48 protein-coding genes are annotated in these 57,671 nt (G+C 67.6%); 23 read left to right on the top strand and 25 right to left on the bottom strand.

Features of this window, described 5'->3' with window-relative positions; genetic code table 11:
* Positions 1 to 7 precede the first annotated feature (7 nt).
* From LTT66_RS11525 to LTT66_RS11550, 6 genes are all read left to right on the top strand, one after another.
* Entirely contained in the window at positions 8 to 1,363 is a 1,356-nt protein-coding gene (locus LTT66_RS11525; RefSeq protein WP_233066668.1) for a hypothetical protein, read from the top strand.
* A 111-nt stretch (positions 1,364 to 1,474) separates the two neighbouring features.
* Complete coding sequence (locus tag LTT66_RS11530) at positions 1,475 to 2,266, top strand: TIGR03084 family metal-binding protein (protein ID WP_233066670.1); 792 nt, start codon at positions 1,475 to 1,477, stop codon at positions 2,264 to 2,266.
* A gap of 340 nt (positions 2,267 to 2,606) precedes the next feature.
* Positions 2,607 to 3,281: a hypothetical protein gene (locus LTT66_RS11535; protein ID WP_233066673.1), complete on the top strand. Its 675-nt coding sequence runs from the start codon at positions 2,607 to 2,609 to the stop codon at positions 3,279 to 3,281.
* A 22-nt stretch (positions 3,282 to 3,303) separates the two neighbouring features.
* Positions 3,304 to 4,488: an L-2-hydroxyglutarate oxidase gene (lhgO, locus tag LTT66_RS11540; protein ID WP_233066676.1), complete on the top strand. Its 1,185-nt coding sequence runs from the start codon at positions 3,304 to 3,306 to the stop codon at positions 4,486 to 4,488.
* 128 nt (positions 4,489 to 4,616) lie between these two features.
* Positions 4,617 to 5,087, top strand: coding sequence for an SRPBCC family protein (locus LTT66_RS11545; protein ID WP_233066680.1), 471 nt, complete (start codon positions 4,617 to 4,619; stop codon positions 5,085 to 5,087).
* Positions 5,088 to 5,097: 10 nt separating this feature from the next.
* A complete protein-coding gene (locus tag LTT66_RS11550) occupies positions 5,098 to 5,670 on the top strand; it encodes a ribonuclease H family protein (RefSeq protein ID WP_233066683.1) in 573 nt (190 codons plus the stop codon).
* Positions 5,671 to 5,746: 76 nt separating this feature from the next.
* Here LTT66_RS11550 and LTT66_RS11555 read toward each other — a convergent pair whose 3' ends face one another.
* The 9 genes from LTT66_RS11555 to LTT66_RS11595 form a co-directional block, all read right to left on the bottom strand.
* A complete protein-coding gene (locus LTT66_RS11555; RefSeq protein ID WP_233066686.1) occupies positions 5,747 to 6,547 on the bottom strand; it encodes a hypothetical protein in 801 nt (266 codons plus the stop codon).
* 132 nt (positions 6,548 to 6,679) lie between these two features.
* A complete protein-coding gene (locus tag LTT66_RS11560) occupies positions 6,680 to 7,858 on the bottom strand; it encodes an MlaD family protein (RefSeq protein ID WP_233066688.1) in 1,179 nt (392 codons plus the stop codon).
* Positions 7,855 to 8,946 (bottom strand): MCE family protein, encoded by a 1,092-nt coding sequence (locus tag LTT66_RS11565; protein WP_233066690.1) that lies wholly within the window; start codon positions 8,944 to 8,946, stop codon positions 7,855 to 7,857. Before LTT66_RS11565 ends, LTT66_RS11560 begins: the two co-directional genes overlap by 4 nt.
* 8 nt (positions 8,947 to 8,954) lie before the next feature.
* Positions 8,955 to 10,064, bottom strand: a complete 1,110-nt coding sequence (locus LTT66_RS11570) for an MCE family protein (RefSeq protein ID WP_233066692.1) — start codon at positions 10,062 to 10,064, stop codon at positions 8,955 to 8,957.
* Positions 10,061 to 11,062, bottom strand: coding sequence for an MCE family protein (locus LTT66_RS11575; protein ID WP_408638776.1), 1,002 nt, complete (start codon positions 11,060 to 11,062; stop codon positions 10,061 to 10,063). The genes LTT66_RS11570 and LTT66_RS11575 overlap by 4 nt, the downstream gene beginning before the upstream one ends.
* The gene (locus LTT66_RS11580; protein ID WP_181721385.1) at positions 11,059 to 12,102 is read right to left on the bottom strand and encodes an MCE family protein; all 1,044 of its coding nucleotides are present in this window, start codon (positions 12,100 to 12,102) and stop codon (positions 11,059 to 11,061) included. The genes LTT66_RS11575 and LTT66_RS11580 overlap by 4 nt, the downstream gene beginning before the upstream one ends.
* Positions 12,099 to 13,589 (bottom strand): MlaD family protein, encoded by a 1,491-nt coding sequence (locus LTT66_RS11585; RefSeq protein ID WP_233066694.1) that lies wholly within the window; start codon positions 13,587 to 13,589, stop codon positions 12,099 to 12,101. The genes LTT66_RS11580 and LTT66_RS11585 overlap by 4 nt, the downstream gene beginning before the upstream one ends.
* Before the next feature lie 7 nt (positions 13,590 to 13,596).
* Complete coding sequence (locus tag LTT66_RS11590; protein ID WP_043700525.1) at positions 13,597 to 14,460, bottom strand: ABC transporter permease; 864 nt, start codon at positions 14,458 to 14,460, stop codon at positions 13,597 to 13,599.
* A 4-nt stretch (positions 14,461 to 14,464) separates the two neighbouring features.
* On the bottom strand, positions 14,465 to 15,319 hold the full coding sequence (locus LTT66_RS11595; RefSeq protein ID WP_181721383.1) for an MlaE family ABC transporter permease: 855 nt from the start codon (positions 15,317 to 15,319) through the stop codon (positions 14,465 to 14,467).
* A gap of 514 nt (positions 15,320 to 15,833) precedes the next feature.
* Between LTT66_RS11595 and LTT66_RS11600 the strand changes: the two genes are divergently transcribed.
* Positions 15,834 to 16,508 (top strand): S1 family peptidase, encoded by a 675-nt coding sequence (locus LTT66_RS11600; RefSeq protein ID WP_181721382.1) that lies wholly within the window; start codon positions 15,834 to 15,836, stop codon positions 16,506 to 16,508.
* A gap of 52 nt (positions 16,509 to 16,560) precedes the next feature.
* Here LTT66_RS11600 and LTT66_RS11605 read toward each other — a convergent pair whose 3' ends face one another.
* Together LTT66_RS11605 and lppU are read right to left on the bottom strand one after the other, a co-directional pair.
* On the bottom strand, positions 16,561 to 18,012 hold the full coding sequence (locus tag LTT66_RS11605) for an MFS transporter (protein ID WP_233066696.1): 1,452 nt from the start codon (positions 18,010 to 18,012) through the stop codon (positions 16,561 to 16,563).
* A 492-nt stretch (positions 18,013 to 18,504) separates the two neighbouring features.
* The gene (gene lppU, locus LTT66_RS11610; RefSeq protein WP_233066698.1) at positions 18,505 to 19,125 is read right to left on the bottom strand and encodes an LppU family putative lipoprotein; all 621 of its coding nucleotides are present in this window, start codon (positions 19,123 to 19,125) and stop codon (positions 18,505 to 18,507) included.
* Between the two features lie 187 nt (positions 19,126 to 19,312).
* Here lppU and LTT66_RS11615 point away from each other — a divergent pair, with 187 nt between their 5' ends.
* The 3 genes from LTT66_RS11615 to LTT66_RS11625 all read left to right on the top strand — a co-directional run bounded on the left by LTT66_RS11615 (position 19,313) and on the right by LTT66_RS11625 (position 22,479).
* Complete coding sequence (locus LTT66_RS11615; RefSeq protein ID WP_233066700.1) at positions 19,313 to 19,822, top strand: DUF6764 family protein; 510 nt, start codon at positions 19,313 to 19,315, stop codon at positions 19,820 to 19,822.
* Between the two features lie 127 nt (positions 19,823 to 19,949).
* Positions 19,950 to 21,173 carry a serine hydrolase domain-containing protein gene (locus LTT66_RS11620; protein WP_233069142.1) on the top strand — a complete coding sequence of 408 codons (1,224 nt, stop codon included), beginning with the start codon at positions 19,950 to 19,952 and terminating at the stop codon, positions 21,171 to 21,173.
* A 406-nt stretch (positions 21,174 to 21,579) separates the two neighbouring features.
* Entirely contained in the window at positions 21,580 to 22,479 is a 900-nt protein-coding gene (locus LTT66_RS11625; protein WP_228820867.1) for a L,D-transpeptidase, read from the top strand.
* 72 nt (positions 22,480 to 22,551) lie between these two features.
* Here the strand turns inward: LTT66_RS11625 and LTT66_RS11630 are convergent, their stop codons facing one another.
* Genes LTT66_RS11630 through LTT66_RS11640 form a run of 3 tightly spaced genes read right to left on the bottom strand, consistent with a single transcriptional unit; the run spans position 22,552 to position 25,856 of the window.
* Positions 22,552 to 24,570 carry a M13 family metallopeptidase gene (locus LTT66_RS11630; protein ID WP_233066702.1) on the bottom strand — a complete coding sequence of 673 codons (2,019 nt, stop codon included), beginning with the start codon at positions 24,568 to 24,570 and terminating at the stop codon, positions 22,552 to 22,554.
* Between the two features lie 49 nt (positions 24,571 to 24,619).
* Positions 24,620 to 24,994: a DUF397 domain-containing protein gene (locus LTT66_RS11635; RefSeq protein WP_195100915.1), complete on the bottom strand. Its 375-nt coding sequence runs from the start codon at positions 24,992 to 24,994 to the stop codon at positions 24,620 to 24,622.
* A gap of 10 nt (positions 24,995 to 25,004) precedes the next feature.
* Entirely contained in the window at positions 25,005 to 25,856 is an 852-nt protein-coding gene (locus LTT66_RS11640) for a Scr1 family TA system antitoxin-like transcriptional regulator (protein ID WP_233066704.1), read from the bottom strand.
* A gap of 131 nt (positions 25,857 to 25,987) precedes the next feature.
* Here LTT66_RS11640 and LTT66_RS11645 point away from each other — a divergent pair, with 131 nt between their 5' ends.
* On the top strand, positions 25,988 to 26,512 hold the full coding sequence (locus tag LTT66_RS11645; protein WP_233066706.1) for a hypothetical protein: 525 nt from the start codon (positions 25,988 to 25,990) through the stop codon (positions 26,510 to 26,512).
* Here the strand turns inward: LTT66_RS11645 and LTT66_RS11650 are convergent.
* Both LTT66_RS11650 and LTT66_RS11655 read right to left on the bottom strand, forming a co-directional pair.
* Complete coding sequence (locus tag LTT66_RS11650; protein WP_233066708.1) at positions 26,481 to 26,990, bottom strand: DUF4190 domain-containing protein; 510 nt, start codon at positions 26,988 to 26,990, stop codon at positions 26,481 to 26,483. The genes LTT66_RS11645 and LTT66_RS11650 overlap by 32 nt on opposite strands.
* 112 nt (positions 26,991 to 27,102) lie before the next feature.
* A complete protein-coding gene (locus LTT66_RS11655; RefSeq protein WP_233069145.1) occupies positions 27,103 to 27,891 on the bottom strand; it encodes a pirin family protein in 789 nt (262 codons plus the stop codon).
* Between the two features lie 235 nt (positions 27,892 to 28,126).
* Between LTT66_RS11655 and LTT66_RS11660 the strand changes: the two genes are divergently transcribed.
* Together LTT66_RS11660 and LTT66_RS11665 are read left to right on the top strand one after the other, a co-directional pair.
* A complete protein-coding gene (locus LTT66_RS11660) occupies positions 28,127 to 28,591 on the top strand; it encodes an NUDIX hydrolase (protein ID WP_233066710.1) in 465 nt (154 codons plus the stop codon).
* Between the two features lie 121 nt (positions 28,592 to 28,712).
* A complete protein-coding gene (locus LTT66_RS11665; protein ID WP_233069148.1) occupies positions 28,713 to 30,017 on the top strand; it encodes an MFS transporter in 1,305 nt (434 codons plus the stop codon).
* On the opposite strand, the gene LTT66_RS11670 is transcribed toward LTT66_RS11665, so the two are convergent.
* Entirely contained in the window at positions 30,007 to 30,504 is a 498-nt protein-coding gene (locus tag LTT66_RS11670; RefSeq protein ID WP_181721371.1) for a hypothetical protein, read from the bottom strand. The genes LTT66_RS11665 and LTT66_RS11670 overlap by 11 nt on opposite strands.
* A 282-nt stretch (positions 30,505 to 30,786) precedes the next feature.
* On the opposite strand from LTT66_RS11670, the gene LTT66_RS11675 reads away from it, so the two are divergent.
* Positions 30,787 to 32,433, top strand: a complete 1,647-nt coding sequence (locus tag LTT66_RS11675; protein WP_408638777.1) for a DUF4185 domain-containing protein — start codon at positions 30,787 to 30,789, stop codon at positions 32,431 to 32,433.
* On the opposite strand, the gene LTT66_RS11680 is transcribed toward LTT66_RS11675, so the two are convergent.
* Genes LTT66_RS11680 through LTT66_RS11690 form a run of 3 tightly spaced genes read right to left on the bottom strand, consistent with a single transcriptional unit; the run spans position 32,403 to position 34,728 of the window.
* On the bottom strand, positions 32,403 to 33,260 hold the full coding sequence (locus LTT66_RS11680) for a 5-oxoprolinase subunit C family protein (RefSeq protein ID WP_233066713.1): 858 nt from the start codon (positions 33,258 to 33,260) through the stop codon (positions 32,403 to 32,405). The genes LTT66_RS11675 and LTT66_RS11680 overlap by 31 nt on opposite strands.
* On the bottom strand, positions 33,257 to 33,964 hold the full coding sequence (locus LTT66_RS11685) for a 5-oxoprolinase subunit B family protein (RefSeq protein WP_233066716.1): 708 nt from the start codon (positions 33,962 to 33,964) through the stop codon (positions 33,257 to 33,259). The genes LTT66_RS11680 and LTT66_RS11685 overlap by 4 nt, the downstream gene beginning before the upstream one ends.
* Before the next feature lie 8 nt (positions 33,965 to 33,972).
* Complete coding sequence (locus LTT66_RS11690) at positions 33,973 to 34,728, bottom strand: LamB/YcsF family protein (RefSeq protein ID WP_233066718.1); 756 nt, start codon at positions 34,726 to 34,728, stop codon at positions 33,973 to 33,975.
* Positions 34,729 to 34,865: 137 nt separating this feature from the next.
* On the opposite strand from LTT66_RS11690, the gene LTT66_RS11695 reads away from it, so the two are divergent.
* Entirely contained in the window at positions 34,866 to 35,681 is an 816-nt protein-coding gene (locus LTT66_RS11695; RefSeq protein WP_233066720.1) for a hypothetical protein, read from the top strand.
* Between the two features lie 5 nt (positions 35,682 to 35,686).
* Here LTT66_RS11695 and LTT66_RS11700 read toward each other — a convergent pair whose 3' ends face one another.
* Complete coding sequence (locus LTT66_RS11700; protein ID WP_233066722.1) at positions 35,687 to 37,147, bottom strand: CCA tRNA nucleotidyltransferase; 1,461 nt, start codon at positions 37,145 to 37,147, stop codon at positions 35,687 to 35,689.
* Positions 37,148 to 37,988: 841 nt separating this feature from the next.
* Here LTT66_RS11700 and LTT66_RS11705 point away from each other — a divergent pair.
* The 8 genes from LTT66_RS11705 (at position 37,989) to LTT66_RS11740 (ending at position 50,468) form a co-directional block, all read left to right on the top strand.
* The gene (locus tag LTT66_RS11705) at positions 37,989 to 38,525 is read left to right on the top strand and encodes an NUDIX hydrolase (RefSeq protein WP_181721366.1); all 537 of its coding nucleotides are present in this window, start codon (positions 37,989 to 37,991) and stop codon (positions 38,523 to 38,525) included.
* The gene (locus LTT66_RS11710) at positions 38,522 to 41,110 is read left to right on the top strand and encodes a DUF6049 family protein (RefSeq protein WP_233066724.1); all 2,589 of its coding nucleotides are present in this window, start codon (positions 38,522 to 38,524) and stop codon (positions 41,108 to 41,110) included. The genes LTT66_RS11705 and LTT66_RS11710 overlap by 4 nt, the downstream gene beginning before the upstream one ends.
* Positions 41,111 to 41,858: 748 nt before the next feature.
* On the top strand, positions 41,859 to 45,797 hold the full coding sequence (locus LTT66_RS11715; protein WP_408638778.1) for a murein biosynthesis integral membrane protein MurJ: 3,939 nt from the start codon (positions 41,859 to 41,861) through the stop codon (positions 45,795 to 45,797).
* 301 nt (positions 45,798 to 46,098) lie between these two features.
* Positions 46,099 to 46,683 (top strand): RNA polymerase sigma factor SigM, encoded by a 585-nt coding sequence (gene sigM / locus LTT66_RS11720; protein WP_233069151.1) that lies wholly within the window; start codon positions 46,099 to 46,101, stop codon positions 46,681 to 46,683.
* 102 nt (positions 46,684 to 46,785) lie between these two features.
* Positions 46,786 to 47,601, top strand: coding sequence for a hypothetical protein (locus LTT66_RS11725; RefSeq protein WP_233066726.1), 816 nt, complete (start codon positions 46,786 to 46,788; stop codon positions 47,599 to 47,601).
* Between the two features lie 108 nt (positions 47,602 to 47,709).
* On the top strand, positions 47,710 to 48,726 hold the full coding sequence (gene trxB / locus LTT66_RS11730; RefSeq protein WP_195067107.1) for a thioredoxin-disulfide reductase: 1,017 nt from the start codon (positions 47,710 to 47,712) through the stop codon (positions 48,724 to 48,726).
* Between the two features lie 57 nt (positions 48,727 to 48,783).
* Positions 48,784 to 49,116: a thioredoxin gene (trxA, locus tag LTT66_RS11735; RefSeq protein ID WP_181722249.1), complete on the top strand. Its 333-nt coding sequence runs from the start codon at positions 48,784 to 48,786 to the stop codon at positions 49,114 to 49,116.
* A gap of 158 nt (positions 49,117 to 49,274) precedes the next feature.
* The gene (locus LTT66_RS11740) at positions 49,275 to 50,468 is read left to right on the top strand and encodes an N-acetylmuramoyl-L-alanine amidase (RefSeq protein WP_181722250.1); all 1,194 of its coding nucleotides are present in this window, start codon (positions 49,275 to 49,277) and stop codon (positions 50,466 to 50,468) included.
* A gap of 70 nt (positions 50,469 to 50,538) precedes the next feature.
* On the opposite strand, the gene LTT66_RS11745 is transcribed toward LTT66_RS11740, so the two are convergent.
* The 4 genes from LTT66_RS11745 to rsmG all read right to left on the bottom strand — a co-directional run bounded on the left by LTT66_RS11745 (position 50,539) and on the right by rsmG (position 57,598).
* On the bottom strand, positions 50,539 to 51,267 hold the full coding sequence (locus LTT66_RS11745; protein WP_233069152.1) for a GNAT family N-acetyltransferase: 729 nt from the start codon (positions 51,265 to 51,267) through the stop codon (positions 50,539 to 50,541).
* 253 nt (positions 51,268 to 51,520) lie between these two features.
* Positions 51,521 to 52,534, bottom strand: coding sequence for a ParB/RepB/Spo0J family partition protein (locus LTT66_RS11750; RefSeq protein ID WP_181722251.1), 1,014 nt, complete (start codon positions 52,532 to 52,534; stop codon positions 51,521 to 51,523).
* Between the two features lie 70 nt (positions 52,535 to 52,604).
* Positions 52,605 to 53,561 (bottom strand): ParA family protein, encoded by a 957-nt coding sequence (locus tag LTT66_RS11755; RefSeq protein ID WP_228820416.1) that lies wholly within the window; start codon positions 53,559 to 53,561, stop codon positions 52,605 to 52,607.
* A gap of 3,242 nt (positions 53,562 to 56,803) precedes the next feature.
* Entirely contained in the window at positions 56,804 to 57,598 is a 795-nt protein-coding gene (rsmG, locus tag LTT66_RS11760) for a 16S rRNA (guanine(527)-N(7))-methyltransferase RsmG (protein ID WP_233066728.1), read from the bottom strand.
* Positions 57,599 to 57,671 lie beyond the last annotated feature (73 nt).

Here is a 57,671-nt window from a genome sequence, read left to right on the forward strand (position 1 = left end):
CCCATCGATGTCGTCGCTCGCCGCCGGCGTGTTCGTCGACTGGGAAGGATTGACCGGGCAGCCGAAGTTCGTGGTCGACCTGATCACGTTTCCGGTCTTCAGCGCGCTGGCGGGCTGGCTGACCAACTGGACCGGCGTGCTGATGCTGTTCTGGCCGCTGCTGTTCCGCGGCGTCCGCATCCCCGGCCTGCACGTGCTCTATCCGTACTTCCCGCGCCGGGTCCAGGTGCTGCCGACCTTCTCCGGTGATGGCCGCCGCCTCGGATTCCAGGGCTTCATCCCGGCGCGCGCGGAGAAGATGGCCAGTATTTGCGTGGACAAGGCCCTGATGCGGATCGGCAGCCCGAGGGACTTCATCCACGAACTCGATCTCGACGGCATCGCCGACTACATCGCGGTGCTCGCGCGCGAGCAGGTGCGGCCGCTGGTGGACGAGCTGATGTACCGGGAGAACCCGGACCTGTGGCGCACCGTGCCGCGGGCCGCCAAGCAGCTGATCTACCAGCGGGTGGACCGGGAACTGCCCGCCCTGTCCCGCCGTGCGTTCGCCTCGCTCGGCGACAACGTGGACCAGCTGATCGACATCAAGAGCTTCGTGATCCGCTACCTGCAGGAAAACCCGACCATCCTGAAGGACCTGACCACCACCATCGCCGCGCCCGAGCTGCGCTTCATGGTGCGCATCGGCCTGCTCGGCGCACCTTTCGGCGTGCTGCTGGCCCTGTACCTGCATGTGCATCAGCACATTCCGGTGATCGGCTGGGTGCCGGGCTGGGTGATCGTCCTGCTCGCCTCGGCGGCGATCGGCGTGATCGTGAACGTCATCGCGGTGAAGATGGTGTTCGAACCGGGCGACCCGCAACCGAGGTACAAGTACCTGTGGAAGCAGGCGCTGCTGGCCAAGCGACAACCGCAGGCGGCCACCGATCTGGCCCACATCCTGGCCTATCAGGTGCTGACGCTGCCGAACTTGTCCAAGGAGCTGCTGGAGGGCCCGAACGGGGACAAGACCCGGCAGCTGCTGGAGCGCTTGATCGCCGACGAGATCAGTCGACAGCTCGGCCCGACCACCACGCTGGTGCGCGCGGCCTTCGGGCGCCGCCAGTTCGACAACCTCACGGTGGGCGCGGCCGGCGCCGCGGTCGGCTTGGCGCCGACCATGGCCGAGGACGAGGAGTTCACCCTCGAGCAGGCCAAGACCATCGACGAATTCGCGGCGCGCAAGTTGCGGGACCTCACGCCGGGGGAGTTCATGGAGATGTTCTACGCGTCCGTGGAACAGGACGCCTGGCTGCTGTATCTGCACGGCGCGGTGCTCGGTCTCGTCGTCGGAGCCAGCCACCTGGTGCTTTTCGGCTGGTAGCCGGACCGTCGCTCACAAGTAAAACAAGCATGCTTGCCTTTTTTTGACCTCGCTGCGATGCTGGTCCCGGCGGCACACGAGGCGGTGTGCCCGGAACCGGCAGGGGAACAGATGGCCGACCTCGAGGCGCTACTCGGCGACTTCGCCGACGAATGCGCGGACCTGGAACGACTCGTCGGCCCACTGGCGCCCGGGGAATGGGCGCGGGACACACCCGCGCCCGGCTGGACCATCGCCCACCAGATCGGCCACCTGGCCTGGACCGACGAAATCGCGACGATCGCCACCGCGGATGCCGACGGCTTTCAGAAGTTGCTGGCCGAGGCCGGGCCCCGTGCGCTCACGTTCGTCGACGAGGCCGCCGAGAAAGCCGCGACCGAACCGCCCGCCGACCTGCTCGACCGGTGGCGGCGCGGACGCGCATCGCTCACCGCCGCTCTGCGCGCGACGCCCGCGGGCGTCAAACTGCCCTGGTTCGGCCCGCCGATGAGCCCCGCCTCGATGATCACCGCCCGCATCATGGAGACCTGGGCACACGGGCAGGACGTGGCCGACGCCCTCGGCGTGCACCGCACTCCCACCGTACGGCTGCGCACCGTGGCCCATATCGGCGTGCGCACCAGGAACTTCGCCTACACCGTGCACGAAAAGACCCCTCCCGCAGCGGAGTTCCGCGTCGAGCTGACCGCGCCGGACCGCACGATCTGGGCGTGGGGTCCCGAGGATGCCGAGCAGCGCGTGAGCGGACCAGCGCTCGACTTCTGCCTGCTGGTGACCCAGCGCCGCCATCCGGAGGACCTGGCGATCGTGACGCACGGCGACGACGCCGCGGAATGGCTCGCGATCGCGCAGGCTTTCGCGGGTCCGACGGGTGGGGGAAGGACGGCGGGCCAGTTCGCCTGACCCGCCCACACCCGACCCGATCGGTGACGATTCGGGAGCGGGCGAGCGCCACACTTGGGTGCGCCGTGTTCATGTCGACGGCCGGACGCCGTTGGCCGGGTGTCTCGAGGTGGCAGTCGAGAATGGCGCTCGCCAGCTAAACGAATATTTACCCCCCGGTGTGCGCACGGAAACATCGGCGCCATGTAGGCGGCGGCGCCGCACGATATGCCCTTGACCGGGCTGTCCCGCCGTGTGATCCTGCTCTCTTCGACGCGACATACCCCGCAACCGCACAGGTAACCTGGACGGGCGTACAGCTTTCCATGATGCTGGTCCGTCGCAGGGAAAGGAGCGCATCGTGACAGCACACCGACCTGCCCAGTTCGCGCGGCATGCCGCCGTCGTGCTCGCCGGTGCCGCCAGCTTGACCCTGACCGTCGCGGCAGGCACCTACATCGTGCAGCAGATCGCCGATACACAGCACCCGGATAGCAGGCTCGCCGCGCCGATCGCCCCGGTCGCTCCGGATGCGCCCGACCACCGACGTGAAGTCGTCTTCTATCCGGTACTGACCGCCAGCAGTTCGGTCCTGCCCCCCGCCGCCCTCGCTCCCCGCGCCGTCGAGCCGGAAACCGTTCAGGCACAGAGTGATTCACCGCCCACGCCCACGCCTCTCGGCGGCGCGGTCCGCCTCGGCGACGCCTACTTCGGCGCGCGAGTCGCGAAGGGCGAGGCCGATACCGTCTCGGTCACCGTGGATACGAACGCCTTCACGGTGCTCACTGGTTTCCTGCGTTCGGGCCCGGAGCAGCCGGGTGCGTCCACCGTGACCACGATGCGTACCGACCTCGACACCCAGAGCGGCGAAGTGCGCCTGGCCCTTTCCGACCCGGGGCTCGGCGAGCACGCCCTGCGCCTGAATCGTCATGGCGCACCCGCCGCGACGCCACCTCCGGCCGCCGCCGGGAAGCAGGGCACCACCGAACCGGTGCGCGCCGCCTCGCAGGGCGCAGGGGATTCCGAAGCGGTGTGACCCACCGCTTACCCTGCTCGGCATGAGCGCCTACGACTTCTGCGTCATCGGCGGCGGCATCGTCGGCGTCGCGACCGCGCACCGGATCCTGGCGCGCTATCCCGGCGCCCGCCTGGTACTGCTGGAGAAAGCCCAGCACCTGGCCGCGCATCAGACCGGGCACAACAGCGGCGTCATCCACTCCGGGATCTACTATCCGCCGAACAGCCTGAAGGCAACGCTGTGCCGCCGTGGCGCTCGCTGGACCGAGGAATTCGCGGCCGCACACGGCATTCCGTACCGGATCTGCGGCAAATTGCTGGTCGCCACGAACGACGTCGAATACGGACGCATGCTCGCGCTGCACGAACGCTCGATTACCAACGGCGTGGCGGTGGAACTGATCGACGCCGCGGAACTCGCGCGGCGCGAACCGCGTGTCACGGGTGTCGGCGCACTCTTCGTTCCCGGCACCGGGATCATCGATTTCACCCGGATGACCGAAGCGCTCGCCGAGCAAGTACGCGGCGCCGGTGGCGAATTCGTGTTCGGCGCCGAGGTCACAACGCTCACCGAGACCACGGACGCGGTGACAGCCGCCGGGCCGGCCGGTTCGTGGACGGCACGCAGGCTGGTGGTCTGCGCGGGTCTGCAGGCAGACCGAATGGCACGGGCGGCGGGGCTGCGCACCGACTTTCGCATCGTGCCGTTCCGCGGTGAGTACTACCAACTGCCGCGCGAGCGAAACGACCTGGTCAGCACCTTGATCTATCCGATTCCCGATCCCGAATTGCCGTTTCTCGGCGTGCATTTGAGTCCGATGATCGACGGCACGCTGACCGTGGGGCCGAACGCGGTACTCGGCCTCGCCAGGGAGGGCTATCGCAAAGGCAGCTTCGACGTCAGAGACGCGCGAGAAGTGCTCGCCTTCCCCGGATTTCACCGGGTGGCCAAGGCGAACGTGCGTACCGGGCTGCGCGAACTGCGCAACTCGCTGTTCAAGCGCGGGTACCTGGCGCAGTGCCGCCGCTACTGCCCGGATCTGACGCTCGCCGATCTGCTCCCGCGCGAGGCGGGTATTCGCGCGCAGGCCGTCCTGCGCGACGGAACCTTGGTGCACGACTTCATGATCGAGCGCACCGAGCGCTCGGTTCATCTGCTCAATGCCCCTTCACCTGCGGCGACCTCGGCCATGCCGATTGCCGAGCACCTCGTCGACCAGCTCTGAGCGACGCCGCTTCCGAGCGACCGCCCGGTAGCCATTCGACATCACGGCACACCAAATCTTGCCGAGCCCTCGAATAAAGAGGAGAGCTGTAGTACTTTTAACGCCAGTCGTGGAACAGGGAGGGCCTGATGGGCCACATCAAGTACGCGAGTGACGTCGGAGCGCCGGTCGAGGTCGCTTTCAGCTACACCGACAACCATCTCTTCGTACCGGATTGGATGTTCGGCATCGCGGATTTCGCGCCGACCGGCGATCAGGACCGCGGACTCGGCGCGGTCTTCGCCGCCACCACCCGTCTCGCGTTCTTACGGCCCGCGTCGACCTGCGAGATCACCGAATACCGCCACAACGCGGTGATCGGGTACACGCTGCGTGGGCACCTGCGCGGCACGTTGCGGCTGCGCTTCGACCCGCTGGGTTACGGGCGCTCGGTGCTGACCTCCGAAGCGGAGTACAGTCCGCCCCGCGGACTGGTCGCGCGCCTGGGCGCCGGTCTGGTGGATGCCGCGGTCAAATCGGCGCTACGACGTACGGAATCCCGGTTGCGGAGGGAGATAGAGGAATTCCACGGTACCGATCTTGTCGGTCGGATTGCGTAGGGTGCCAACCATGATCATCGTGAGCACCGACGGATCCTGCCTCCGTAATCCCGGCGGCGCCATCGGCTGGGCTTGGGTCAATCATCAGGGCTCCTCCGCCAGCGGAGGAGCCGCGTCCGGAACCAACCAGGTCGCGGAATTGCGCGCGGTGCTGGAAGCGATCGTCGCCCATCCCGGGTCCGAACCTCTGCTCATCGAGAGCGATTCGCTCTACGCGATCAAGTGCGCGTCGGAGTGGGTGTCGGGGTGGCGGCTCAACGGCTGGCGCACGTCCACCGGCGGCGCGGTGAAGAACGTCGAACTCGTCCGGCAGATCGATCGGGCCATCGCGAGCAGGCCGGGACCGGTCCGTTTCCGCTGGGTCCGTGGTCACGTCGGCAACTACTTCAACGAGCAAGCCGATGCGCTGGCCGGAGAAGCGGCTCGGCAGGCCGCGGTCACCGCGGCTGTCGCCGAGGCGAACACCGTGGAAATGCTCGCGGTGACTGTGGAAGAAGCGTCGACGGCGCCGGAAGCGCCGCAGGACAAGGCCGCGGGGAAGGCGGCCGCGCCGTCGGCGCCACAGACTTTGACGCTGTTCTGATTCGTCCGCGAATCGCCGAAGACCGCCCGAATGACCTCCGGCGGTGGTGGCTCGGCCCACCGCCGGAGGCGCTCGGCTAGTTGCCCGGCTGCGGTGCGGGCTGACCAGATGGACCGGGCTGCGGCGCGCCGCCCGGCGCGGGAGCACCGGGAAGGCCGGTACCCGCACCCTTGAGCATCGGCGAATCGAGCTTCTCGACCAGCCACTTGTCGCCCGACTTCGTCAGCTGGGCGATCACCACGACGAACTGCCGCTCGGGGTTGGCCTGGGTGAAGTTGGTCCGGTACTGCGTGAGGGTCACCAGCACCTTGGCCGAGGTCTTGTCACCGGACTGGTAACCGCACTGCACGTCGTCGGCCCAGGACTTGACCTTCGCCTGCACCATGGCGTCCTCGAGCGCCTTGGTCGCGTCGTCGAACTCCTTCAAGAACTCACCGGTCGAGCCGGCTTTCACCGTGGTGAAGTAGTCGCCGAGGTTCTTCGAGTAGTCGTAGACCGAGACGTCCTTGCCGAATTTGCACGCGGCGCTGGTCGAGTCGCGGATCGCGTCGAGCTTGTCGCCACGATCCTTGCCCTGCATGAAGAACACGACCACCGCGGTGATCGCCGCGACCGCGAGCACGCCCGCCACGAACGCGGCCACCAGCGGAAGCGAGGTGGATTTCCCGGACGGTGCCGGCGCGGCCGCCGCGGGAGCGCCGCTCTTCGCTGTCGACTTCTTGCCCGCCTCGGGCTTGTCCGCCTTCTCCGCCTTGGACAGCTCGGGCTTCGCCGCGCCGGCGGCATCCTCCGACTTCTCGGCCACCTTGCCGGTGTCCTTGTCGGCGGCGGCCTTGGTCTCGGCGTCCTTGTCGTTCTCGGCGTCGTCGGTAGACATCGATAAAACCTGCACTTTCCCGGCGCGCTTCGGTGCGCACCGATTGGCTTCAGGGGCCCGCGAGAGCGGGCCTTACGCGTTCCACCGGCGAGTATGCCCGGCCGACGGGTGGACCGCCGGGCCGGGTGCGACTCACCGCACCGGAGGCAGGGTCCGCTCGTTCGGATCCACACCCGGGGGCATGTGTGCGCCGTTGTTCGGCACGTCCGGCCGCGGCGCGTTCGCCGCACCGCGGATCTGCTGCCCCGGCGGCGGGTTCTCACAGTAGTTCCACTTCGGAATCGTGCCGTCCTGCACGACCTCGTTGCGGATCTTCGGAGTGTTGTAGGTACAGAACGGTCGCGGCCAGATGTCGATCATCGCGTGGAATTCGTTCCCGTGCGCCGGGACGCCCAGCGCCTCGCCGCCGAGCGCGAGCGAGGGGAACAGCGCACGCAGAGCGGGCAGCCGCAGCTGCGCCGCCTTGGTGATCGCCTGGAAGTTGGTTGCCAGGCTGGTGATCGGGTCGGCCGTCCGGTCCACCACCGCGCCGAGGCTGGTGAGCTGGCCCGGCGCCTGGTCGAGCACCCGCTGCAGTTCCGCGTTCGCGTTGTTGAACTGCTCGAACAGCACCCCGGAGTTGCGGGTCAGGGTAGCCAGATCGGGCTGCGCGTTGGACGTGGTGTTGGCGATGGTGCGCAGATTGGTGATCAGGTTCGTGGTCTGTGGCAGCAACGAGTCCAGGCCCGCCATCGCCAAGCTGATCCCGTTGACCATGCCGCGCAACTGATCCGGTCCCGCGCTGAGCGCGATGTCCAGCTCGTTCAGGATGACCTGGAAGTGGTCGGGATTGATCTGCGCGATCAGGGCGCTGGAGTTGTCCAGGACCGACCACACCGGCGTCGGCGTGTGGATCTTCTCCGGATCGAACTTGATCACCGCGCCGTTGGCCAGGTACGGCCCCTGCTCGGCGTTCGGCCGGAAATCGATGTACTGCTCACCCGCACCGGACAGCGCCTGCACCGCGATCTGGGTGTCCACCGGGATCTTGTATTTCGACTCGATCTGCGCGGTGGCGGCGATGGCCTGCCCGCGATCGGTCAGCTCGATCGAGGTGACCTTGCCGATGCGCCACCCGCGCAGGGTCACGTCGTTGCCGGGCTGCAGACCGCCGGAGCGGTCCAGGTTCACCGTGACGGTGTAGTCCGACCGCAGCGGGTTCACCCGCATGACGTTCACCATCAGGTACGCGGCGCCGACCAGCAGCACGAGCACCAGGCCCAGGTTCGACAGGAAGATTTTGCTTCCGAACAGTTTGCGCACGGAGGTCATCGGTGTCCTCCCGTCACCCTGCCCTGCACGAGCTGCAGCACTTGAAGCAGGCTGCCCGCGAAGTCCTGCAGGTCGTGGAGGTCCTGGAGCTTGCCGTGCTCCGGATCGGTGAGCGCGCTGATGTCGAGGTTGGTCGCGGTGGCGTACACCGCGAAGCTGCCGCCGCGGAAGGTCGCGTCCACCTTGGGCCGCAGCACGCGGAGCCGATCGAGCAGCACGCCGAAGTTGTCGCCGGTCTTGGCGATCGCGTCCATCAGCTGGTGGGTGTTCTCCAGCAGGCCGTTCAACTGCGCGGTGGAGGTGTCGGCGTAATTGCCCAGCGCGGCGCTGGCGGTGGACAGCTTGGTCAGCAGATCGCCGATGGCCCGGTTGTTCTCGGCGATGGCGCCGATCATCTGGGGCAGCGTGTCGGCCACCTCGCCGAGCTCGGACCGCCGCGCCTCGATGGTGTTGGCCAGGGTGCTGAATTCACCGAGCACACTGTCCACCCGGGCGGAGTTGGCGTTCAAACTGCCGACCACGCCGGTCATCTCGGTGATCAGGTGGGCCAGTTGCTCGCCGCGGCCACCGACGATGGAGTCCAGCTCCGAACCCAGCCTGGACAGGCTGGCGATGCCGCCGCCGTTGAACAGCATGGATACCGAGATGAGCAACTGCTCGACGGTCGCGCCCGCGGAGGTGCTGTCGAGCGTGAGCGTGTCGCCGTCGTGCAGCATTTCCGCGCCGGGCTCGGTCTTGGGCTTTGACACCGCGACGAAGACATCACCGAGCGGAGTGGCCTGACGCAGTTCCGCCGTGCTGCCCTTGGGCAACTCGATGTCCTTGCTGATGGTCAGATCCACGATGGCCTGGAAGTTCTTCGTCTTGATGTCGGTGACCACGCCGACATCGGAACCGCCGATCTTCACCTTCGCCTGGTCGGGCAGGTTCAGCGCGTTCTCGAACACCGCGTGGATGGTGTAGGTCTCCCCGGTCACACCCGGTTTCGGCAGCGGCAGCTTCTCCACGGTGAGCCCGCAGCCGGAAGTGACCGCGACACCGGCCACCGCGGCGACCGCGACCAGCGCCCTGCGTGCCTTGATCGTCATTCGGTACGTCATTTCGTCAGTCCGAGCAGTGCGGCGGTGAGCCCGTAATCGGGTCCGAAGTCCTGCATGTTTCCGGTGCGGCAGCCGTCGGCCTTCATCTGGATGCGTTCGCAGAACAGGCTGACGATCTCGCCCGACAGCGCGGTGCCGATCACCGCGTGCAGCCGGACGTACCCGTGCTCGCGGTTCACGATGCCATCGATGTTCTGCATGACCATCGGCGCCACGTCGACGACCTCGGTGATGCCGTAGGCGTTGTCGCGCAGCTGCTGGGTCACGTTGGTCAGGCCGGTCATGGTGCCCGACAGCTGGTCCTGGTACTGCGTGAGCGTGGTGCTCGTGTTGCGCAGGAAGGCGAGCAGCTGATCGAGCGTGGCCTGCAGGCCGGGCGCCTGATCGGCGAGCAGGCCGGTCATCTGGGTCACCCGGTTGCTGAAATCGCGCACCGACTGGTCGTTCTCGGCCAGCATGGTGGTGAGGTCGTTCAGCTTGATGATGATGCTGGAGATCGCGTCCTTGTTGTCCACACCGACCTTCAGCGCGCTGGACAGTGCGTTGAGGGTGTCGCGGATCTTCTCGCCGTTGCCGTTGAGCATGGGGTAGAGCACCCGGCCCGACAGCGGTCCGATGCCCTCCTGGCCCGGCTCCGGCTTCAGCGCCGCGGCGAACTGGTCGATGGTCTTGATCATCGTGTCCAGCTCGACCGGCGTCTTGGTGCGGGCCTTGGGCAGGTGCGCACCGTCGCTCAGGGCTGCGCCACCGGTGTAGACGGGGGTGAGCTCGATGTGCCGGTCGGTGACGATGGACGGGGAGATGATCGCGGCGATCGCGTCTTTCGGGATCTTCATGTCCTTGTCGATGGACATGTGCACCTCGATCAGGGTGCCCTTGGGCACGATCTTGTCGACCTTGCCGACATCGAGCCCGAGCACCGTGATCGGATTGCCCTCGTAGATGCCCGCGATGTTGTCGAAGTCGGCGGTGATCTGCAGGGTGGTGCCCAGCGCGTCGTTCACCGAACTCGGCAGCAGCGAGCAGCTGCCGACGGTGAGCGCGGCGGCGCTGATCATGAGCGTCTTCGCGATGGTCCTCAGCGGAAAGCCCGTGCGGAATTTCATCCCTGGCACCCCTCGATCACTTGGGCGAAGCACAACCAGTTGTCCGGGAAGAGCCACGGCAGGCCGACGTCACCGTACGGACCGCTGCCGCCCCACGAGTTCGCCAGGTAGCGCACGGTCGGCGGCATGAGCGACAGCATCCGGTCCAGGTTGTCCTTGTTCTTCTGCAGACCCTCGGCCATGGTGTTCAGCTGCGCGATCGTCGGGCCGAGCTGCTCGTTGTTCTCCGCGCCGATCACCTCCAGCTGCTTGGTCAGCGCCGCGACGTTGTCCAGCAGCTGGCGCAGCAGCGCCTGGCGCTCCATCACCCGATTGGCGATGGCCTCGCCCTGGGTGATCACCAGCAGGATGCTGTTGCGGTTGTCACCGAGAATCCTCGTGACCCGGTCCAGGTCCTTGAGCAGGCTGTCCACCTCGGCCTTGCGGCTGTCGATCACCTTCGCCAGCGCGCCGACGCTGTCCAGCGCCTGCGCGGTGAGCTGCGGTGACCCGTTCATCTGCTCGTTGATCAGGTTCAGCGAGTCGGACAGCTTCTTGGTGTCGAGCGCCTCGAACTTCGGGGTGCCGATCTGCACCACGTCGGCCAGGTTGTACGGAACCGCGGTGTTGGACACCGGGATGCGCTTGCCCTTCAGTCCCGAGCCGTCACCCGGCTCGAGGTCGACGTACCTGGCCCCGAGCAGCGTGGCCATCTTGATCGAGGCGCGGGCGTCCGGCCCGAGTTTCACGTCGTCGCTGACGCTCAGCGTGAGCATCACGTGACTGCCTTCGATCTCGGCGCCGACCACCCGGCCGGAGGCCACCCCGGCGACGTTCACCTTGTCGCCGACTCTGATGCCCGCGGCCTGCACGAATTCGGCCTTGATCGACTGCTCGCCGACGCCGATGAGTTTGTAGACGCTGGACACCAGCAACAGCGCCACGATGAGGACGCCGCCGATGATGCCCAACCAGAAGTTCCGGTTGCTCTCGAACCTGGACCTGAGCTTCGTCATCATGGGCGGCACACCGCCGAGTGCGAGGTGCCACCGATCTGGGAGAACAAACCGCGCGGGAAGAGGACGCCGTAGAGCGACAGGTCCAGACCGCACAGGTAGGCGTTGGCGTAACCGCCCTCGGAGGTGTGCCTGCCCGCCGCCGACAGGACGTTCGGCAGGTCGATCGCCGCCTGGTCGAGCTTGGCGCCGTTGTCGATCAGCAGCGTCAGCGCCGCGCTGGTGGAGTTCTGCGCGGTGCGCAGGCTCGGCTGGATCTGGTCCATCATGCCGACCAGCGACGTGGTGGCGCTGGCGATCTGCTCGGTCGAGGAGAGCAGCGACTGCCCTTGCTCGTACAGCCCGCCGATCAGGGCCCGGGTCTGGGTCACCAGGGTCTCCAATTCATCACCTCGTTTGGCCAACCCGGACATCACGCCCGACAGGTTGGTAATCACATCGGACAGGATCGCGTCCCTGCGCTGGAAGTCGGTGGCCAACTGGGCGGCCTGGACGATGAACGCGCTCAACGAGACGCCGTCACCCTGCAACGCCTGGATGAAGGTCTCCGACAGCCGGTTGACCTGCTCGGGCTGCAACACCTGGAACAGCGGCTGGAATCCGTTGAGCAGACCCGACACGTCGAACGACGGCTCGGTCCGATCGATCGGGATCGAACCGTTGTTCTTCAACGGCGCGGGGTTCGGCGTCTTGCCCGGAGCCAGCGCCACGTACCGCTGACCGATCAGGTTCTGGTAGCGGACCAGCGCTTTCGTGTCGCTGTAGATCGTCTGGTCGCGCTGCACGACGAAGGTGACCTTCGCGACCGACTTCTTCAGTTTCGCGTCGCGGTCCCGCTCGATCTTCTCGACCTTGCCCACCCGCACGCCCGCCATGCGCACGTCGTCGCCCTCGTGCAGACCGAGCACGTCGGAGAACGTCGCGGAGTAGGTGTAGGTGTCACCGCTGACGATGCGTGCCAGCGTGTTCCACACCAGCACCGTGACCAGGACGGACACGATGGCGAAGATGCTGAATCCGATCAGCGGTTTGCGGATGCTCATCGTCGGGCACCGTTGTCGGACACCTGCATGGTTCCGCCCTTCAGAATCGAGCTCAGCAGCAGATACTCGGCGGTGGTCGGCTTGCGGCCGAGCAGCGCGGTGATCGCCGAGTCGCCTCGGTAGGAGATCGGCGCGGCCGACGGCGTGCCCTCGGGCGCGGCGGCCGGAGCCGCGGGCGCCGGCGCTGCGGCAGGCGGGAGCAGGCCCGGCGGCAGCATCGGGAACAGGCCCTCGAGCGGGGTGCCCGCGAACGGAGCGGGTGCGCCGCCGGTGGGAGCGGCCGCGGTGGCGCGGTTCGGGTCCGGGGTGGTGACGCCGGGAATCAGCGGCAGGCCGGGCATCGGCACCACTGGCGGCAGTCCGGCGGCCGACTCCAGCGCCCGCGGCTTCAGCTGTTCGGGCAGCTCGCCGACATCCGCGACGGCGGGAGCGGTGAAGCAGCTCGGGCCGGCCATCTCGCCGTAGCGCGGGCAGTCCGCCACGGTGTAGGGGCGGTACGGGGTGAGCGTGATACCGGCATCCCAGACCTGCTGCTTCTGCGGACCCCAGGTGAACGTGGTGTCCATCCGGCGCATGGTCTCGCTCAGGTTGAGCAGCGTCCTGGTGATCGCGTCCGGGTCCGCGGCGAGGGCGCCGAACATGTCGTTCGTCCCCGCGGTGACCTCGATACCGACGTTGGGATTACGGGCGAACAGGTCGTTCACCGTGTCGATGGTCCCGCTGGTGCCGGTGATCAGCGAGACCAGCTCGCTGCGGCGGTCGGCGATGGTGCGCGCGGTCTGCACCGAGCTGCCGAGCACGTCGACCAACTCGGGCGCCGACTGGTTGAGCGCGTTGAACGACGCGGAGAAGTCGCCGAGCAGCACACCGAGATCGGGAATCGACTCGTCGACCGCCAGCAGCCAGCGGTCCAGCCGCTCGACGGTGGAGCCGGGCATCCGGCCGCTGCCGTCCAGCGCCTGCGACAGGGTGCCGAGCACCCGGCCGAACTGCACCGGGTCGATCTTGTCGAGGATGTTGCGGACCGTGGTGAGCGTGTCCTGCAGCGCGATGGTGCCCTTGCTGCGGTCTTCCTCGATGACAGAGCCCTCGTGCAGGTACTGGTCGGCGGGGCCGTTGAAGACGAGTTCCACGGAGGTGACGGCGAACAGGTTGCTCGGCACCACGCGAGCGGTCACGTTGGCCGGGATGTCGTCGGCGAACTCCGGCTTCATCTCGATGCGGACCTTCTGCAGCTCGCCCTTGGCCGCGATGTCGACGGTCTTCACCGCGCCGACGAGCACGCCGCGGAACTTGACGTCGGCCTGCTCGGGCAAACCGTCACCGGTGGTGGTCAGGTTCGCCGTGACATTGACCTTCTCCTGGAAGTACCCCTGGTAGCGCAGCATCAGGAAGCCGAGCACCAACGCGAACACGACCAGACCGCACACGCCTGCGATGAGCAGCTGCCGCATCGTGGGCCCGCGCCCACTGGGATCGATGATCATCTGGTCTCTACCCCGAGATTCGGATGCCTGGGTTGATGCCCCAGATCGCCAATGTCATGAACAGGTTCGCGAAAACGACCGCGATGATGCACATCTTGATCGCGCGGCCCGCGGCCACACCGACGCCCTCGGGGCCACCGGAGGCGAAGAAGCCGTAGTAGCACTGGATGAACGTGGTGATCGCTACGAACAGAATCGCCTTGATCAGCGAATAGATGACGTCGGTCGGGACGAGGAACTGATAGAAGTAGTGCTGGTAGGTGCCGGTGGCGGTGCCGCCGATCAGCTGCACGGTGAGCGCGCAGGAGACGTAGGCCATCGTCAGCCCGAGGCAGTAGAGCGGGATGATGGCCACCATCGCCGCGAACATCCTGGTGCTGATCAGATACGGCAGCGGCCGGATGGCGATGGATTCCAGCGCGTCGATCTCCTCGGAGATGCGCATGGCGCCCAGCTGCGCGGTGAACCGGCAGCCCGCCTGGGCGGCGAAGGCCAGTGTCGCGAGCAGTGGGCCGAGTTCGCGGGTCGTCGCGAACGCCGAGATCGCACCGGTGATCGGACTCAGGCCGAGCAGGTTCAGCGAGTTGTAGCCCTGGATGCCGACCGTCATGCCGCCGAAGGCGCTCAGGATGACGACGACGCCGATGGTGCCGCCACCGACGACGAGATTGCCGTTGCCCCAGGTGACGTCCGAGAGCAGGCGCCAGACTTCCTTGGGGTAGTGCTTGAGCGCCAGCGGGATCGAGCCGATCGAGCGCAGCAGGAAGAACACCTGGTGGCCGAGCCGGGCGAGCAGATCGACCGGTGCCTGCGCGGATTTCCGGAACGCCTGGAGAGGCCGCAGCAGCGGCGGTACATAGGTTGATGACACCGGCTCAGACCACCTGTGACGGGAATAGTGCGTTGTAAACCTGGGTGATGATGAGGTTCACCCCGAACAGCATGATGGCGGAGCTCACCACTGCGGAATTCACCGAGTTCGCGACACCACCCGGGCCACCCCGGGTGTTCAATCCGGTGTCGCAGGCGATGATTGCCGCGAGCAGACCGAAAATCAGCGATTTGACCAGCGCGACAAGAAGATCAGTGGTCACGGCGAACGATGAGAAGGTGCCGACATAGGAGCCCGGCGTACCGTTCTGCGCGAAGATATTGAAGATGTAGCCGGTCAGGAAGCCGACGAAGACAACGAAGCCGCACAGCAGCACACTCACCAGCATCGCGGCGCCGAGGCGCGGCGCGACCAGCCTGCGCATCGGGTCGACGCCCATGACCTTCATGGCGTCGATCTCTTCGCGGATGGTGCGCGAGCCGAGGTCGGCGCAGACCGCCGAACCGACCGCGCCCGCGATCATCAGCGAGGTGACCAGCGGGGCGCCCTGCTGGATGATGCCGAGGCCGTTGGCGGCGCCGATGAACGAGGTGGCACCCACCTGGCCCGCCACCGAGCCGACCTGGATGGAGACGATCACGCCGATCGGAATGGCGACCAGCAAGGTCGGCGCCGCCGAGACGCTGGCCATGAACGCGCATTGCCGGACGAACTCGCCGAACGGAAAGCGCCTGCGGAAAATCGACACGAACAGCTCGGCGACCGCCGCGAAACCCATCGTGATCTGCCTGCCGAAGGTCTCCAGCGAACGCTTCGGATGATCTTGCCAGTAAGACCTCGTCCAATCGACCGCATCACTGAACCGTGACCCTGATGGTGGACTCTCGGTCGACTGCACTGGCTAACCCTCCTCGACGCCGGTTGGCTACCCCGGCGACTCGTTTGCTTGACGCACCTTACTACGGAGTAGTGCAGAACACACCACCGACTTGTGACCGCAGTCATAGATGTCGCTCACCGTCGCGGTAAAGGCCGCAAGACATTGGGAACGTCCCCAAAGATAGCGACCCGACCTCTGGCACAAGCTACAGCCCCATCTGCGCGAATGCCGGTTCTATACCGGCGGTTGCGAATTATTTCGGAGGATTCTCATCGAAAATCGAATTTGTTTCCGAGGACCAGCACAACGACTCTTTACTATCACTCGAGCACTAATGGACACGAGATTTTCACAATTGCGATAGCGAAATGCTATTGGCCCGTAAGATACATTTGGTCACAGATGTATGAAATAGGGTTGAAGCGCGGAACAGTGGGGACAACCCGGTAGTAGGTGACGCGCCCGAGGTCGATTACTGACACGATGGGTGCGACAGATTGATATCGTGCGGGCTTCCGACGTCTGGAGGGACATGTTCAGCAAACTCGCCAAGGTGGCCAACGCCGCCTTCGCCGTCGCCCTGGGCGCGGCGCTGCTCGGCACGGGCGCTGGGGCCGCTAACGCCCAAACGGGCCCGCCGGTGTTGGGCGGTGGATCCGGCATCATCATCGACAACCAGTTCGAGTGCACGGTCACAACTGTCGGCCACGACAACGCGGGACGTCTGGTCGGACTGACCGCGGGGCACTGCGGCGACCCGGGCGCACAGGTGTACGCCGAGGCCGATCGGGGCGCGGGCGTGATCGGCCGGTTCGCCTACTCCAACCATGATCTCGACTACGCCGTCATCCAATTCGATCCGGGCAAGATCACTCCGGTGAACCGGGTCGGCAACGTCACCATCACGGGAATCGGCGGACCGGCCACCTTCCCGCAGATCGTGTGCAAGGAAGGGCGCACCACCGGCAATACCTGTGGTATCGCCTGGGGCGACGTATTCCGGACGAACGTCGAGACCTGGAGCCAGATGTGCGTGGTGGAAGGCGACTCCGGTGCGCCGGTCGTCGTCGGCAGCACGCTGGTGGGCATGGTGAACGCCTACCTGGCCATCGCTTGCTTCGGTCCTGAGGTCGGTACCAACTTGAGCGCGGTCATGGCCGACATCAACGCACGCGGCGGCGTCGGCGCGGGTTACGTCCCGATCTGATCGGACACCACCCGATGAGCGGCCCGAACGGACAGCGATCCGTTCGGGCCGCTCATTTTTCGCTCGACGCCGGGGCGAGCGCCGGACCCGCGACCGCGCACTGCGGCATGCAATCCACATTGTCCAAGGTCGCCGGGCGCCGCTCGGGACGCAGCAGCACCGCGGCGAGCATCGCGCCGAGCACCAGCAGTCCGACGCACAGCCACATCGCGGTGGCGAAGCCGTCGTCGAAGGCGGCCGGATCGCCCAGCGCGCCCGAGATGCCCGCCAGGCCGGGCAGCGACGCCACCGCGAGCAGTTGCGCGGTCCGCGCCACGGCGTTGTTCACGCCCGAGGCGATGCCCGCCTCGCTCGCGGGCACCGCGCCGAGCACCGCGCCGGTGAGGGGAGCCACCAGCACCGCGAGCCCCAGTCCGAAGACGAGGACACCGGGCAGCACATCGGTGAGGTAGGTGGTCTCGGGCCCGATGCGCAGCAGCAACACCAGGCCCGCCGCCGCCAGCAACGGGCCCGCGGTCATCGGGATGCGCGGCCCGTGCGCTTGCGCCCAGCGCCCGGCGGGAGCCGAGAGCAGCAGCATGATCAGCGTGATCGGCACGGTCGCGACGCCGGACATCAGCGGCGAGTATCCCGCCACCAATTGCAATTCCAGCACCAGCAGGAAGAACACGCCACCGAGTGCGGCGTAGACCGCGAACGTCACCAGATTCGCCGCGGTGAACACCCGCGAGCCGAACAGCGCGGGCGGCACCAACGGGTGGTCGCTGCGCAGCTCGATCAGGACGAACGCACCCAGCAAGGCGACACCGGCCACGATGAGCAGGGGCATCGTGTCGATCAGTCCGAGGGTCAGCGCACCGAGGGCCAGCGCCACCACCAGCGCGCCGGGCACGTCGAGCCGGGTGGCCGCGTTCGGATCGCGGCTCTCGGGCACATGTCGCAACGCGACCAGCACGACGACCACGGCCAGCGGCACGTTGAGGAAGAAGATGGACCGCCACCCCGCGAGGTCGATCAGCCAGCCACCGAGAAACGGTCCGAGCGCACCCGCCACACCGCCGAAGCCGGACCACAGGCCGATCGCCGCGCCTTGATCGCGCTGATCGATGGACGAGGAGATCAGGGCCAAGCTGCCCGGCATGAGCATGGCGCCCGCGACGCCCTGCAGGATCCGGGCCGCGACCAGCATTTCGATGCTCGTCGCGGCCCCGCACAGCACCGAAGCGATCGCGAAAGCGATGGTTCCGGACACGAAGACGCGGCGGCGTCCGAGCTTGTCGCCGAGCGAGCCGCCCAGCAGGATGAACGAGGCCAGGGTCAGCGTGTACCCGTTCAGGGTCCACTGCAGTCCGGCGACATCGGTTTCCAGCGATTCGCCGATCCGCGGTAGCGCGATGTTGACCACCGTCGCGTCCAGCGAGGCGACCGACGATCCGAGGATGGTGGCCAGCAGAATCCAACGACCGGTGCCCGATTGCAGCCGCGGTAACTCGGTGGCGCTCACCAACCCAACCTAGCGGTCCGCAATGGTCCCGAGGGTCGCGGACTTCCCTGCTGGGATCGACCGACGTCCAGCTTCGTGCGTACCGAGCGAACAGTCGTGCCATCGACACACCAAACAGACAGTGCCACAGATAATTTCCTGGCTGTCGCGGACCTTCGACCGGTAGTCTCCGAGATAGCGCTCAGGGGGAGTGCGTTGATTGAAGGGATCAACATGTTTCGTCGATCTACGGTTCTGACGGGCATCATAGCCGCTCTGGCAATTCCGATACTCGGCACCGCTCCGGCGCAAGCCGACCCGGTCTGGTTCAAAGACCGGTACTCCTGCGAGGAGGAACGGGCGCGACAGAACGCAATGGGGGTTGATGTCGGCGTCTGCAAGCCGGTCCCGAAGTACCAGAACCCCTACCACGGATTCCGGTTCGACAAGTAGCGAATCACGCTGGTCGGCCGAGGTAGCACTGAGCTTCCACTCGTACCCCGGCTGACCAGCTCAAAGCGTTTGGACGCACACCACGAAGCGCCGCTTCTCATAGACGAAGCCAACCCCGCTGGTACATACGTTGACATCATCGGCGTTCTGTTGAATCTTGACGACCTTGACGCCTTCGATACTCGGCTCCGTGCAGTCGATCCGCTTGGGGTCCTCACCGCCCGTATCCATACAGCCGCCGACGACCCAATCGATGTCCAGGCAGTACGCCCCCGTCTCGATTCCGTTGACCGTCTCGGCATAGTAGTTGTCACGGTCGCCCACGCATTGCGAACTCTTCGACTTCTTCTCGACCACCTTGTAGTTTGCGGCGCGGCTACCACAGGATGCTTTCTCAATTGTCGCGTTGGTGGTGGTGCCCCCCAGCGTCACGCAGTCTCCGACGTTCGCGTCGAAGTCGGTGTTGCCGCTCGGCTTGCTCGTGGTCGGCTTGCCAGTGCTCGGCGTCGGCTTGCCCGAGGACGGCTTCGGCGTGCTGGTCACGACCGCGTCGATCGTCCCGTTGTCCACCGCGGGCTGAGCGGTGCCGCTGATTGTGGAACTGCACCCGACCAGCGACAGTCCCGCCGCTATGGCGAACCCGGCAAGGGCGAGACGACCCCAGGTCAGTTGACGAGACACGTACAGTCCTCCCGAGCTGTAACGCCGGCGAACTCACGCCCCCGTAATTCGAAGTTGCCATGGCTGTGCTTGAAATACCACGCCATGAATACACCATCGACCGAGCGCGCGTCGAGCCGAAGCCGGAAACGATCTGCCGCCAACCGGTCTGGGTATGGTGGGATTTCTGGTTCGAGAGGAGTTCCCGGTGAAGCTGATCAGCGCAATCGTCTGCTCGACCGCCGCGATCGGAGGCTCCCTCGTCTCCCCGGGAGTGGCCGCCGCCGCCGACGTGCACTGTCGCTCGGAACGCGGGACCGACGTCACCGTCATCGACGGGGAGACGGCCTGCCGGGCGGCGACCGACAGCTACGGCCGAGCTGGGGCCACCGGCATCGATGGGGTGGGCTATGCCAACGCGACGCTCGGCGCGACGGCCATCGGCATCGGGGCGGCAGGAGGCGTCGGCGCCAGCGAGGGCGCGGGCGGGATGCCCGTGGCGGTCGGCTTCGGCCCCGACGCCGTGGCGCTGACCTCGATCACCGACGCTCCCGAGGCGCGGACGTTCGCGATCTCGATCGCGCTCGAAGGGTCGCGAGCGGGAGTGGAGACCGCCGAACAGGCGGTCGTCTGCCTGGGCGTCGCGGCCTTCGCGTGGAACGCGACCACCGGCGACGCGTGCCTCGCCACGCCTTTCGGGCTCTGGCAGACCCACTGAACGGGTTACCCTGGTTGACCAGCCCGACTAACGGCGGTCAGGAGGTGACCCCATGGTTTCGGCAATGGCGGCGGACGACTTCGAGCCCGCCGATTCGGCGCGCGAGCAACTGGCGGCCCCGCGCGAGATGCTGGTCGACCCGCGTTTCATCCGGCTCGCCGATCAGTTCTTCGGGGTCTTCGCCCAGCCCACGCGCGGTGGCGGCGCACTGGCGGTCTATCTCGACGGCAGACCGGTGGTCGACATCTGGGCCGGCTGGGCGGACAAGGAACGCCGCTGGAACGGCGATACCGTCGCACTCACCTTCTCCACCGGCAAGGGCGTGGCCTCCACCGTCGTGCACCGCCTGGCCGAACGCGGGCTGATCGGCTACGACACGCCGGTCGCCGAGTACTGGCCGGAGTTCGCCGCGCACGGCAAAGACGACATCACCGTGCGCGATGTGCTCTCGCATCGCGCCGGATTGCACCGGGTGCGTGGCCTCGTTCCCGGCCGAGAGGGCATCCTGCACTACGACGCGGTGGTGCGGGCGCTGGCCGACAGCCCGCCGGACCCGCGCCGTATCCGCACCTCCGGCTACCACGCGATCACCTTCGGCTGGCTGGTCGCCGAGATCGTGCAGCGGGCCACCGGCACACCGTTCACCGACGTGTTGCGCACCGAGATCGCCGAGCCGCTCGGCTTGGACGAGTACTGGTTCCGCGTCCCGGAATCCGAACGGCATCGGATCGCCAAGATCTTCCGTCCGCTCGGCCCACCGGGAATCCGCTGGAACACCGCTTCCTCGGTGTTGTCCTGGGTGCGACCCGTGCGCGGGCTCGCCGAGGCGGGCATGCCGGAAAGCTTCGACGAACTGGTCCGTGACCCTCGGGTGCACGACTCGGTCATGCCCGGTTGGAACGGGGTGTTCACGGCACGCGCGCTGGCGCGGATGTACGGCGCGCTGGCCAACGACGGGGTGGTCTACGCAGGCCGACCGGAACGGGGCGCGTCCGGCGCCGGCGCGAGCGGATCGGAGCGCGTCGTGCGGTTCCTGCGGCCGGAGACGATCGCGACCATCAGCCAGGTGCAGCCCGCCCACAGCCGCGACTACGTGCTCGGTGTGCCGATTCGCTTCACCCTCGGCTATCACCGGCCGGTGCTGATGTCCAAGCAGCAGCCACGGAACGCGTTCGGTCATTACGGCGTCGGCGGCTCCGGCGCGTACGCCGACCTGGATCTCGGCATGTCCATCGCGTTCGTGACCAACGGGCTCGGCAGCATGGTGACCGCGCTCGGCGACGCCAGGCTGGCGCGACTGGCCGCCACGGCCCAGACCACGGTGCGCAAGTACAAGCGGATCACCCACTAGCGGGCCTTCCGACGACGCAGGTGGGGAGCCGACGCGCACAACATCGCGACGGTCCGCCTCGCGCGATTTCCCGACGCCCTCTCAGTGAGCTTTGTCACTAACAGGTTTGCGGAGAACCAACTTTCACCCATCTGTCGATCATCATCCGACGGGTGCGCGATGGCCTGACCGGGTGGTTTCACGGCATAGATACCCGCCAGGACCAATTGTGACCCACAGCACAAATCGACCGCGTGACGCATAACTCTGAAACGCGGGTGGCTCGAGCATGCGCCGAAACGGTAGGAAGGGACGAACGGGTCGGGCCGTCAATACCTGTGGGGCGCTCTTCTGGCTCCGCGCCGAAATGAAAGATCTCGCTACGTGCGCTGTCGCGCGCGCGAGAGATGGAATGGACGAGAAACCTATGCATGCCGCTTTGCACACCGCGTCGTTGCCTGCTCACCGTAAGGGAGCTCGGCTAGCCCGTCGGTTGCGCGAGGGCGTCCTGCTGTCCGCCGCGATCGCGGCGGCCGGTGTCATGCTCGTCGCGCCCGCGCAGGCCGAACCGATTCCGGGTATCGACACCGGCTCGGCCGCCGCGGCCACCGAGCCGGCGCCGCAGGCGAACTTCGCCCCGCCCTCGATCAACATCGCCGACGGCGAGGTCGTCGGCGTCGCCCAGCCGATCATCATCACCTTCAAGGAACCGGTGACCGACCACGCCACCGCCGAGCAAGCCATCAAGATCACCTCTTCGAAGCCTGCTCCCGGCCACTTCTACTGGCGCGGCGACAAGCAGGTCCGCTGGCGGCCGGACGAATTCTGGCCGGACAACACCGACGTGCAGGTGCAAGCGGGCGGCACCACCAGCTCGTTCCGCATCGGCGACGCGTTCGTCTCCACCGCCGACGACGAGACCCACACCATCACCGTCACTCGCAACGGCGAGGTGGTGAAGGAGATGCCCACCTCGATGGGCAAGCCCAAGCACGAGACGCCGAACGGCACCTACATCGTCGGCGAGCAGCAGCGCAAGATGATCATGGACTCGTCCACCTACGGCGTGCCGGTCACCGACCCCGAGGGCTACAAGCTCGAGGTCGAGTACGCCACCCGCATCTCCAACAGCGGCATCTTCGTGCACGCCGCTCCGTGGTCGGTCGCCCAGCAGGGCGTCTCCAACGCCAGCCACGGCTGCCTGAACGTCAGCACCGAAGACGCCCAGTGGTTCTTCGAGAACGTGCGCCGCGGCGACCCGGTGATCGTGCAGAACACGCAGGGCGGCACGCTCAGCGCCAGCGACGGCCTGGGCGACTGGAACTAACCGAGCCGCAAGACTCCGGTGTCTCCGGTCTTTGCCGTGACCGGAGACCGGCGGCGCTGATCGCCGCTGGAACTACCAGATCTTCACGCGCTCAGCGGGTTCCAGGTACAGCGCGTCGCCGGGCTTGACGTCGAACGCCTCGTGGAAGCTGTCGATATTGCGCACGACCGCATTGCAGCGGAACTCCGGCGGCGAATGCGGGTCGGTGGCGAGCCGGCGGATGGCCTCCTCCACGCGGGCTTTCGTGCGCCAGACCTGCGCCCAGCCGTAGAACACCCGTTGCAGGCCGGTGAGCCCGTCGATCACCGGCGCGGCGGCGCCGTCCAGCGAGATCTTGTACGCCTCCAGCGCGATGGAGAGACCACCGAGGTCGCCGATGTTCTCGCCGATGGTGAACTGGCCGTTCACGGTGTGCTCGTCGGGCAGTTCCTTGGGTGAGAGCACGTCGTACTGTTCGATCAGTGCGGTAGTCCGTTTGCCGAATTCGGCGCGGTCCTCGCCGGTCCACCAGTCCACCATGTTGCCGTCGCCGTCGTACTTCGCACCCTGGTCGTCGAAGCCGTGTCCGATCTCGTGGCCGATCACCGCGCCGATGCCGCCGTAGTTGGCCGCGTCGTCGGCGTTCATGTCGAAGAACGGCGGACGGAGGATCGCGGCCGGGAAGACGATCTCGTTCATGCCCGGGTTGTAGTAGGCGTTCACCGTCTGCGGGGTCATGAACCACTCGTCCCGGTCGACCGGACCGCCGAGCTTGTTCAGGTCCCGATCGTGCTCGGCCGCGTAACCCCTGCGATAGTTGCCGAGCAGATCTGCCGGGTCGATCACCACACCGGAGTAGTCCCGCCACTTGTCGGGGTATCCGATCTTCGGGGTGAACTTCTCCAGCTTGGCCAGCGCGGCGAGCCGGGTGCCTTCGCCCATCCACTCCAGCTCGGCGATATTGCGGCGGTATGCCTCCTGCAGGTTGGCCACCAGCTCGACCATCCGCTGCTTGGCCTCAGGCGGGAAGTGCTCGGCCACATACAGTTTGCCGACCGCCTCGCCGAGCAGGTCCTGCACCAGCGTGACGCCGCGCTTCCAGCGCTCCCGATTCTCCTCGGCGCCGGTGAGCGTGCGGCCGTAGAAGTCGAAGTTCTCCTCGACCACCGCCTCGGTCAGATACGGCGCACGCGAGCGCAGCACCCGCCAGGCCGCCCAGGCCTGCCAATCCGCGAGCGGCTCCTCGGCCCACAGCCGCGCGAAGGTGCGCAGATAGTCCGGCTGGCGGACCACCAGCTCGGCGAACAACTCGGGCCCGGCCGGGTCGACGCCGTCGGCCAGCGCGGAAGTCCAAGCGGCCCAGTCGAACTCGGGATTCTCGGCGACCAAGGCATCGAACGTGACCAGGTTGTACCTGAGCTCGGCGTCGCGGCGGCGCACCACGTCCCAGTGCCCGGCGGCCAGTTTCCGCTCCAGTGCGAAGATGCGGTCGCCGACGGTGCCGAGGTCACTCGGCAACAGCGCGGCGACGTGGGAGTCGGCGGCGGCCAGGGCGAACATGCGGTTGATGTGCGCGATGTACTTCGCCCGGATCTCGGCGAACTCGTCGGACCGGTAGTACGACTCGTCGGGCAGGCCGATGCCGGACTGGGTGGCATGCACCAGATAGCGGTTGGAGTCCTTGTCGTCGGTGTCGACGAAAACGGCGACGGCTCCACCGACGCCGGTGCGTTGCAACCGGCCGAGCAGCGAGGCGAAAGCCTTCTTGTCGCCGACCTCGGCGATCGCGGCGAGCTCGGTGGCGATCGGCGCGAGCCCGGCCGCGGCCACCGCATCGGTGTCCATGAAGCTGGAGTACAGGTCGCCGATCTTGCGTGCGTCGCTGCCCGGCTCGGCGTCGGCGTCGGCGGCATTCCGGATGATCGCCTGCACGTCCAGCTCGGCCTGGTCGTACAGCGCGCGGAAGGCGCCGTCCACCGCCCGGTCGGCCGGAATCCGGTGCTCGGCCAGCCATTTGCCGTTGACGTGCGCGAACAGGTCGTCCTGCACCCGCACGTCCTGGTCGAGGTGGGACAGATCGATACCGGAAGGACGGGTCGCTTCGGAAGTCACGGTCTCCAGTATGCCGATGTGCCTGCCGGCCGGGCGCCGGGCACGGAACTCAGACGGGTGACACGACGCGGTCGAATTCGCCGTCGTGCGCGCCGAGCACGAAGGCGTCCCACTCCTCTGGGGTATAGGTCAAGGTGATCTCGCCGTGGCGCAGTGCGGTGTGACCGTCGGCGGTGGTGTGCGCGCGCAGTTCGCCATGCGATCGCCCATGGGTGCGCAGGGCGTCGAGGAACGCGGTCCATTCGGCTGCGGTGACGGTGATGACGGGCTCTTCGGCGGGGCGGTCGGCCGGGTTGCGGCGATACTTGCTGTCACGAATGAGCACCGCGTCACCCTCGAACCGGACCTCGACGCATTGGTTGCCATTGTTCGATCTGGTCGATGTGAACCAGCCGGTGCGTACCGGCCGTGCGGTGATGGCCATGGGCAGGATTTTACACGCGGGAATAGCGTCTGATCAGGGCTAACGACTCCATCCGTGAGAGCGACTGCTGCATCGCGCGCTGGTAGGCGAAGCGCAGATCGCGGACCAGATCCGGGTCTTCGACGGCCCCGCCGAACACCGCGCTCTCCACCCAGCCGAAGGTGGGCAGCTGCTCGCCGGCGAAGTCGATGAGGTGGAAGCTGGACCCGCCGAGCACCGCGCCCGCGGTGGCCGCGAACGGGATCACACGCACCTCGACGGTGTCCAGCTCCTCGATCATCTCCGCCAAATAATCCAGCTGCCCGCGCAGCACGTCCGGGCCTCCGGTCTGCTGCAACAGGGTGCCCTCGCCGAACACCGCGGTCAGCTCCACCGGCTGCGCGCCGCGCAACCGCTGCTGGCGTCGCATCCGGATCGCCACCAATTGCTCGACCTGGACGGGGCGAATCATCACGTCGGCACTGATCAGGGCGCGGGCGTAGTCCTCGGTCTGCAACAAGCCGGGCACGACGAGGCTGTCGTAGCTGCGGATGCTCTGCGCGCCGTATTCCATGCCGTACAGCCGCTGCAACTCCGGCCCGATCAGTGCGGAGGACTTCGTCCACCATCCGCGCTGCTTACTGGTTTCCAGCAGCGCCAGCAGCTCGGCGCGTTCCTCGGCTTCCACCTCGAGCAGTTCGAGCACCGGGCCGATGGTCTTCGTGGTGAGTACCCGCCTGCCCTTCTCGACATGGGACCAGTTGGCCGGGGTGAATCCCACTCGCCGCGCGAAGCCCGCGGAGTCGAACCCCCGCTGTTCGCGCAGTTCACGCAGCCGAAGCACCAGTTCCCAACGGGCCACGGTGGGCGAGACGGGTGCCATAGGTGGGGATGCTACGCCCACCCGGACGCGCCGCCCGGTGACTATTGTCAAGCGACTTGCGCGGGGCTACTGTCGAAACCAGCGATCGATATCTTCCGAGCACGCTCCACCGGCAGCGAGGCGAGGTTGTCATGAGTACATCGCGCATCGAATCAGGCAGACAGCTCGCGTCCACGGAGTTCCCGGCGATCCAGGACGCGTTCGCTCGCTGCCGTCGCTACCGCGAGGACAACAAGCTGTACGCCCTCGTGGATCCGATCCTCGGTCGCATCATGCTGGAAGTCGGCGCGGTCGGAGCGGTCGTGATGCCCGCCGTGTTCGGCCGGCGCGTGCGCGAGCGGCTGGCCGCCGGAGCCGAGTCCCGGCCGGGACCGGTCATCGCGCATCCGCGGGCGGACCGCTGGACGTTCCTGACCGGCCCCACCGACAACTCCTATTTCGACACCGGACTGTTCGCCGATCTGTTCCGGGTCTGCGCCTCGATCGCACTGCCGGGCAGCCACATCGTGCTGCCCTCACCCACCGACGAGCACGGCGGCTACCGAACCTGGGTCGTGGCGCCCGACGGCGACTTCCGCCGCGAATTCGCCGAGGTGATCGCCGCGACCCGGGCGTGCGCCGCGGCTACCGGGGCGTCGGCGCGGGTGGCGGAGTGAGCGTGATGCTGTACTTGTCCTGCAGCTTCTGATTCCACTCGCGCTCGCACTGCTCGATCTTGGACTGGTCGTTGCCGGCCTTGTTCACGCAGTCCACGAAGTCCTTGCCACCCGAGTCGATGAAGAAGCTGTAACCGACGATGGTGAGCAGGACTGCGCCGACGATGCCGAGCACACCCAGGACCACACCGGTGATCGCCATGCCCATGCCTCCCGCGGTGCCCGCGCGGGCTTTGACCACCGCGATGACGCCGAGGATGACGGCGAAGACGCCGCAGGCGTAGCCGCCGATGATCGTCCAGAAGAACAGCAACGCGAGGATGCCGAGCACCAAGGCGGTGATCGCCAGGCCGCGGCCTTTCGGCGATTCCTGCCAGTAGGCGGGCTGACCGCCGGGGGGCGGTGGGTACTGACCCGGTGGCGGGTATTGCCCCGGCGGCGGATACTGGCCGGGCGGCGGGGGCGGATATTGCGACATGGACTTCCTCTCCGTCGGTGCCTCGCGATGCTCGGTCCGGACGAGGTGATCCGGGGGTGCACGCGTCGCCTACTGATCGCGCTCCCTACGGACGGATGTTAATGCGAACCGGCTATTGGGCGCCCAGTCGTGCGTGCATCTCCCATACCAGGATTTCCGACGGCCGCCGCGCCACCACACGTTGGCCGCCCGACCTGGTCAAACGCACCGCGTCCCCCTCGTAGAGCGGGCCCACACCCTCCATGTCCACCTCTCCGCGCGCCACGAACAAGTGCAAATAGGGCGCGTCGGGTAGGTCGATCACTTGCTCGGCGCCCGGCTCCGTGCTCGCCATACGTGCCACGTGCAGCGCCGAATGGCTGCTGTTGATGGCGATGGCGGTGCGATCGCGGTAGCGAGGCAGGCCGGAAGCGACCGTCACCAGACCGCCCCCGGCCAGTTCGTCATCGATTTCGAGCTGCTCGTAACCGGGGATGAGCCCCGGCTCGTCGGGCACGACCCACATCTGCACGAAATGCACGGGCTCGTCGTGCTCGGGGACCCGGCCGTCCAATCGCCACGCGTCGTTCTTCTCCGAATGCAGGATGCCGGTGCCCGCGCTCATCCGCTGGGCCAGCCCGGGATAGATGACACCGCTGTGGCCCAGGGAATCCTGGTGCACCAGGCTGCCGCCGAGCACCCAGGTGACGATCTCCATGTCGCGATGCGGGTGAGTGTCGAAGCCCTGCCCCGGGGAGACGACGTCTTCGTTGTTGACCAGCAGCAGGCCGTGGTGGGTGTTGTCGGGATCGTAATGTTCCCCGAAGGAGAACGAGTGCTTCGAATCCAGCCAGGAGACCCGCGTCTTCATGCGGTCGCCGCCACGGTGGACATCGATGTGTGGTGTCGTGAGTGTGGACATCATGGTCCTCCTCTCGGGACCGTGCACCGATCGCCATTCAGGGTAGGAGCACTTCCGCCGCGGTACTCCGCATTCCTAGTAAATTGTGCCGCACTCGGCATTTTACGCGAGCGACCGGAAGGTGAACGGCAGGCGAGCAGAACCGACCGGTAGGTCGAAACGCCGGGTCACCTCGTCGGATATCGTGGTCCGACCCCGATTGCCAAGCGCGACAACGACAACCGGAGGTAACGACGTGCTGGACTCCGACGACCTCGCCCGGATCGAGCAGCAACTCCGCAGCGAAGCTCGTCGCGACGGCATCGCGCACTTCGTGATCGGCGTCGCCGTGTTCCGCGAAGGCCGGCTCCTGGTGGTGCGCCGGGTCGCCGACGACTATCACGGCGGTATGTACGAACTTCCCGGCGGGGGCGTCGAATCTGGGGAGACATTCGCCGCGTGCGTGGAGCGGGAATTGCTGGAGGAAACGGGCCTGCGGATGCGCGCCGTCACCGACTTCCTGGGCGGATTCGATTACGCCACCCGAACCAAGGCGAAAGTGCGCAAATACACCTTCGTCGTGGAAGCACAGCCAGGTGACGTCGCGCTCGCGCCAGGGGAGCACGACGCCTTCGCCTGGATCGACGCGGACGCGCTCGACGGGCTGCCGATGGCGCCCGACATGCGGGAGACCGTGAGCGTGCTCGTCGACCGGGTGTGACCCGCCCGCCGCGGGACTTCGTCACCGAGACGCAGCGTGCGGCGTCGGCGGCGAACGCAGTACGCTCGCGGACGTGTCGACTGGTCACGCCGAAGGCCTCACTCCCGCAGAGCATCGGCCGGTGGGACTGCGCGTCACACTTCGGCAGAGTCCGGGCGTGTCGCGGCTGGCCGTGGTGCGTTTCGCCGGGCAATTCGGCGACGGGATGTTCCAGGCGGCGTTGTCCGGCGCGATCCTGTTCAATCCCGAGCGGCAGACCGACCCGCTGGCCATCGCGGCGGGCTTCGCGGTGCTGCTGCTCCCGTATTCGCTGATCGGACCGTACGCGGGGGCGCTGCTGGACCGGTGGGATCGGCGCACCGTGCTGCTGGTGGCCAATGTGGTGCGCGCCGTTCTGATCGCGCTGGCGAGCGCGGGGCTGCTGGCCGGGGCCGACGAGACGCCGCTGCTGTTGCTGGCTTTGGCGGTGGTGGGCGTCAGCCGATTCGTCCTGGCCGGAGTGTCCGCGGCGCTGCCGCAGGTGCTGGCGCAGGCGTGGCTGGTGCCGATGAACTCGGTACTGGCCACGGTCGCCTCCGGGTGCGCCGGATTGGGCGCGGCCGTCGCCGTGGGTGTGATCGGGTTGATCGGAGCGGGGGACTTCGGCTCGGCGGTCGCGGTCGCGATCAGCGGCATCGGGTCGGTGGTCGGCGCGGCGCTGTCGGCAGGGTTCCGGCCGCGCGTGCTCGGTCCGGGGCCCGACGCGGCCAAAGGCGAGAACACCGTGCACGCGATCGCCACCGGACTGCGCACCGGCGCCAGGGCGGTATGGGAATCGAGAGTGGTCACGACGGCGATGCTGGGCATCGGGACCCATCGGATCGTGTTCGGCATGAATACGCTGATCATGGTGCTGGTCTTGCGCCACCCCCCGGTGGACTCCTCCGGACTCAGTGGTGGCCTGGTCGGTTTCGGTGTCGCGATCGCCGCGACGGCGGCGGGGATGCTGGTGGCCGCCGTCGTCACGCCACTGCTCATTCCCCGGCTGGGGCGAGCGCGCACCGTGATCGCCGGTCTGATCTCCGCGATGCTGGTGCAACTGACATTGGTGACGCCGATCGCGTTCGCCGACTCGGACGCCGCGGCGGAGCGGGCGCACGAACTCCTCTTGGTCGGCGCCTTCCTGCTGGGCCTGGCCGGACAGACGATCAAACTGACCGGTGACGCGACCATGCAGATCGATATAGACGACGCCCGGCGCGGTCAGGTCTTCGCGTTGCAGGACACCGTCTTCAACATCGCGTTCGTGCTGGCGATCGCGGTCGCCGCCCTGGTCGTTCCGGATGACGGGCACTCGGCCGCCGTGGTGCTCGGCGGCGCGGCGACCTACGCCACGGGCATCGCTGCCATCGCGTTGAACATGCGACGCGGCGCACTCAGGCGATGAAAGGCTCGTCGTCGAGGTCTCGTCCGTCGCGGCCGAGCCAGTGTGCGATGTGCTCGGGAAGCGGGCCCGCGGCCGGGCTGCCGAATGGTGCGCCTCCCTGATCCGGCTCCGGCAGGGGCGAATCCGGTAGCTGTTCACCGCTGGGCGCAAGATCCGGCACTGGAGCGTCCGTTCGCACGATCCAGTCCAGCGGCTCGCTCGACGCGTCGCCCGGCAGACCGGTGACGTGGTGGTTCCACGTGCCGAGGCCGGTGGGATCGGTGAAGAAATGGTCCAGCACCCCGTCGTCGTCGAGATCCAGCGCGGCGATGTCGGCGCGGCCCGAGCCGGCCGAATCCCACAGCGCGTCGTCGGCGATGCCGTCCCCGTCGAAGTCCAGCCGCACCGCGTCGGCCGTGCCCGTGCCGCCGAGTTCCAGATCGGCCTCGCTGGTCCACACGTGCACAGGTCCGTCGCCGGTACCGAACACGTACTCGATCTCGTTCATATGTCCTTGGACGCGTGCGGCGCCGCTCCGGTTCCATTACGCGCGGGCTTTTCGATTCACCGTCCCCCGTTCGCGACTGTCGTTCCGGTAAGTTGACCTGTCAGCGGCCGACCGACAGGAGTCAACACGACATGGGTTCTCCGGTGCACCACCTCGACGCGGTACGAGAACTGCTGGACACGTGGAGAATTCGATCCGCCACCAGGCGCCCGATCACCGGCTAGCCGCGGCCGGGCCGACGTGACGCGCGCATTCGCAATCGCATCCCCTTGGGCACCGGCCATGGTCGGCGCACTGCTCGTCGGCGCCGTCGCCCTGCCCATGCCCGCCGCGCAGGCCGCGCCGTTCCCGTGGGCGCCGCCGCCGGTGAACAGCTGCGGCGAGGTCGGTTTCGACCCGCTCGCTCGCGAGCCCGATCCGGCACAACCCCCTCCGCCACCGCTGCCGCCGCAGATCGACATCCCGGTGCCCATTCCGGAGTTCACGCCGGTTCCGGTGCCCGACCCGCCGCAGGACAACACGCGCATCGTCCCCGACCCGCTGCCGGCGAATCCATGTGACAACCCGTGCCCGGACATCAGGGACAACCCGAAGCATCCCGAGCCGGATCCCGACCCCAGCCCGACGCCCGAGACCGGCACCGACGAGGGAACCGGTACCGACGAGGGAACCGGTTCGAGTTCCGGCTCCTCCGGCTCCGCCTCGGGATCAGGTTCGGGCTCCGGTTCCGGCTCTGGTTCCGGTGCGCCGGTCAAGCTGCCGCGCATCGAATTCAAGCCCGAAATCGAGCCGATTCCGGTGCCGGTGCCCGGCGGACCGGGCGAGGAGCCACAGCCCGCTCCACCCCACGTGGTCCATCCGGCCGAACCGGGTCCGCTCGCGGCGCCGGTGGCCGCGCCGAGGGTCGAGTCGGTCCGGCTGGTCGAGCAGGTGACCGGGCACGGCTCGCAGAACCGCACCGACATGCGCTGGCAGGTCGACGGAACCGATCTCGGCCTGATGTGGGAGACCACGCCCGGTGAGGTCGCCGTGGTGTTCGGTGACACCTTCGGCAAGGGCTGGGGTGGCGGCGGCGCGGGCAACGACGATCAGGACTGGCGCAGCAACGTCATCGGTTTCAGCACCGACCGCGATCTGTCCGACGGGCTGACCCTGGACACCTTCGCACAGGACAGTCGCTGTCACGCGGCGGAGATCCTGGGCAGCCGCAAGGTCAAGAACTGGGAGACCACCACCATCCCGACCTCCGGGTTCGCCGTCGGGAACCGCCACTACCTCAGCTACATGTCGGTCAACAGGTGGAGCCGCATCCCGGGGCTGTGGTGGACCAATTACGGCGGTATCGCCTACTCCGACGACCACGGTCGAACCTGGCGGAAAGACCAGCATGCCAAGTGGGACAACCTGTTCGGCCTCGGCAAGTTCCAAGTGGCGGCCATGGTGCCGCACGACGGCTACGTCTACATGTTCGGCACGCCCAACGGGCGCGTCGGCATGATCGCCCTGGCCCGCGTGCCCGAACACCAGATTCTGAACAAGTCCGCCTACCAATACTGGGTGGGCGGCAGCTGGGCGCCCGCCGCCGAGAACCACGCCACCCCGTTGGTACTGGGCATGGCCAGTGAGCTCTCGGTGCGCTACGACCGGGAGACCGAGCAGTGGCAGATGGTCTACCTGGATTCGGCCCGTGGCGCGATCGTGTTGCGTACCGCGGCGAGCCCGCAGGGCGCGTGGACGGACGCGATACCACTGGTCTCCACCGCCGACTACCCGAAGTCCTACGGCGGGTTCATCCATCCGTGGTCGACCGGCGAGGACCTGTACTTCATGATCTCGGCGTGGGACAGCTACAACGTGTATCTCATGCACGCCCGGCTGGATCCGAGCGCGCGCCGGGGTCAGCCCGCCCGCACGAATCGCACCGGCTGACCCGGTCGCGCCTGCGCGATCACGTCGACGTCGGCATCGAGGAGCACCGCGATCACCGGATAACCGCCCGTGACCGGGTGATCGGCGAGAAAGACGACCGGTTGCCCGCTCGGCGGCACCTGGATCGAGCCGAGCGCCATGCCCTCGGTCGGCAGTTCACGGGTGACCTTGCGGGTCAGCGGTGGACCGGTCCGGCGATCCAAGCGGGCGCCGATCCGGTCGGTCTCGGAGGAGACCTCCCATTCGCCATCGAACAGGGCCGCGGCATCGGAGAACCAATCGTCGCGCGGGCCGAGCACGGCGCGGACGGTGACGGCGTCCGCGGGCAACAGGGCGACCGGGGCAACGTCCACGACCGGAATCGTGTGCGGAGAAGGACCGATCGGGAGGCGATCGCCCTTTCGCAGAGGCTCCGGCCCCAGACCGGACATGGTGTCGCGGCTGCGGGATCCGAGCGTCGCCGGTACGTCGATGCCGCCGCGCACCGCGACGTAGCCACGCAGTCCGAGGGAGGCGTAGCCGAGCCGGAGTGCCTGACCCGGCTCGAGTTTTAGGACGCTCGCGTGCCCCACCGGCCTGCCGTCGACGGTGGCGGGCGCAGGCGCGCCGGTGACCGCCAGCATGACGTGCTCCTCGGCGCGCAGGGCGAGCCCGCCGAGGAGCACTTCGATCGCCGCGTGCCCCTCCGGGTTGCCGACCAGCCGATTGGCCAGCCGCAGTGACCCGCGGTCCGCCGCACCCGCGAGGCCGACACCGGAATCGAACCAGCCCGGCCTTCCGAGATCCTGGATGGTCGCGAGTGGACCGACCTCGTCGACGACGATCATCCGTCGCTCCTCGCATCGACGAACCGAACCGTGGCGCCCGCGCGGATCAACGCGGGCGGATCGCGCTCGGCATCCCACATCCTGAGGTCGGTGGTGCCGATCAGCTGCCACCCGCCGGGCGTGCTCCGCGGATACACCGCACTGTATCCGCCGGCGAGCGCCACCGCACCCGCCGGAATCGATGTGCGCGCCTGTGCCCGGCGCGGAACGGAGAACCTGCCGTCAGACGCTTCCAAGTAGCCGAAGCCCGGCGCGAATCCGACAAAGGCACACCGCCACACCGTGCCCGTGTGCGCGGCGATCACCTCGGCCGTCGTGATTTCCAGCAACCGTGCCACGTCGTCGAGATCGACGCCGTCGTAGCGCACCGGGATCGCTACCGGTTCGGGTCGGAAAGCGTTGTCCGGCAATGTTCCACGGGAAACACCGGTCGACTGCTTGGCGTGCAGGGAAATGAGGAGCGTCGTCAGCGCACGGCGGACCGCTTCTCCATCGCGCGGCACGTCGAGCGTCAGCAGTACGGTTTCCGCTGCCGGAAGCATGTCCTGCACGCCGGGTACCGGGCGATCGCGCAGCGCCGCTACGAGTTCCGCGACCAGGTCACGCCGCTGGGGCGTGATCAACAGCGCCCGATCGCCCGCCGCGCGGATCGCCTCCTCGGCCGCCTGCCGCTGCGCGCGGGTCACCGGGCCCTCCGTCGTCATGTCCGGCCTCAGCCGAATGGCTCGACCGGCACGCCGACTTCGTCCAGCGCGGTGCGGATGGACCGGGCGATCTGCACCGCTGCGGGGGAGTCGGCGTGCACGCAGATGCTCGCCGCACGCACCGTGACCTCGCCGGAGCCGTCGGCCGCACGCGCAGCGCCCGACTTGGCGATCAAAACGGCCTGTGCGACCGCCTCCTGCGGTCCCAGCACCGCACCGGGCGTACCGCGCGCGGCAAGCGAGCCGTCGGGCGTGTAGGCACGGTCGGCGAAACCTTCGCCGACGAAGCGCACCCCTGCGGCCTCGGCGGCAACCTCCAACTGGGTCCCCGCCGGGCCGAGCAGGGCGAGCCGCAGGTCGTACTCCGCCATCGCGGCCACCACCGCGTCGGCCACATCCCGATCGCGCGCGGCCGAGTGATACAGCGCCCCATGCGGTTTCACGTAGCGCACCCGATCGCCCACGGCTCTCGCGAAAGCGTCGAGCCCGCCGACCTGATACAGCACCTCGTCGCGCAGTTCGCCGGGCGCGACGGCGATCTCTCGCCTACCGAAACCGGCCAGGTCGCGATATCCCACGTGGGCGCCGATCCGCACCCCCTTCTCCACCACGAGCGCACAGGTCCTGCGCATGATGGCAGGGTCACCCGCGTGGAATCCACAGGCGATGTTCGCGCTGGTGACGATGTCGAGCATGGCGGCGTCGTCGCCCATCATCCACGGTCCGAAGCCCTCGCCGAGGTCACTGTTCAGATCCAGCGCCATGTACGTCCTCCATTTATTGCCTACGGCATTACGATTCTCTCGCCGGAGCGCTCGCTCGGGCAAGGACGCCCCGGCCGCGCGACCTGGGTCACAGCGCACGGGTTCGGCCCGCCGCGCCAAGTACGCTCAGTTCAATCATGGCCACGTATTTCGATCCGAAGTCCTGGTCGCCGCTGCGGGCTGTCGATCTCGGAAAGCGCCTGTTCGATCAATCCTGGCTGGAACAGTGGGTCGCGCTGAGCACCGCCTGGATGGATCCGGTCGCCGACCTCGGCGCGGGCACCGTGACGGCGCTGCTGCCCGATGTGCTGATGACCATGCTCAGCGAGGGCATTCTGAGCCGGTTCGGCGGGCAGGAGGTCAGTGCGACACTGCTCGGTCACGACCTGCACGCCACCCTGCAGGTGCTCAAGGTGCGCCGCCGCGGCGCGCACTTCCAGACCAAGACCGTGCTGTCGCGGCTGCGCTGGGACGATCACCCGATCGAGTCCGTGACCGTCATCGCGCACGGCGTCCGCCTGATACCCGGTGTGCCGACCAAGGTGCGCACCGCGCGGCTCGACCTCGACGGCACCGTCACCACCGCGGCGCTGGTCGGGTGGCTCAACACCCAGCCGCTGGACTGGGCCCTGGACGTGCACCCGAGCGGACTGATCCGAGCCCGGCACCGCCGACGACTGCTCACCGCGCTGGTGGACGCATCGGTCCGCGACAACCGGCTGTACATCGAGATACGCAGAGCGACGTGGTTCGGCGTCCGGATACCCCGCCGCGTGATCGACGTGCCCGCCATACCGCTCGAGCGCCTGCCCAAGGATGCCCGGATCGCGCACGCCGACCGCGACGGCGATCTGATCCGGTTCCGCGTGGAACTGCCGGAGATCACCGGGTCGTTCGATCTCGCCCAGATGCGCTCGGCGATCCTGGCCGGAACCACCCTGATCGTCTTCTGACCTGGTCAGCTCTGCGTCTTCCACCATTCGAGCAGCGCCGCCTCGGCTTCGTCGCGGTCCATCGGACCGCGGTCGAGGCGCAGTTCCTTCAGATAGCGCCAGGCCCGGCCGACCTCGGGACCCGGCGGCAGGCCGAGCAGTTCCATGATCGCGTTGCCGTCCAGATCCGGGCGGACCTTGGCCAGGTCCTCCTGTTCGCGCAATCGCTCGATCCGGGATTCCAGCTCGTCATAGGTGGCGCGCAGCGCGGCGGCCCTGCGCTTGTTGCGGGTGGTGCAGTCGGCACGCACGAGTTTGTGCAGGCGGGGGAGCAGGTCGTCGGCGTCGGTGACATAGCGGCGGACCGCGGAATCGGTCCACTGGCCTTTGCCATAGCCGTGGAAACGCAGGTGCAGGAACACCAGCCGGGCCACGTCCTCAGTGAACTGCTTCGGGTATTTCAGCGCCCGCATCCGTTTGCGCACCATCTTCGCGCCGACCACTTCGTGGTGGTGGAAGCTGACCCCGCCGCCCGGCTCGTTGCGTTTGGTGTCGGGCTTGCCGATGTCGTGCAGCAGCGCGGCCCAGCGCAGCACCAGGTCGGGGTCGCCGTCTTCCTGGTCGATGGCCTGCTCGAGCACGGTGAGTGAATGCCAGTAGACATCCTTGTGCTGGTGGTGTTCATCGATCTCCAGCTTCATCGCTGGGACCTCCGGCAGCACCCGCTGCGCCAGACCGGTCTCACACATGACGTTGATGCCGTCGATCGGATGCACCCCCGCGATCAGCTTGTCCAGCTCGACCCGCACCCGTTCGGCGGTGATGCGGTCGATCTGGTCGGCCATCGCGGTGATCGCGGTGTTCACCCGGGGATGCGGCTCGAAGCCCAACTGAGAGACGAACCGCGCGGCGCGCAGCATGCGCAACGGGTCGTCGTTGAACGAATCCTCCGGCGCGGCAGGCGTATCCAGTACCCCCTCGAGCAGGGCGGACATGCCGTCGAGCGGGTCGACGAACTCCAGCGCGCCGTCGGCGCCGATCTTCACGGCCATGGCGTTCACCGTGAAGTCCCGGCGCACCAGGTCCTCTTCGAGCGAGTCACCGAAGGTCACCTCGGGATTGCGGGACACCCGGTCGTAGCTGTCCGCGCGGAAGGTGGTGATCTCCAGCTGCTGACCGGCCTTGGCCGCGCTGACCGTGCCGAACGCCAGACCACCGGTATCCCACAGATGATCGGCCCACCCACGCAGGATGTCCTGCACCGCCTCCGGCCGCGCGTCGGTGGTGAAATCCAGATCGGTTCCCAGCCGGCCGAGCACCGCGTCCCGCACGCTCCCGCCGACCAGGTACAGCTCGTGCCCCCGCGCCGCGAACAGCTCGCCGAGGGGCGTCAGCACATCCGATAGCCCCCCGAGCGTCACCGCCGCCGCGGCCAGCAATCGGGTACGTCTATCCAGCGCAGCGTCCTCGGACTTCGGCGAAACCACGAATGAGCAGCTTACCGAGCCACCACAGCGAATACGGCGGCGCAGCCCCGCACAGCAGCCCCGATATATAAGGACTCCGATATCAACCCAGCCAGCGGCCTCCGAGCACGAGCCTCCACCACCAGAACCAGCCAACCGCGAACCGCTCCCGCCCCACGCCGCCGTGGGCCGCCGCTCCACTGGTTCCAGAGAAGACGAGACCGATCAGCGCCGTCGGCGCCGCTCTGACCGAGCGACCGCAGCCACGATGCATTACGACCACCGATCGACCCCGACCATCAGCCACCCAAATCACACCCACTTCGTCCTGACCTCGGCTGCCCAGCGCACCCCCGCTCCGAATCTCGAGCAATGCGAGACCGAGCATCCGCAGTTCACAGCCCCGGTCTCATCCGAGCACCCGCCGTACACCACGAATCCCCGATCGACTCGACGTCCAGCCACCCGACCCACGAGCCCTTCGCTCAGAACTCGAAGACCAACGCGCCGGCGCACCCCAACCCCAGGTTTCGAGCGAAGCGAGACCGAGCATCAACCGATCACCACCCGGCTCTCATCCGAGCATCCACCCGCACACCCCGATCACCAATCGACCCGACGATCAGCTCCGAACGCATGCACGATGTCCAGCGCCCGAAGACCAACGTGCCCGGCGCACCCCAACCCCACATTTCGAGCGAAGCGAGACCGAGCACGCGCCGTTCGCGGCCCGGCTCGCGTCCGAGTGGCCGCCGCGTCCGCGACGAAGTCGCCAGCGGCGGTCGCTCGGACGCGAGCCACAAGGGGGCCGCGAACACGCAGCGCCGCAGGCGCTGCAAATTAGACACAGTAGGATTGCCAGGTGTCTCCGGCCGATCGTGCGAACAGTCGACGCCGCCAGCCTCGGCGCCGCGGTTCGGCCGCCAATGCCGCGAAGCCGCGGATGCGCACGGTGCGGGAGACCTCGGCAGGCGGGCTGGTGGTCGACGGCTTGGACGGGCCGCGGGAATCACGCAGTGCCGCTCTCATCGGACGCACGGATCGCCGTGGGCGGTTACTGTGGTCGCTGCCGAAAGGACATATCGAAGAAGGTGAGACCGCCGAGCAGACCGCGATCCGCGAGGTCGCCGAGGAGACCGGCATCAACGGTGTCGTGGTCGCCGAACTCGGCAGCATCGATTACTGGTTCGTGACAGACGGTCGGCGGGTACACAAAACGGTGCATCATTATCTGCTGCGTTCGGTCGGTGGTGAACTGTCCGACGCCGACGTGGAAGTGACCCAGGTCGCGTGGGTTCCGTTGGGTGAACTGAATTCTCGGCTGGCCTACGCCGACGAGCGGCGGCTGGCGGAGATGGCGAACAAGCTGATCGACCGGATGGAGACCGGCAAGCGATGACGCGTGGACTGTTCCGGATCTTCGTGGCGGTCCTGACCATCCTCGGCCCGGTGACGACGCTGCCACTGCTCGATTCCGCGTCGGCCGAGGCGCAACCGGCCGGGTCCGGTACCTCGTCGAATCCCAAATTCCTCAAGCTGTCGCTCGATTCGGTGACCCCGACCACGGTGACCACCAGCAGCGATTCCCTGCTGACGGTCTCGGGCACGGTCACCAATATCGGTGATCGTGTGGTGGACGATGTCAGCATCCGCCTGCAGCGGGCGGCGGCGATCACCACGCCGATCGGGTTGCGCGCCACCCTGCGCCTCGATGAGGTCAACTACGACGTGAACGGTGAGTTCGAGGACGTCGCGCAGCGACTGAATCCGGGGCAGCGCAAGCAGTTCACGTTGAGCATCCCGTTGCGCTCCGAGAGCGGCGCCACGTCGCTGCGCATCACGGAGCCGGGCGTCTACCCGCTGTTGCTGAACGTGAACGGCGAACCGGCCTACGGCACGCAGGCTCGGCTCGACGACGCCAGGTTCCTGCTTCCGGTGCTCGGCGTACCGCCCACCGGCGAGGACGCCGGCGTCGCGGCAGTGCCGGTTTCCGCGCCCACCGACGCGCCGGTGGCGACGACGATGCTGTGGCCGCTGGCCGACCGGCCGCGGCAGGTCGGGGGTCGTCCGGGCAGCGTGGACGGCAAAGCGGAGCTCACCGACGACGAACTGGCCGCTTCACTCGGCAAAGGCGGCCGCCTGGATCAGCTGTTGGCCGCGCTGGAGGGGGTGTCGAGCCCGGGCGCCGGTCGTAACGCCGAGCTGACCTCGGCCGTGTGCCTCGCCGTCGACCCCGATCTGCTGCTCACCGTGCGCGCGATGACCGATGGTTATCGCGTGCTGGCCAGCCCGTCCGACCCCGACGGCGCGACCAGGGCGGGAGCGGGCGCCGAACAGGCCCAGACCTGGTTGGACCGGTTGCGCGTGCTGGCCGGCTCGATGTGCACCGTGGCGCTGCCGTTCGCGCAGGTCGATCTCAGCGCGCTGGCCGCGGTCAACGATCCGGCGCTGTCGGCGCGCGCGCTCACCGAACCGGCCGACATCGTCGACTCGATCCTGTCCACCCGGTCGGTGCGCGGGGTCAGCCTGCCGGATTCCGGCAGCATCGACGCGGGGGCGGGTCTCCTGCTGCGCGGTCACGGTTTCGGTACCGCTGTGCTCGCCTCGACGGCGGCCGTTCCGCAGGGCAGTGTGGACTGGGCTCAGTCGAGCAGTGAAAGCAGCGAGACCACACCCGGCTCGAGCGAGGCAGCGGGCAGTGCGGACCCGGCGAGCCCGGAAGTGGTCCGGCTGCCCGAGATCACCGCGATCCCGCCGACCACACCGGCACCGGCGCCGCCGGTCGCGGGCAATCCGGCACCGCCCGCCGCGAGTACACCCGCCCCGGCCACGGATCCGGCGCTGCACGCCGTGACGTTCGACATCTGGTCGGCGACGGCGCTCGCCGCGGTGGGCTCGAATCCGCCCACACCGCCGTTCACCCCGGCCCGGGTCCGCTACGACGTGACGAACGACTCGCGTGCGGCGCGCCTGCAGGACGCTCTCGGAGCGATCTCGTGGAGCGCACTGCATCCGGAAGCGAGCCGACCGCGTTCGCTCTTGCTCGTCCCGCCACAACAATGGGGTGCGAACCGGGACGAGGCGACTGCCCTGCTGCGCCAAGTCGACGTGCTGCTGCGCGGCGATCTCGCCACCGCGCGCCCGTTCCACGATCTGGTGGCGCTGCCGCCGGACCCGCAACCCTACGAGCTGGACTATCTGCCGCAGGCGGCGCAGGACGCGGTGCCGGAGCGGTTCGTGCCACCCGTGCGCGACCAGGGCCGCCGGATCACCGAGATGATGCGGGCGCTGGTGGATGTGCCGGAAGCCGAGCCGACGCCACACGATTTCCTGACGCCGCTGCGCGACGACCTGCTGCGCGTGCTGAGCCTCTCCGATCGCCGTGCGGGCGACGCCGCGCCACCGGACACGTTCGCCCAGCGGAGGCTGGATCAGAACACGCGGACGATGGACAAGCTGTATCGCTCCGTCACCGTGCTTCCGCCGGGCGGGGTGTACACGCTGGCGTCCGAGCAGAGCCCTTTGCTGCTGGTCGCGCGCAATGACCTGCCGGTGGCTATCCGGGTCAGGTTCCGGATCGAGTCGCCTGACGAGACGGAGATCACCGATCCGGGCGAGCAGCAACTCCCGGCCAACGGGTCGCGGTCCTTCCAGATCCCCACGGAGGTCCGTGACAGCCGGAACCTGGTCGTTCCGATCTCGCTCACCACGCCGGAGGGAGTTGCCCTGGGTAATCCCACGCAGGTCTCGGTGCGTTCGAACGCTTACGGTCAGGCCTTGGCGATAATTACCGGATGCGCCGCACTCCTGCTGCTCCTCTTGGCCGGTCGCCGTTTGTGGCGCCGGTTCCGCGGGCAGCCCGACCCGGCGGACGAAGGCTTCGATCCCGGTACCAGGCGGCGGGTCAACCGCTACCGGCGGGCACGCAGGCGGGTGCTGCAAGCCGAGGAACAGCAGCAGGAGCAGCTTCAGGAGACGCGGTGACCGAACCCGCTTCGACGGGTCTGTGCAAACCGCTTCTACCTGCGTCGATGTGGTGTATCGCGGTGTCGTGTGGCACGGTGGAGGACAATCGCAGTGTTCCCGGGCCGGTCCGGTCCGGACGGGGACCACTGACAGAATGTTCGCCGATTACGGCGAACCGTTGCGGCGAGCCGCGGCTCACCGCACCGATGGGGGTGCGGATATCCCGGCTGGTACAGGAGGCATGATGAGCGACGATGACATATCGGCTCATCGCCCTCGACCAGGCGACCGGCTCGACGGCCCGCCGCTTCGGCGCGCGCCGGTCGCGCCGTGGGAACGCAACCCTGCCCCGCCCGAAGCCGAGAACCCGGACGTGAACGCCGGAGCCTACGACGACGGTCAGGCGCCGCGGGTGCCGCAGATCAGTCGTCCCGCGCCCGCACCGCAGCCGCGCCCGGGCCAGCGCATGCAGCCACCACCGCCCGCCGCGCCGCCGAGGCCGCAGCGGCCGCCGGTGCCGCCACCGCCGCGCCCCGGCCCCGCGCCGCACCCGGGCCAGCGGCAGTACCCGGCTGCCCCGCCACCGGGCCCAGCGCAGGGTCCTGGACCACAACCGCGCCCTGTGCCGCCTGGACCCGCTCGTCCGGGGCCCGGCCAGTCCGGCCCGCCGCCGACCGGCGTGCCCCGGCAGGCGCCGCCCGCCCCGCCCCGTGCACCGCGGTCCGGTGCGATTCCGGCCGTACCGCGTCCACCTCGGTCCGGCGCCATGCCCGCGGTGCCCAGGCCCCCGCAGTCGGGTCCGATCCCGGCCACGCAACGCGCACCCCAATCGGGCCCGATCCCGGCCGCCGTGCCGGAGTCCGATCGGGTGCCGCCGCCGCGCTATGCACCGCCACAGCCGCAGCAGTTCCCGCCACCGCCCCGGCAGGGTCCCGCCGCTCCGGTGCGGCACGAGCCCGCAGAACCGGATCGCCCCCGGACCAGGGAGTGGCCCGCCACCGGAACCGCCGAACCGCCCAAGGCGGACGATTCGAAGCAAAGCGCGAGCTCCCGGCTGCTCAGCGACTCGGGATCGATCGCGTTCGCGACGCTGATCAGCAGAATCACGGGTTTCGGCAAGCAACTGATGCTGCTGACCGTGCTCGGCCCCGCGATCGCCAGTGCGTTCACCGTCGCCAGCCAGATTCCGAACATGATCGCGGAATTGGTGCTCGGCGCGGTGCTCACCGCGATCGTGGTGCCGACGCTGGTGCGCGCGGAGCAGGAGGATCCCGATCGCGGGGCGGCGTTCGTCCGGCGCTTGGTGACCGCGGCTTTCGTGGTCCTGGCCACCGCCGCACTCCTGGCGACGGCCGCGGCGCCGGTACTGACCACACACGTCTTCCTGCCCGACGACGGCCAGGTCAACACAGCGCTCACTACGGCGCTGGCGTTCCTGCTGTTGCCCGCGATCCTGTTCTACGGCATGTCGGCGCTGCTCACGGCGATCCTCAACACCCGGCAGATGTTCAAGCCCGGCGCGTGGGCCCCGGTGCTGAACAACCTGGTCGTGCTGACCGTGCTCGGCTTGTATGTCCTGATGCCAGGGGAGATCACGCTCGATCCGGTCCGGATGAGCGACCCGAAGCTACTGGTGCTCGGCGTCGGCGTAACGATCGGCGTGGTGGTGCAGGCGGTCAGCCTCGTCCCGGCGATCCGCAGGGCAGGCATCGACTTGCGCCCGCTGTGGGGGATCGACGCCCGGCTCAAGCAGTTCGGCGGGATGGGCGCGGCCATCATCCTGTACGTGCTGATCAGCCAGGCGGGCTTCGTCTTCGCCACGCGGATCTCCGCGCATGCCGACGAGGCGGGTCCGGCGATCTACAACAACGCGTGGCTGCTGCTGCAACTGCCCTACGGCGTGCTCGGTGTCACCGTGCTCACCGCGATCATGCCGCGGCTGAGCCGCAATGCCGCCGCGGACGACACGCCCGCGGTGGTCGACGATCTCTCCGCCGCCACCCGGTTGACCATGATCGCGCTGGTCCCGGTGGTCGCCTTCCTCACGCTGGCCGGTCCACAGGTCGGACAGGCCCTCTACGGCTACGGAAACTTCGGATCCGACGCCGAACGTCTCGGGCTCGCGGTCAGCTGGTCGGCGTTCGCGCTGATCCCGTACTCGCTCGTGCTGATCCACCTGCGGGTGTTCTACGCCAGGGAGCAGGCGTGGATCCCGACCTGGATCATCCTCGGCATCACCGCCGCCAAGATCGTGTTCTCGGCGCTGGCTCCGGTGATCACCGACGCGGAGCACGTGGTGATCGCGCTCGGTGTCGCGAACGGACTCGGCTTCGCGGTCGGCGCCGTCGTGGGCGGTTTCCTGCTGCACCGCAGTCTGGGTGATCTCCGGATGGCCAATGTCGGCCGTACGGTGACGCGTGTCGTACTTGCGTCGCTCGCGGGCGGCGCGGTGATGTGGATCGTGGATCGGGTACTCGGTTTGGATCGCCTGACCGCGTCCTTCCACGGGCCGGGTTCGCTGATCCGGGTGGCGATCACCGCGATCGTCATGTTCGCGGTGGCCTTCGGCCTGATGCGACTCGCCGGTATCCCGGAGATTGTCGCCATTACCGTGGCCATCTCGCGGCGCCTCGGCTGGACCCCGCCCGCGCCGGATCTCGACCTGGAGAGCCCGGTCGAAGATCCCTACGTCACGCAGGTCCTGCGCAGGCCCGACTCGTATCTGGACTACCCTCGGTTCGATCCGTACATGGACGCCCAGACCATGGTGCTGCCTGTGATCAGACCCGATGCCGTTGACCGCACCGGCGTGGGTGAGTTCCCGTACCCTGTTCGGCAGAGAAGCACAAGTGGCGAATTCGCCGGAACCTCGACATATCAGGGCGAAGGAGGACCGAGGGTGAGCGACGACGCGGTGGGCGGCGTCCCAGCCGCCGATTCTTCTGCGACCACGTCCGGCGGACTGTTTACCGATGTACCGCCGACCGCGGGGGAGCCGTTGGATCCCGCGTACGCGAACAAGGAGCCGGGCACGGGCGCACCGGATCAGGACGCGGCCAGACCGCAGGACAATCAGCTTCCGCCGCGCGATCCGATGTACGACACGGGGATGATCCCCATCGGCTCGCCGGAGATGCCCCCGATGGGTGGCGAGAACTTGGGCGCCCGGCGGGTTCCGCGCGGCCCCAAGCTGATTCCGGGCGCCTCGGTGGCCGGCGGGCGCTACCGCCTGCTGGCCGGCCACGGCGGCGCCCGCGGCCTGAAGTTCTGGCAGGCGCTGGACATCAAACTCGATCGCGAGGTCGCGCTGACCTTCGTCGACGCCGACCAGAAGGCGACCGAGAACTCCGGCCAGGACGGCCCCCAGGCGATCCTGTCCCGGACGCTGCGCCTGGGCCGGATCAACTCGCCGGGCCTCGCTCGCGTTCTGGACGTCGTACGCGGCAGTTCCGGCGGCATCGTGGTGGCGGAGTGGACCCCGGGCCGCTCGCTGCGGGAGATGGCCGATACGGTGCCGTCGCCGATCGGTGCGGCGCGCGCCATCCGCGCCCTCGCCTCGGCGGCCGAACTTGCCCACCGCGGCGGTGGATCGCTGTCCATCGACCATCCCGACCGGGTGCGCATCAGCGCCTCCGGCGACGCGGTGCTGGCCTTCCCTGGCACCCTGTCCGACTCCGACGCGCAATCCGACGTGCGCGGCCTCGGTGCGATGCTCTACTCGCTGATCACCGCGCGCTGGCCGATCCGCTCCGGCGGTGTCACCGGTAGCGCTGCGACGGTAGGCGGACTGCGGCTGGCCGACTTCGGGCCGGACGGCACTCCGGTGGAGCCGAGGCAGATCCGTCCGGAAGTGCCGTTCGAGATCTCCGCCGTCGCCGTGCGCTCGCTGGAGTCGAACAAGGGCGTGCGCACCGCAGCCACGGTTCAGCACGTGCTGGAGCAGGCGTCGGTGGTCGATCAGAAGACCGATTTCATCCCGGTGCTCCGGCTCGGCCAGCGCCCACCCGCGAACATGGACGACTCGCTCGCCGATCCGGAACTGCTCGCGGCCGAACGCGAACGCTCCCAGCGCATGATGTGGATCATGGTCGGCCTCGGCATCCTCGCCGCGCTGGTGGTCGGCATCGTGATCTGGTGGATGGTCAGTGTGTTCGCCCCCGGCGCTTCGGACGCGCCGCTGAACGAACAGCGCAACATCGGCTTGACCACGAACAACCAGCCCGCGCCGACGCCAGCCGCGGCGGGTCCGAACCTCACGCCGGCCGGTGTGCCGGTCCCGGTGACCGGTGTGTCGGTGTTCTCGCCGGAGGGCACTGCCGACGGCGTCGCCAACGTCCAGGCGGTGCTGGACAACGATCCGGGTACCCAGTGGCGCACCGACCAGTACTTCCAGCAGTTCCCGGCGCTCAAGAAGGGAGTCGGGCTGCTGGCGACGCTGCCCGCCCCCGCCAAGCTCACCAATGTCTCGATCAACTCGCCCAGCGCGGGCACGTCGGTGGAGATCCGCACCTCGCCCACCGGCTCGCCGACGCTGGATCAGACCCAGCTGATCGGTTCCGCCCGGCTGGACGACGGCGTCACCGACATCCCGGTGCGTGCCGACCAGGCCGCCCGCTACGTTCTCGTCTGGATCACCGGGCTGGGGAACTCCGGAGGACAGTTCCAGACCGCCATCGCCGACATTCGCTTCGACGCCGCGTCTTAGGCCCGGCTCCGCCGCGGCCGCACCCTCGTTCGTACGGGCCGCGCACCGCGCGACGCTGACCGACGCGCATTCCGCTGTCACCGGCCTCGATCAGCTGGTTGCTGCCAAATCGTTACGGACGCTATGATCTTCGGGCGCTCTCAGCAGGGGAGCTTCCCAGGTTCCGGTGCTTTCGATCCTGGATGCTGCGATATCTCGGTGACGGTCAAACCGTGCCCGTTGCCGCCGTGAGAGCTGTCCAAGGGGTTGGCATTTGTCGTCCGAAGTGAACGAGGAGTTCGGCGGGGGGACGTCGCGGCCGGTGGTATGTCACGAGCGTTCGTTCTCACCCGACGAGTACACCGATGTAGAACTGTTGCGAGCGCATGTCCGCGGTCAACGGCACGCGTTCGCCGAGCTGCTGCGCAGGCACAACGATCACCTCTGGCAGACCGCGCTGCGCACGTCCTACACGCGCGAGGACGCGGCCGATTCGCTGCAGGACGCGCTGTTGTCGGCGCATCGCACGGCTGCCTCGTTCCGCGCGGAATCAGAGGTGCGCAGCTGGTTGCACGCGATCGTGGTGAATGCCTGCCTGGACCGGATCCGGCGCAACAAGACCAGGCGCGCGTTGTCGCTGTCACCGGAGACGATGCCCGAGCCCAAGCACGACCGCGACGAGATGGCCGAGGTGGAGATGTCGATGGTCATCGACCGCGCCCTGTTCTCGCTGCCTCCGGATCAGCGGACCGCGCTCGTCACGGTCGATGTGGAGGGGTATAGCGTGGCCGAGGCAGCCGCCTTGCTCGGTGTGCCCGAGGGAACGATCAAGAGCCGGTGCGCTCGCGCGCGGCAGCGGTTGAAAGAGCGATTGGATTTTCTGCGTGATCCGGGGAACCGGAGGTAGTTGGGATGCGTCATTAACAGTGACGAACCACTGAACGATTCACAGGCAGCTCCCGACGGCGAGGGGCTTCCCGCGATGTCAGATGCGAACAACGGAGGTGCGATGGCGACCAGGTCCGTGCCGCAGCCCCCGTTCGCGTCCGAATTGCTGGCTGACCTGCACGCCGACAATGTGACGCCGCAGCAGCGCGAGCAGTTGTGGCCTGCGGTCTCGCGTGACTCGGAGGCGGTGGCGTACCTGCGCGCGCTGGATGACGTCAGCGCCGAGTTACGTGCTCTCGGCCGGAATGAGCGCATCATTCATTCGATGCCGGAGGATGTGGCGGCCCGGCTCGCTTCGTTCGTCGACGGACTCGAGCCGCCCGAGAACGCTTCCGCGCAGGGCGCCATGGTGCACGAGCTTCCCCGCACAGGCGCGATCGAATCCGCTGCGGCAACAAACGTTTCCGAATCCGCGCCGGTGGCTCTCGATGAGCGTCGGCGCGGCAGATTGCGCTGGCTCGCGGCGGCGGCCGCGGCGGTCGTCACGGTGGCGGGCATGGGTGTCTGGTTCTCGACGTTGCGCGACGACGAGGCCACCGCGCCCACCGCGCAGCCGACCACCGGGAACAGCGATTGGGGCGACGATCTCACCGCCGGCATGGCCCTCAGTGCGCTCGGACGGCACAGCGTCACCGGAGCCCTGTCCACCCCGGACGCGCTCGAGCGTTGTGTCCGGGCGAACGGTCTGAACCGCAAGGTCCTCGGGTCGACCGACATCCGATTCCAGGGCGGCAACGCGGTCCTCATCCTGCTCACCGGCCCGCAGCCGCCCGAGATCACCACGCTGGCGCCGTCGCACAAGATCACCGCGCTGGTCGTCGGAACCGGTTGCGGTACAGGTGATCCACAGCGCAGAGCGCTGCAGGACATCGGCTGACATTGCGACCTCGACCACGTGGGCGGTGTGACCCCGGCAACGCGGGAACAACAGCCATTACCCTGTTGTTGACCGACATGTCCGAACGAATCTTCCCGAAAGGGCCCCATGAGCGAGCGAAGCGAGCGAACAAGCGACACCGGCACGCGAGTTCGCGACCTGATCATCGTCGGCTCCGGACCTGCCGGCTACACGGCCGCCGTCTATGCGGGCCGCGCCGAGCTCCAGCCGCTGCAGTTCGAGGGGACCCAGTTCGGCGGTGCGCTGATGACCACCACCGAGGTCGAGAACTTCCCCGGCTTCCGCGAGGGCATCATGGGCCCGGATCTCATGGAGGAGATGCGCGAGCAGGCCAAACGGTTCGGCGCGGAGATCCGCACCGAAGACGTGGACGCCATCGACCTGACCGGCCCCGTCAAGAAGGTCGTCGTCGGCGGCGAGACCTTCGAGGCCTATGCGGTCATCCTCGCCATGGGTTCGGCCGCGCGCTACCTGAACGTTCCGGGTGAGCAGCGGTTGCTCGGCCGCGGCGTCAGCGCCTGCGCCACCTGCGACGGCTTCTTCTTCAAGGGCCAGGACATCGTGGTGGTCGGCGGCGGCGACTCCGCGATGGAGGAGGCGACGTTCCTCACCAAGTTCGCCTCCAGCGTCACCATCGTGCACCGTCGCGAGGAATTCCGTGCCTCCCGCATCATGCTGGAGCGCGCCAAGGCGAACGAGAAGATCAAGTTCGTGCTCAACGCCGAAGTGGCCGAGGTGCACGGTGACAGCAGCGTCACCCACCTGACCCTGCGCGACACCCGCACCGGCGAGACCTCCGACCTGCCCGCCACCGGCCTGTTCGTCGCGATCGGCCACGATCCGCGCAGCGAGCTGGTCAAGGGCCAGGTAGCACTGGACGACGAGGGATACGTGCTGGTGCAGCACCCGACGACCGCGACCGACATCCCGGGCGTCTTCGCCGCGGGCGATCTGGTCGACCACACCTATCGCCAGGCGATCACCGCCGCGGGCACCGGCTGCCGAGCGGCCATCGACGCCGAGCGCTGGCTGGCCGACCAGGGCGACATCACCTCGAACACCCTCGATCACGCGGGTGAGTCGGTGGCCGTCCCCGCCAACTGAGCTCGCGCCGTCCGAGCTGCTGATCTTCTGTTTCGCTGTATCGCAAGGAGAACATTCATGTCCAAGTCCGCCAACACGGTCGTCGTCACCGACGCGTCCTTCGCCGACGACGTGCTGCTGAGCGAGAAGCCTGTCCTCGTCGATTTCTGGGCCGACTGGTGCGGGCCGTGCAAGATGGTCGCGCCCGTCCTCGAGGAAATCGCCGGCGCGCACGCGGACAAGCTGACCATCGCGAAGCTGGACGTGGACGCCAACCCGAGCACCGCCCGCGATTATCAAGTCCTCTCGCTGCCCACTATGATGCTTTTCCGCGGTGGTAAGCCGGTCAAGCAGATCGTCGGAGCGAAGGGCAAAGCGGCTCTTCTGCGCGAACTCGAAGACGTTATCTGACGACGCGATCCGACGACGCGCCGTAGGATGCCTGGACCCGGGATTGTCGAAACCCGGTCCGGGTCTGAGACAATCGACCGACGTTCCGGTCGTGCGAAGGTGTATCCCATCGCATGAGTGGGTACCCGCGGGTTGACGGAAGGAAAGGGCTCTCACGCATGCACCGACTTCGTCACGGCGATTCCGGTCCAGCCGTAGCAGAGGTTCGGAGCACCTTGGCAAGCCTCGGGTTCCTACACGCGCACGTCGCTACCGACCAGTCGGACGCACGCGAGTATTGGAAGGACACCGAAGTCTCCTTCGATCACTACCTCGACTCCGCGGTTCGCGCTTTCCAGCAGCATCGCGGTCTGCTCGTCGATGGTGTGGTCGGCCCGGCGACCTACCGGGCGCTGAAGGAGGCGTCGTATCGGCTCGGCGCGCGAACGCTGATCTATCAGCTGTCCGCGCCGCTGTACGGCGACGACGTGGCCACGCTCCAGCGCAGGCTGCAGGACCTCGGCTTCTACGTGCACCGCGTCGACGGCTACTTCGGTCCGCATACCCATGACGCCCTGACCGCGTTCCAGCGTGAGATCGGGCTTTCGGCCGACGGCATCTGCGGTCCCGATACGCTCCGCTCGCTCGACCTGCTCGGTGCCAGGGTGACCGGTGGCAACCCGCACCGGATCGCCGAGGAAGAGGTCGTGCACCGCGCGGGTCCTCAGCTGACCGGCAAGCGGATCGTCATCGACCCCGGTCTCGGCGGTCCGGACAAAGGTTTCGGCGTGCCCACCGAATACGGCGACGTCTACGAGTCGGAAATCCTGTGGGACCTCGCGAGCCGTCTGGAAGGGCGGATGGCGGCCACGGGGATGGAGACCTTCCTGTCCCGGCCGTGGGGGGCCAACCCCACCGACGCCGAACGCGCGGATACCTCCAACGCGTTCGACGCCGACCTGATGATCTCGCTGCGCTGTGCCACCAATCCGAGTCCGCTGGCCAACGGCGTCGCCGGGTTCTACTTCGGCAACTCGCACGGCTCGGTCTCCATGATCGGCCAGGTGCTGGCCGGCTTCATCCAGCGGGAAGTCGTCGCGCGAACCTCGTTGCAGGACTGCCGTACCCACGCGCGGACCTGGGATCTGTTGCGCCTCACCAAGATGCCCACCGTGCAGGTCGACATCGGTTATCTGACGAACGATTACGACGCCTCGGTACTCACCAACCCGCGCATGCGCGACGTGATCGCCGAAGCCATTCTCATCTCGGTGAAGCGGCTGTACCTGCTCGGCCAGGACGACCAGCCCACCGGCACATACACTTTCGCGGAATTGCTGGCCGAAGAGCTGGCCGCCGCCGACCGGATGTAGCCCGGTCCGCTCCGCAACGCGAAGCGCCCCCTGCCTTTCGGAATCGGCAGGGGGCGCTTCGATGTCTGTCTCAGCGCGCCCCGATGCGGGTCGGTGCGGTCATAGATGCCGCCGCGAGCAGTTGGTCCAGCGCCCGTTCGACGTCTTCCTTCCAGCCGTGGTCGGAGTCGAGCTCCAACCGCAGCCGCGGGAAGCGGTGATGCGGGGCCACCACCTCGAAGCCCACGTCTTCCAGGAAGTCGGCGTCGATCATGCAGCCTTCGGGCGAGCATTCGGTCGCAGCGCTCGCGGCGCTCGCCCCCTTGATCGGAGAGACGATCCGCTCCAGCAAAGTCATCGAGCCGAACCGCTCGGCCAGCGCATGCGTCGGCGGCTCGGTGCGGATGCCGAATGCCTCCAATGCGCGCACGCCGCGTCGCACCAGATCGGCCACCACGGCCTGGATCAGGAGGTGGGCAACATCGGCATCATGGTAGGGGAATTCGGCCCGCAGCGTGGTCAGCAGGACCGCGTCCGGGCTCACAGGGGAGGTGGGGAAGAGGGTCGACCTCGGTACCGCGCTCGGTGGTGCGTAGAGGGCACACCCGGCCACGTTGCCGTCCACGTTCGCTACCTGCCCGCACGAACCCCACTCCAGCATGACCGTGGACAGCCAGGCTTCCTTCTCGAAGACCGGATCGCTGAAGTTGCGCGAATCCTCCGCCACCGCGGGGTCCATCTCCCAGAAGACACAGCGGCGCGCATGCGCGGGAAGCTTTTCCAGTCCGCCGAGGGTTAGTGCTGTGACGCTGGTCGACACCGCTCTGCTCAGCCTCCAGCTGTCCGATTCATCCACGCTCACGTCGCATCAAAGTTTGCTCGCCAGCAAGAATAAGCGATCAACGGGAACCCGCCTCATTCCATGTCGCTGTGCTGTTGGTCAGAAGAACTTGTGTTGCTTCGCCGAGGGCGACGCGCGCTCCGCAGCCGCGCGAATCCGTGCCGTCACAGTGACGTTTCGGCCCGGGACCAGCACACCTATCGAAACCACAAGTTGAATTTCGTCACTTCTGTCACACGTCGGGTGCGTTCTGCTCCATCAGGGCGACGATGCGTTCGAGGTCTTCGACCGACCCGAACTCGACGACGATCTTGCCTTTGCGCTTGCCCATGCTCACGAGGACCCGGGTGTCGAAGGAGCCGGACAGTCGATCGGCCACGGCTTGTAAGCCTGGCATCTCGATCGGCTTGCGCCGGGCGACTGGAGAGGGCGCGGCAGCGTCCTGCTCTCGGTTCGCCAGCATGACGGCTTCCTCGGTAGCCCGGACCGAGAGTCCCTCGGCGACGATTCGGGCGGCGAGCACCTCTTGAGCGTCCGCACCCGCTTCGAGACCGAGCAGTGCTCGCGCGTGCCCGGCGGACAGTACGCCCGCCGCGACCCGGCGCTGCACCGGGATCGGCAACTTCAGTAGACGGATCATATTCGTCACCACCGGGCGAGAGCGGCCGATTCGGGCAGCCAATTCCTCGTGGGTGACGTCGAATTCTTCCAGCAACTGCTGATAGGCCGCCGCCTCTTCGAGCGGATTCAGCTGCACCCGGTGGATGTTCTCCAGCAGGGCATCGCGCAGCATCGACTCGTCCGCGGTCTCCCGGACGATCGCCGGGATGGCAGCCAGGCCGGCCTCCTGGCAGGCCCGCCAGCGCCGCTCACCCATAACCAGCTGATAGCGGTCCACGCCCGGCTCGGTCCGGCGCACCACGATCGGCTGCATCAGTCCGAATTCACGGATCGAATGCACCAGTTCGGCCAGTGCGTCTTCCTCGAAGACCGTGCGCGGCTGCTTCGGGTTCGGCTCGATCTGGTCGGGCGGGATCTCCCGGTAGACGGCGCCGCCGACCTCGAGTTCGGCATTCTCCGCGGGATCGGGTACCCGATGCAGATAGGCGGAGGGGGGCTGCGGCCCGATCGGATCCAGACCGATGACACTCGCAGCGGCGCTGCTGAGACCCGGTGTGGCCGTCGGTGTCGTCGGGATCAGCGCGGCAAGACCACGCCCGAGCCCACCCTTCTTAGCCTGACTCATCGGTCTACCGACCCCTTCCTCGTTCCGCCACCAAACCGGACTGTGCCGAGCGTCGACTCGGCTGACCGAGTCACTCCGCCGACTTCGCCGCGGCGGCGTGCGGGGCTACCGCGCGGGCCGCCATCTCACGTCCGGCATCCAGGTAGCTCATCGCGCCCCGGGAGCCTGGATCATAATCGAGCACCGTCATGCCGTAACCCGGCGCCTCCGACACCTTTACGCTGCGCGGGATCACCGACCGCAGCACGACGTCGCCGAAGTGTCCGCGGACCTCCTCGGCGACCTGGTCGGCCAGCTTGGTGCGGCCGTCGTACATCGTGAGGATCACGGTGGAGACGTGGAGTTCCGGATTGAGGTGCGCCTGCACCAAGCCGATATTGCGGAGCAACTGACCGACACCCTCGAGTGCGTAGTACTCGCACTGGATCGGGATCAGCACCTCCTTCGCCGCGACGAGGGCGTTCACCGTCAGCAGCCCCAGCGAAGGCGGGCAATCGATCATCACGTAATCGATGTCGTAGCCGGCGATATTCGCCTCCTGGATGGCGGCTTTCAGCCGACCTTCCCTGGCCACCATCGACACGAGTTCGATCTCGGCGCCCGCCAGATCGATGGTCGCGGGGATGCAGAGGAGGCGTTCGCTGTGCGGGCTCGTCTGGATCGCGTCTCGGACCGAGACCTCGCCGATGAGCAACTCGTAGCTGGAGGGAACACCCGAATGATGCTCGATACCCAGGGCGGTACTGGCGTTGCCCTGCGGATCGAGATCGATCACGAGAACCGTCATCCCCTGGTGTGCCAGGGCGGCCGCCAGATTCACGGCGGTGGTCGTCTTCCCGACGCCGCCTTTCTGATTGGCGATGGTGATGATGCGTTGCTCGTGCGGTTTCGGCACAGTCACCTTTCCTGGATGGAGGACCTGACTTGCACGTTGCGCTTCGGCAGCTATCGGGGTCTCACTGGGGGAGATGTGCCCGAACGGTGTGCTTCCAAATGCCTCCGCGTCGAAATTGCTGGAGTCCAGCATCCCCGGCACGCGCGACGTCGTTTCCCGTGAAACATTCGCCGGACCGCTCGACATAGACAGCTCCTAACCCGAGAAACTTCAGAACACGCGCGCCCGACGGGACGGGTCGACACCATGCCAGCAACAGCCTTTGTCGGATCGAACACGATGCGCAACCGGTTCCGCGGCGCCCGATCGACCGAGCGGAGCTGCTCGCCGCTGTGACAACCAGATCCCTCCGTGGCATCCACGCTCACGCCCGACGACCACTAGCTTGCCAGCACTGAGCGCTTTACGAAAGCTGAATCGCGGCGAGGCGCAAAGCGACACGCAAAACCGCACGATTTCACTCCAACGCGCGCGCTGTTTCACATGAAACATTGCCCGCAGACCGATGTTCCCGGCGGATCGACAGCTGCCCGGCTGCGCGCGGATCGGCGGATACCGGATAGCTACTCGCAGCGCCGGTTTGGTGGTGCACTCGGTTCGCGTGCTCCGGGCCAGAGACAGCGCATCGATGTCCTTGCTGCGGCCGCACCTGATCCCGATACGCCGATCCGCGACTGTGCGAACGAAAGCGGCCGTCTGGTGCCCCCGCCGCGGTGTCAGTCGCGGTGCGAACCTCAACGCGGTCGTGTCGGATCGTGTGGACGGCGGCGCCGACCGGTGGCGGTCGACCGGGCAACTGATCGGCCCTCGAAAGCTAGATCAAAGAAGGTGGCCTCAGCTGGATGCCCGACGACATCGGCCGCCTCCGAGCCGAGGAAGCGAGAGCGCGTCTGCTTTCCGACTCTCTCGCGGTCGTTCCGGCGGGCGATGTTTCACGTGGATCATGCGGTGTGATTCTCCCGAGCCCCCGAAGAAAGTCGCGCGACGGGCGACCGGCCTGCTCGATTGCACCGTGCGGACGGAACGCCTTCGCCGTGGCTTCCAGAGCGTTGCACGTCTCTCTGCACAGACCGCCTCCTCGCCTCCAATCTCCCCACGCAGTCGCGAACACCGACCCAGCGACACGTCCACTGGGGCGATCTCGGCAAGGCCGCCCGACGCGCTGATCACTTCCGAGGAGCATTCAGCAAGGTGCTGTCGAATGTAGCCCTCGCACTGACTGTGCCGAGGTCTTCTCCGCACGACGCAATATCCAGTGAACGAGATGAAGAGAACCCGTGCGCTCGGTGGAATGTTTCGTCGACATGCTGTGCCCGTCCCGTTGGGAGAGCCGATCTGCCCGGGCTTGTCGGCCCACGTGACTGAAAGCGCGGCTCAGCGCGATCGGCCGCTGCCGGTCTGATTCACGTGAAACATCCACGGCGAGGTCGCGGGTGCGCCCGCAACGTGGCAGAAGGGGGTCAGGCGTACCGTGTGGTTGTGCGACTGAATGGTCGGGTGGCCGTGTGGTCCGGAGTTCGCGATCAGCCTGCCGCTGGGTTCTGCACCCGTGGAGCGCACCCATGAGGGAGCGCCCGCGATCGGCCTGCAACGTGGACGCCACGAAAGGCTGACGTGCGCTGGCCAGCTCGCGTGGGCCAGCTCGCGTGGGCCAGGTTGAAAGCACTGGGTGATTGCGGTGCGCCGCAATGCCCGACCTGTCTCGCAGTGCCCGACCGGTGCCGCAGTGCCCGATCTGCGCCGCGGTAGTCGGCGAGTTCCCGATCGACAGCGTGCGTTGGGCGGTGGCCGTGTGACTCGGATGCCTCGGGTGCTCTTCAGGGGCCCGGGTGGTCCGGGCCCGCTGGGACGTATGCGTTCGCCGGGTGGTCAAAGTCGGGGGTCGTCTGCGGCGGTTCGAGCTAGCAACTGTGTGGGAACTGGGAGGCGGACAGGGGTCTACGCCGCAGCGAAGGACGACGCTTGGGAACGCAGTGGAGGCGTCTCGTCCCTACGGTGCAACCGAGGTGTCCCGACGGGCGCCTCCATCGGTGCTGCTGCTACGGAGGAGTCATCGCACAGCGTGCTTCACGTGAAACATCGTCCGCCAGATAGCTCAAGAGAGTTGGAAGGCGAAAGGTGGTTTCCTTTCGCGACAGGCCGGACTGCCGATGTCGTCTTGTCTCCAGCTCGGGTCATCCTCATCGACCTAGCCTTCGGGGGAGAGGCTGGCTGTACCGGCACCCTGGTTCGGCCTGTCGTCCGCTCGAGCCAGCTGGACGATGCGCACGCAGGCGAGGTGGTCTGCAGCGCCGACTTCTCGATGTCTCCTTCAACCGCGTCAGCCGGAGATACAGGTATGCGCCCCGGGCGGAGCGAAAGTGGTTCACCGGAGTGGTCGGCTCTGTCCAGTGAAAGATGATCGCGCTGCGCGATTGTGGCGGATGCGCGTGGGCTGACACACGCATGGGCTGACACACGCGCGGCCTCCATGCACGGGGCGGGACCGGGCGGGACTTCGCCGCTCTACTCGCGGCGTCATCACGATCGGCCGGTGCCCTAGTGGACGGGCACCCTTGGTGGTGGGCTTGCGCTGGGCAGGCATGGGTGTACGACCGGAGTCCGTATGGCCGGGCAATGGGATGTGCAACAAGATGGTCTGACGCGGTCGGTGACCGGCCCTGCGATTGAGTGCTCCCGATCGCGCGTGCGGGGCTAACGCGAGGAGCGCCGCTGTTGCCAGTGCTGCCGAGCCAGTCTGGATTCACGTGAAACATCCGAGAGCGGTTCGTGGCGCATCCTCTGGAGGTCTACACCGTCGACGGTTCGGCGCGCCTTGATTCACGTGAAACATCGAAGACTCGTGGACCGGTCTTTAGGGTCCTCACAGTCGCAGCGCTGCCGGTGATACGGCGAGCATGGGACAGGCGGCTTAGGAACCTGAGCTGGGTCACTGCAGAAGGAGGCGAAGTTCGAGCAGGACGCGCGGAGGGCCGACACTGAACCGATCGACGTCAAGCAGCGCCGGACGCCCGCTGCTACCGGTCGCGGTCGTGCGGACAGGCGACAGATCGGCGACGGATGTGCGCCGGTGATCAGCCAGCCGCATGACGAGGACTCCGGGCGCATCGGGCCTGAGCGCAGAACCCTTCGGGCGTTTCCGCACTCGATCCACTCACAGCCCGCGACCATCATCGTGCCAGCAATCGAGCGGATTCCGATCTTGCTCGCCAACCTCACGGCCTGCAAACCCACGCCATTACGTCAGTGTGACGAAACGATCCCAGGCTCCAGGATCCAACCCGCAACCTTCGCGATCCAGCGCGGAGAAACAGGTAGCGGGCGGTAGTCTACGGCCCGTGCGACCCCGCACCACGTCGACTACCCAGACGGACTTACTCGCCCTTCCGTGCAGCCCTCTTAGGACGCCCGCTCTCCGTCGCTGCGGCTCGGGCCGCCTTCTCGCCGCGTTCGACCGCTCGTTCGGCGCGCCGCCTCGAGGTGCGCTCGGCGCGTGGGAGCCGCTCGGCGCTGATCACCATGGTCGGCGTGGACACCAGGCCGGCGCCGCATTCCAGCACCACCGCATTGCCGGCCCCGGCTTTCGCCAGGGCCTCGCCATCGCGCGCGAGTTCCTCCGCGGCGCTGGCGCCCTTGAGCGCGAGCATGTGCCCGTGGTCGCGGAGGAGGGGAAGTGACCACTGGGCGAGTTTCCCGAGCGGAGCCACCGCACGGGACGTGACGACATCCGCGCCGCCGGCTTCCTTCATCACACCGGACTGTTCGGCACGCCCGCGTACCACCGTGACGTCCAGGCCGACGGCTTCGATGAACTCGCTCAAGAAGATGGTTCGGCGCAGCAGCGGTTCGACCAGGGTGATCCGGAGGTCCGGCCGCGCAATGGCAAGCGGAATGCCGGGCAAACCAGCGCCGCTGCCGATATCGACTACAGACGCGCCTTCGGCGATCAACTCACCGAGTACCGCGCAGTTGAGTATGTGGCGATCCCAGAGGCGAGGCACCTCGCGCGGACCGATCAGCCCGCGCTCCACGCCCGCGGTCGCGAGTGCCGTGCAATATCGACGCGCGAGATCGAGTCGGTCGCCGAAGACGGTGGCCGCCGACACGGGGGGCTCCGACTCCGCGGGAACCGCGGCGGTTCCACCGAGATCTCGTTCCACGTGAAACATCCTTCCGAACTCGGGTCGATCTACGTGCGAGCAATCGGGCACCGGACACGAACAAGGCCCCCGGTCCGAAGAC

Origin of the sequence: Nocardia gipuzkoensis (assembly GCF_021183645.1) — a bacterium.
Taxonomy (GTDB): Bacteria; Actinomycetota; Actinomycetes; order Mycobacteriales; family Mycobacteriaceae; genus Nocardia; species Nocardia abscessus.

Excerpts from the sequence above, each read along its gene's own strand:
- LTT66_RS11740 (WP_181722250.1), top strand. The coding sequence starts at position 49,275 with ATGCACCGACTTCGTCACGGCGATTCCGGTCCAGCCGTAGCAGAGGTT.
- LTT66_RS11635 (WP_195100915.1), bottom strand. The coding sequence starts at position 24,994 with ATGGCCATCACCGCACGGCCGGTACGCACCGGCTGGTTCACATCGACC.
- rsmG (WP_233066728.1), bottom strand. The coding sequence starts at position 57,598 with ATGTTTCACGTGGAACGAGATCTCGGTGGAACCGCCGCGGTTCCCGCG.
- LTT66_RS11675 (WP_408638777.1), top strand. The coding sequence starts at position 30,787 with ATGGTCGGCGCACTGCTCGTCGGCGCCGTCGCCCTGCCCATGCCCGCC.
- LTT66_RS11655 (WP_233069145.1), bottom strand. The coding sequence starts at position 27,891 with ATGTCCACACTCACGACACCACACATCGATGTCCACCGTGGCGGCGAC.
- LTT66_RS11530 (WP_233066670.1), top strand. The coding sequence starts at position 1,475 with ATGGCCGACCTCGAGGCGCTACTCGGCGACTTCGCCGACGAATGCGCG.
- LTT66_RS11640 (WP_233066704.1), bottom strand. The coding sequence starts at position 25,856 with ATGGCACCCGTCTCGCCCACCGTGGCCCGTTGGGAACTGGTGCTTCGG.
- LTT66_RS11645 (WP_233066706.1), top strand. The coding sequence starts at position 25,988 with ATGAGTACATCGCGCATCGAATCAGGCAGACAGCTCGCGTCCACGGAG.
- LTT66_RS11565 (WP_233066690.1), bottom strand. The coding sequence starts at position 8,946 with ATGACGATCAAGGCACGCAGGGCGCTGGTCGCGGTCGCCGCGGTGGCC.
- LTT66_RS11650 (WP_233066708.1), bottom strand. The coding sequence starts at position 26,990 with ATGTCGCAATATCCGCCCCCGCCGCCCGGCCAGTATCCGCCGCCGGGG.
- LTT66_RS11570 (WP_233066692.1), bottom strand. The coding sequence starts at position 10,064 with ATGAAATTCCGCACGGGCTTTCCGCTGAGGACCATCGCGAAGACGCTC.
- LTT66_RS11695 (WP_233066720.1), top strand. The coding sequence starts at position 34,866 with ATGGCCACGTATTTCGATCCGAAGTCCTGGTCGCCGCTGCGGGCTGTC.
- LTT66_RS11585 (WP_233066694.1), bottom strand. The coding sequence starts at position 13,589 with ATGATCATCGATCCCAGTGGGCGCGGGCCCACGATGCGGCAGCTGCTC.
- LTT66_RS11545 (WP_233066680.1), top strand. The coding sequence starts at position 4,617 with ATGGGCCACATCAAGTACGCGAGTGACGTCGGAGCGCCGGTCGAGGTC.
- LTT66_RS11620 (WP_233069142.1), top strand. The coding sequence starts at position 19,950 with ATGCTGGTCGACCCGCGTTTCATCCGGCTCGCCGATCAGTTCTTCGGG.
- lhgO (WP_233066676.1), top strand. The coding sequence starts at position 3,304 with ATGAGCGCCTACGACTTCTGCGTCATCGGCGGCGGCATCGTCGGCGTC.
- trxA (WP_181722249.1), top strand. The coding sequence starts at position 48,784 with ATGTCCAAGTCCGCCAACACGGTCGTCGTCACCGACGCGTCCTTCGCC.
- LTT66_RS11600 (WP_181721382.1), top strand. The coding sequence starts at position 15,834 with ATGTTCAGCAAACTCGCCAAGGTGGCCAACGCCGCCTTCGCCGTCGCC.
- trxB (WP_195067107.1), top strand. The coding sequence starts at position 47,710 with ATGAGCGAGCGAAGCGAGCGAACAAGCGACACCGGCACGCGAGTTCGC.
- LTT66_RS11680 (WP_233066713.1), bottom strand. The coding sequence starts at position 33,260 with ATGATCGTCGTCGACGAGGTCGGTCCACTCGCGACCATCCAGGATCTC.
- LTT66_RS11755 (WP_228820416.1), bottom strand. The coding sequence starts at position 53,561 with ATGCTGGACTCCAGCAATTTCGACGCGGAGGCATTTGGAAGCACACCG.
- LTT66_RS11575 (WP_408638776.1), bottom strand. The coding sequence starts at position 11,062 with ATGATGACGAAGCTCAGGTCCAGGTTCGAGAGCAACCGGAACTTCTGG.
- LTT66_RS11525 (WP_233066668.1), top strand. The coding sequence starts at position 8 with ATGTCGTCGCTCGCCGCCGGCGTGTTCGTCGACTGGGAAGGATTGACC.
- LTT66_RS11750 (WP_181722251.1), bottom strand. The coding sequence starts at position 52,534 with ATGAGTCAGGCTAAGAAGGGTGGGCTCGGGCGTGGTCTTGCCGCGCTG.
- LTT66_RS11710 (WP_233066724.1), top strand. The coding sequence starts at position 38,522 with ATGACGCGTGGACTGTTCCGGATCTTCGTGGCGGTCCTGACCATCCTC.
- LTT66_RS11725 (WP_233066726.1), top strand. The coding sequence starts at position 46,786 with ATGGCGACCAGGTCCGTGCCGCAGCCCCCGTTCGCGTCCGAATTGCTG.
- LTT66_RS11670 (WP_181721371.1), bottom strand. The coding sequence starts at position 30,504 with ATGAACGAGATCGAGTACGTGTTCGGTACCGGCGACGGACCTGTGCAC.
- LTT66_RS11550 (WP_233066683.1), top strand. The coding sequence starts at position 5,098 with ATGATCATCGTGAGCACCGACGGATCCTGCCTCCGTAATCCCGGCGGC.
- LTT66_RS11625 (WP_228820867.1), top strand. The coding sequence starts at position 21,580 with ATGCATGCCGCTTTGCACACCGCGTCGTTGCCTGCTCACCGTAAGGGA.
- LTT66_RS11555 (WP_233066686.1), bottom strand. The coding sequence starts at position 6,547 with ATGTCTACCGACGACGCCGAGAACGACAAGGACGCCGAGACCAAGGCC.
- LTT66_RS11685 (WP_233066716.1), bottom strand. The coding sequence starts at position 33,964 with ATGACGACGGAGGGCCCGGTGACCCGCGCGCAGCGGCAGGCGGCCGAG.
- LTT66_RS11715 (WP_408638778.1), top strand. The coding sequence starts at position 41,859 with ATGCCCGCGGTGCCCAGGCCCCCGCAGTCGGGTCCGATCCCGGCCACG.
- LTT66_RS11560 (WP_233066688.1), bottom strand. The coding sequence starts at position 7,858 with ATGACCTCCGTGCGCAAACTGTTCGGAAGCAAAATCTTCCTGTCGAAC.
- LTT66_RS11580 (WP_181721385.1), bottom strand. The coding sequence starts at position 12,102 with ATGAGCATCCGCAAACCGCTGATCGGATTCAGCATCTTCGCCATCGTG.
- LTT66_RS11690 (WP_233066718.1), bottom strand. The coding sequence starts at position 34,728 with ATGGCGCTGGATCTGAACAGTGACCTCGGCGAGGGCTTCGGACCGTGG.